The sequence below is a fragment of the Algoriphagus pacificus genome (genome assembly GCF_017254845.1).
GTDB lineage: Bacteria > Bacteroidota > Bacteroidia > Cytophagales > Cyclobacteriaceae > Algoriphagus > Algoriphagus pacificus.
Genome location: NZ_JAFKCU010000002.1, coordinates 865074 through 922744 on the forward strand (window position 1 = coordinate 865074; position 57671 = coordinate 922744).

Genomic DNA, 57671 nt, shown 5'->3' on the forward strand with positions numbered 1-57671 from the left:
CGTTCCAGTCTTCCTGAAATGCAGAGCAATCCAAATAATTTCCTGCTGCATCTATAATCCCTGGCTTTTCTTTGCCGGCCTCGCCGAATCGTATAAGTTTCATAACAGTTTCTTGTAATAAATATTGAATTTCACGTATTGGGTCAAAAGTTTTGGATTCAAAAAGCTAATTTAAATTTGGAATAAGTTATTGATTTTCAAAACCTTAATTTATTGTTGATTGAGTTACATTTTCAGACCTAAGAATCCTCCGTCAATCGGGATATCAGTGCCTGTGAAGAAACTTCCTGCATCCGAACTGATAAAGTAAGCAAGTTCGGCAATTTCTTCTGGCGTACCCATCCTGCCTATAGGCTGGGTTGCAGATAATTTTTCAAACATTTCTTTTTCCTGGCCTGGGTAATTTTTCGCCAAAAAACCATCTACAAATGGAGTGTGGACTCTTCCCGGTGAAATGCAATTACATCGGATTCCATCTTGAACGTAATCCCTGGCAATGCTTAAAGTCATGGAATAAGCCGCTCCTTTAGTCATACTGTAAGCAAACCGGTCTGGAATCCCGATGGTAGCAGCCACAGAGGCCATGTTCAAAATCGAACCTCCACCATCTTGTTTTATTTTCGGCAAAGCAGCACGGGTACAATTGAACATCCCCTTCACATTGACCTGAAAAAGCCTGTCAAAATCTTCCTCACTGGTATTTTCCAGATTGCCCACATGACTAACTCCTGCATTATTAATCAATACATCGATTTTGCCTGGGATACTTTGGATAGCCTGTTCAGCTTCAGAAGTAGAAGCGATATTGCATTTTATGAACTCTGCTTTTTGTCCTTCGGCAGCTAGTTCTTGGCTGATTTCATTACCAGCATCATTTAAGTCCAGGAAGTAAACATGGGATTGTTCCTTTGCAAATTTTTTTACCATGGCCAGACCTATTCCGCTGGCACCTCCTGTTATTACAATTACTTTGTCTTTCATGATTCTAATTGAAAAATTAAGATAGGGCTGTGCGAGACTATTCGCAAAATAAAAACTACCTATCTAAAGATTAATAGTTTTACCGGTTTTTACCGACTCATCGCAGGCAAATGCTATTTTCAGACTATTTAATGCATCTTCTAAATGAGCGTCAAGGTATAAGTCATTTTGGATAACATTGAGAAAATACGCTTGTTCCCGATTGCAGAGTTCCTGATGATCCGGTTCATCTGTCATATCAATCCACTCATCTGCTTTGGTAAATTTATTGTTAGCGTCAATTTCAGCATGATGAATCCGAATTGATTCGGTTTTGGTATGGCTGTCCACATGGTCTGACTTACCTGAAGCTCCCGCATCTTTGGCTGTGATCGAAACAGATCCTTTTGGACCGAACACATCTTTGACAAAGAATGCAGTTTCGCTGACCATCGGACCCCAACCCGCTTCATACCATCCAACACTTCCGTCCTCAAAGCGAATCTGTAACTGGCCATAATTGTAATTATCCTTAGCAATATCTTCTGTCAATCTTGCTCCAATTGCTGAAACAGAAAGTGGTTTTGATCTGGTCATTTGACACATGACGTCGATGTAATGAACTCCACAGTCCACTATGGGACTTAGACTTTTCATCAAATTACGATGGACATCCCACATATAGCCATGACTCTGTTGATTCAGATTCATCCGCATGACTAGTGGTTTTCCCATTTTACTGGCTTCTTCAATAAATCGAATCCAAGAAGGGTGATGTCTCAAAATATAACCCACAACCACTTTTTTATTTCTTTCCTTGGCTTTTTCGATGATCCTCTCGCAGCCAAGGATGGAGTCTGCCAAAGGCTTTTCTATGAAAACATGACAATTGGAATCCAGTGCTTTCAAAGCAAATTCCTCATGTGTATCAGGATAAGTACTTATGCATACAGCATCAGGTTGAGTTGCTATTAATGCTTGGTCAAAGTCTTCAAAAAGCGGATAACCCGAACCTAGTTTTTCATTTAGTCTGATTTTGCTGTTTCCTCTTGCTACTAAGCCGCAGATTTCAAATTCACTCATTTGATGGTATGCAGCTGCATGGGAAGCCCCCATATTACCGCAGCCGACAATTAGGATTCTGATTGGGTTTATTGAGTTCATAAAATCGGTTTTCTGAAGAGTGAAAATTTAAAAAATGGAGGTGATCACCATTTCTATTTATTTCTGTAGTTTTTCAATTTTCGAACCTGAAAGATATTTGATTTTAATCTTCATGTTTACAGGTTCCAATGGCTCATCTTTATCATTGGTAGGTGCATTTGCTATTTTTTCTACCACATCCATTCCGTCAATTACATGCCCAAAAACTGTATAGTCTCCATCCAATCGATGGACCCCTTCAGGATTTTGAATGATATAAAACTGGCATCGAGCACTGATTTTTTGTGGATTGCCATCTCTTCCTGCCCCCACGGCTCCATACTTGTGCGTGAGCTCCGGGGTAATTTCAGGTGCCAATAAGTATTCTGGATCATTGAAGCCTTCTGGTGTGTCGGGGCAGCCACCTTGGTTGACGAAGTTTGGGATGACTCTGTTAAAAGTCAAAGTGTCCCAGTATCCAGCATTCGCCAAATCAATAAAGCTATCCCGATGGTTTGGAGTTCTGTCATCCAAGGAAATCAAGATCTTACCATAAGGAGTTTTGATCTCTCCGACAGGTACTTTCTCCTGCTTTTGTGCCATTCCAAATGTCAAAGAAGCCAATAATATAAAAATCGTCAGAGGAAGTGATCGGATTTGAAGCATGGATCGTAAGTTATTTTTAAGTTAAATATATAACCATTTGAAATTGGAATTGAAGGAAAATTATTTTATTTCGGTTTCTATTGTTGGGAATTAATAATAAATAATGAGTGAAAAGTATACTTCTGATAGTGAACTAGAAAGATTATTGTCTTTAAGTAATTTAGATTTGGATTATTATGATGGTAAACATGGCGTAAATTGGCTAGCCGAAATGGCTGCCATTGTTGCAGGAACCAAAGTATCGCTAGTAAACCTTATCGATTCCTATACACAATGGAGTATTGCTAAAGTTGGATTAGATATTACCCAAATGCCTCGTGAAGACTCTGTTTGCCAGTATACTATGGAAAAGGAAGAGGGTGAAGAATTTGAGGTAAACGACCTAAGTCAAGATGATCGGTTCAAAGAGAAATTTTATGTCAAAGATGATCCCAATTTGACTTATTATTTTGGAGTCCCCCTAACCACTTCTGAAGGATATAATCTTGGTGCTCTGTGTGTGATGGATGTTGAAGCCAAGCAAATAGCTTCTGAAAAAAGAGAGCTTTTGAAATTAATAGCCAGACAGATAGTAGATCGATTAAAGATTAACAGCAAACTGGCCGAGCTCAAATCCCAAATGGCTGAGATCCTTCAAAATCAAAAGAAAATGGCGCATGATGTGCGAGGACCGATTAGTGGGATTGTTGGATTAGCGGAAATTATCAAAATGCAGGGAGAGGAAAATCCAATGGATGAGGTTCTGGAATACATGGATCTAATCCAGAAAAGTGGAAACTCAATTTTGGATTTGGCGGATGAGATACTCAGTCAGAATTTTGATTCTCGGCTTCAGATGATGCGAGAGCCAAAAGAAAATGAATTAAATTTGCTGATTTTCAAGAGTAAAATCATGGACCTTTTTGCTCCCCAGGCTATGGTCAAAAAATTGAATTTTACTGTAGAACTAGGAGAGGAAAATCACTTTTATCCCTTTCGTAAATCAAAATTGATGCAGATAGTTGGGAACCTGATTTCTAACTCCATCAAATTCACTCCGGCTTACGGTTCAGTTGCGGTTTTATTAGCGATGGAATGTACCGATAAGATTCAGAATTTGACTATTAAAGTGGCTGATACCGGTACAGGTATCCCTCAGTCCAAAATAGATCAGATTCTCTCGAGCACTGCAACGAGTGAAAAGGGAACTTCAGGAGAGAAAGGATTTGGCTTTGGTTTGAATGTAGTTGTGAAACTTGTCAGTGAAATAGGAGGGGAATTGACGATCAAATCTGAAGAAGGAAATGGGACGACTTTTACGATCAATGTTCCTTTCAACCAGTAGTTTGCGACTCCAGACTTTTCTTTTGATTGTTGACAGGATTGGCATACATGGCTAGGAAGTTCTTGACCATCAGCGCATTCTTAGTATCTACCTTTTCAATCAGGCGTTTTTCAAAATCACTTTTCTCTGCCGCTGTGTAGCAACCACTGTATTCCTCATTTCCGTAAAGCAAGTCATGAGCAATGTAATTACTAGGCCAAAGTTTGTAGCCTTTCCAGATTCTTTGATCAATAATAGAAGCTAAGTGAGACAGCTTTTCTGCTTGATTGATATCCATCTTGGCAATTTCTGAAATCTCCTCATCTAGAATTCCGTTTACCTGAATGTGAATCCTTTTCTTGGTACCCATAATACCTCTTAACAGATTCAAAAAGTCCTCATTTTCACTTTTGATATACTTTTCATCCCGGGATTTAGCCAATAATTCAGGCATCTTCAAGATATCTGTTGGATCGTATTCGTAAGAAATAGAAATAGGTACTAGTTTGATTTTCTCGAAATAACCAAAGGGATTTGGTCCTTCTTCGCAAAGCGTAAGCATTTTTAAAACCCCTCGATGGGTGGCATCATTTCCATCCTTTGTTCTTCCTTCTTTTTGAGCTGTCCAAACAGATCTATTTTCATGAAGGAGTGACTTTTTGATGTATTCTGAGGTAATCAATGAACTTTCCAAAAGAGCCCGGCCTTGCACGCCTCTTTTGATGGCAAAATTTCTATTCAGCCTCGAAAGCGTATGCAAAAATGGTTTTTTGATCAAATTGTCTCCGATCGCAGAGGTGGTTAAAACCAATCCGTTCTCGTACAAACTGGCATTCAGAAGCGAAGTGTCCAGCACTATATCTCTGTGGTTGGAAATAAAGAGATAAGCAGTATTCGGTTCCAAAACATCAAATCCACTTATGCTCAATCCATCCGAACTTTTTTCAATAACCTTTTTCACCCCTGGATAAATGAAATTAATCTGAAAATCACGCAAAGAATGCGTGTGTAGCATCAGATCTTTCCAGTGTTCTTTGGTATCGGAAGGAAAAGTAAAATTCATCATTGCCTCCAGCATCGGATCATCCACTATTTCTCGAATAGCGGCATTTGCTTCTGCGTCGTAGAAAGGCCTGATAGAATCAAAATTTTGCATAGTGGGGTGAAGGGTTATGCTGCAAAAAGCAAAATTTAGGTCAATTTTTGAAGTCTGCCGTGTAAATGATTCAAATGAATTTTCTATTTACTGCCTTTTCAGGTGTTTAGAAAAGTACAAAAGATGGTAGGGAAGTGCCTCTGTCCAGTAATTCCAAGTATGTGCTCCTGGTCTTTCTGTATAGTCATGGGGCGTTCCATTTTCCAAAAGCATTGTATGTAATTGACGATTTGTATTAATGAGAAAATCATCCACTCCAATGTCTATAATCAAAGCAATTCCATTTGCTTTCATTTTGTCTACCAAACCGACAGCAGTGTAGGTAGAAAAGGGTGCGTCATATTGTAAATCTTGCCCTAGCATAGCTCTCTGTTGGGTTTGTCTCAAAGTCTGAAAATCTTCTGGGACTTTCCACATGCGGGTATCTATATTCATAACTCCACTCATACTTCCTGCTGCGATAAAGAGTTCAGGATGCTTTGCTGCCAAAGTCATCGCTCCATGTCCACCCATAGAAAGCCCTGTGATTGCCCGGGATTCTTTTTGGGCTAGCGTTCTGTATTTTTTATCTACCTCAGGGATCAATTCTGAAATGATGTAAGTTTCATATCTGACAGAATCCATCAAAGGAGAGTCAAAGTAATAACTGGCTGGACCCACTCCTGGAGTGACGATGATTAAATCATAATCTTCAGCCATTTTATTCACGATTCCAGGCTCAGTTACTTTTTTATGCCAATCGTCAAATGCACCGCTTCCACCATGAAGCAGGTAAAGAACTGGATATTTTTTTGTTGAACTCCCATAATCCGAAGGTGTAGTAACCGCGGCTTTTAGGGATTTTTTCATTGCTGGACTGTAAACTTCAATGGTGTCCACTTTGGCTTGAGCCCAAACTAACGAAGGGAATAGCAAGAAGTATAAAAGGAATCTTTTCATCAGTGTACCGGGGATTTTGGGTTAGATTAAGCCTACAAAATAGGCAATTATCATAGAAAATTGGATAAGAGGCATGACAGAAGTCATATTTTTATAGAAGAATAAACCTGTAAATTGTATCTAAAATTCAATGAGAAATCCTCTATTACAAAATATAGCCAATATTTTGTTGATCCTTGTTTTAGGTACTTTTGTACTCAAAGAAGGTGCTTTTATTTTCGTTCCCTTGGTATGGGGAGCTTTTTTTGCCTTTGCATTAAATCCACTTTCCAATTGGATTGAGGAGAAAAGAATCCCGAGAGGCTTAGCGATAGCATTCAGTATATTACTTGTGAGTGTATTGGTAGTGGGATTGCTTTATTTGATTTTTAATCAGGTGATTGGTTTGATTGGAGATATTCCTGAAATCGAGCAGGCATTTCAGCAAAAAATCGATGTGTACGGTGTTGAAATTCAGCAGTTGACAGGAATAGAAATTCCGGATTTTGAAAGCATGAAAAATGGCGACTTAATTTCATTTGGAAGTTTGAATGAGACGCTTTTTGCTACTGGAAAATCCATTACTCTTGCTGGAATCATTCCTCTTTACATTTTTCTGTTGATGTATTACAAGGATTTTTTTGTTGAGTTTTTGAAAAAGCTATCTGCTGAATCCAATGAACTTGTTTTGTCCTGGGCAAATGAGTCTGGAAAGGTCATTCAACATTATTTGGCTGGAATGCTGAAAGTGACATTTATTGTTGCCTGTATGGCAGGATTGTTTTTCTATTTGATCGGTGTAAAATACTTTTTGCTCTTTGCAGTTTTCATCGCTCTCATGAATTTGATTCCCTATGTAGGAGTCTTTATCAGTTCGTTTTTTGCGATTCTTTATGTGTTTTTGACTACAGATTCTTTCGCATATCCATTTTTGACATTCTTGGTTCTTTGGGGAATCCAGCTTGTAGAAAACAACATCATCACACCTTTAGTAGTTGGTTCCCAGGTTCAGGTCAATGCCTTGGCAGTTGTTTTGGCGATTTTGATAGGAGGGTGGCTTTGGGGAATTTCAGGAATGATTTTATTTATTCCTTTAGTGGGGGTTTTGAAAATCAGTCTTAGCAAAAGCAAGGATTTGACGGCCTATGCTTTTCTTCTAGGTGATGAAATTCCTGTAACTGAAAAGCGGGAAAACTTCTGGAAACTCTTAAAAAGGAAGCTCTCCAAATAACCTTCAAAAAAATAATTTTAATTTTTTTTAACAAGCAGGAACTATTCCAACTGCTTTGTGATTGAACGTTCATTCAGTCATGGAAAATTTGCTCGATAAAAAAACCTGTATCCTCGAAAGTGCTCTCGGATTAATCCATGAGCAGGGGTTTCATGGATGCCCAATTAGTCAAGTTGCCAAGAATGCTGGTGTTGCAGCTGGTACGATTTACACTTACTTCGAAAGTAAGGATGAAATGATCTTGGTCATCTATGATTATGCATTAAATAAAATCAAAAAGTATGTATCCGAATTGGATGATTCCTCTTTGGATTTTAAAAGCAGGTTTTTTCATTACTGGCAGAATCTTTCTGAATTTTATGTTCAAAACCCTACCATTCATGGTTTTTACGATCAGTTTTTGAATTCACCTTACTACACTGAGGCGAATCAAAATCAGGTCAACGCTTGGCATGAATGGAGCTGCGCATTCTTTCAGCAAGGGATTGAACAAGAGGCCCTTAAAAATATAAACCCAACGATCCTATCAATAATGGTGAACTCAAACATCAACTCAGTGGTACGGATCAAAAATAACTTCAAAACGAAACTCGCCAGGAAAAATGTCGACCTGGAAGAAATCTCCCAATTGCTTTGGGAAGGGATCAAAAAGTAATAAACCCAAATCCTTTTTTTAGGAAGTTTAATTAATTCAATATTCAATTCTATGTTCAAAAAGCATGTTCTGCTTCTTGGATTGGGCATTTTGCTCTTTTCAACTGCTGGGTATGGTCAGGAAGATAATCCAGTTCCAACTGGTGAACTCAGTCTCGACCAAATTTTAGATTATTCATTGCTAAATAGCCCTTTAATCAGACAATCTCAAATCGATGAAGCAATTGGTGATCAGGAAATCAAGTCTAGTTTAGCTGGCTGGTTTCCTCAAATTTCCGCTTCTGCCGGAGGAGCTTACAATATTAAGTTGCAAACTCAGGTCATTGGAGATCAATTGATCACTTTTGGCCAACCATGGAATTCCAATGTTTTGTTTCAGGTCAATCAGACACTCTTCAACCGTGATCAGCTCTTCGCCTCAAAAACTTCCAAATATTACAGGGAGCAACTAGAAAAGGTAACTGAGAATAGCAAGATCAACACCATAGTGGAGGTCAGCAAAGCCTATTATGATATTCTTTTGGCCAATGAACAATTGAACATACTGGAGGAGAATATTTCCAGATTGGAAAAGCAGTATAAAGATGCCAAAAACCGATACGATGCAGGTTTGGTTGATAAAACAGATTACCAAAGATCCAGCATTGCGCTATCTAATGTAAAAAGCGACAGAAATCGCGTCCAGACTTCTTTCGATGCCAAATATGCTTATCTGAAACAATTGATGGGTTATCCGCATGATTCGGACTTCACCCTGCAATTCGATCGAGAAAGTATGGTGGCTGAAATGTTTATGGATGCTTCCGAACCGCTGATTTTGGACAATCGAGTGGAATATCAGCTGATGAAAACTCAGCAAACCCTGAATGAAATCCAAACCAGCTACGAAAAGTGGAATTACCTTCCTGAGCTTTCTGCCAATTATCGTTACAACTGGCTTTATTTCAATCAGGATTTCTCCAATCTCTACAATCAAGCTTATCCAACCTCTTCAGTTGGTTTGACTTTGTCGCTTCCGATTTTTCAAGGTGGCAAGCGTGTGAATCGTGTACGCATTGCAAACCTTCAAGTTGATCGAGGAGAAATCGATCTTCAGAATCTCAGCAGCCAGATTAAGACTGAATATGAAGTTGCTTTAGCCAATTATCAAAGTAGCATTTACGAATGGGAAGCTATTCGCGATAATATGGAAATGGCTGAAAATGTCTACGATATCATCAAACTCCAATACGATGAAGGTGTCAAGGCTTATGTGGATCTCGTGGTTGCCGAAACGGACCTAAGAACAGCTCAGATCAACCATCTGAATGCAATCTTTCAGGTTTTGGAAAGTAAACTAGACCTCAAAAAAGCACTTGGACTCATCGAATTCAACTAATTCTGCATCTCAAAAATCAACAATAATGAAATCAAATTTTAGCATAGCTGCATTTTCAGCACTGATTTTTACGGTTTTTTCCTGTGGTACAAAACAGCAAGCCGGACCACCTCCAGCACCGATTGTACCTGTGACCACTTATCAGGTTGTGAAGAAAACAGTCAAAGGAATTGACCAGTATCCTGCTACGCTGGTTCCAATTAATGAGGTGGAATTAAGACCTCAGATCTCTGGCTATATCACAAATATTTATGTGCAAGATGGTCAGGAAGTGAAGAAGGGACAGAGACTTTATGAAATTGACAGAAGTAAATATGCAGCTGCTCAGCAACAAGCAAGAGCGAGTGTGAGTAGCGCAGAGGCAAATCTTGCCAAACTGACCAAGGACTTGGAAAGGTATAAAAGGCTAGATGAGCAGGATGCAATCGCTAAGCAGCAATTGGATTATGCAGAAACTGCTGTGTTGGATGCAAAATCTCAATTGGATTTTGCAAAAGCGCAATTGCAGTCTGCCACAACAGATTACCAATATTCAGTTTTGACAGCTCCATTTGACGGAACTGTAGGTATTTCACAAGTGAGAGTTGGGGCTCAAGTATCTCCTGGCCAGCCTTTGCTAAACACCCTTTCTTCCAATGATCCTATGTCTTTGAATTTTGTGATCAACGAAAGAGAAATTCCTCGTTTCAACAGATTGCTTAATGCGGAGAACAATCCTGATTCCTTGTTCACCATCAAATTCAGTGATGGTTCAATCTATCCTTTTCCTGGTCAATTTATCACTATTGATAGAGCAGTAGGTCGTCAATCAGGAACTATCAACTTGCGAGTAAGATTCCCGAATCCAAATCGTGAGTTGATAGCTGGAATGACGGTAAATATTCAGGTTTTGAATCAGGATATCGGAGAGCAGTTGGCGATTCCATACAAAGCAGTCTTGGAGCAAATGGGTGAATATTTTGTTTTTGTGGTTCAAGACGGCAATAAAGTTCATCAGCAAAAAGTGACTCTGGGAAGCCAAGTAGGGGATGAGATTGTCATTCGTGAAGGCCTGGAAGAGGGAAATGTAATTGTGGTCAGTGGAATCCAGAAACTGCGTGAAGGATCTGAAATCACCACGGAGATTCCCGGTCAACAGTAATAATTTTTAAACAGACTTGATTCAAGACTCATGATATCAGATGTATTTATAAAACGACCGGTAACAGCCATGGTGATTTCTATCGTCATCGTGCTGGTGGGAACCCTGGCGATTCTCAATTTACCGGTTTCACAATATCCAGACATCACACCACCCGTAGTTTCCGTTGCGGCAAACTACATCGGAGCGGATGCCACAACTGTCGAGCAGACAGTAGCAACGCCAATAGAAACGCAGATTAACGGTACCCCGGGAATGGCTTATTTGTCTTCTTCCAATACGAGTACCGGGCAGATGCAAGCCAACGTAACTTTCGAAGTAGGGGCAGATATTGACATCGCTACTTTGGATGTGCAGAATAGAGTAAGTATTGCAGAGCCTCAGCTACCTGAAGCGGTTAGACGTTTGGGAGTAGTTGTTAGAAAGCGAAACCCATCAATTATGATGGTAGTCAGCATGACCTCTCCAAATGGAACCCATGATGCAAAGTTCCTTTCCAATTATGCCAATATCTACATCAAAGATGCTTTGCTTCGAGTAAATGGAGTGGGGGATATTACACCTTTGGGACAGGATTTCAGTATGCGCGTTTGGTTGCAGCCTGATAAAATGGCACAATACAATATTTCTGTCAAAGAAGTGTCTGCAGCAATCCAAGAACAAAACCTGCAGGTAGCTGCTGGTACGGTTGGAGGGATGCCACAATACAATGATCAGGCTTTTGAATATGCTATTACAGTCAATGGTAGATTGGAAGATTCTGAGCAGTTTGAAGACATTATTTTGAGGACTAATCCTGCGGATGGCTCTTTGGTCTACTTGAAGGATGTGGCAAGAATCGAATTGGGTCAATTTGACTATGGAAGATCTTCTATTTTGGATGGAAAGGAATCTGCAATCCTCTTGGTTTACCAAGCTCCGGGAAGTAATGCATTGGAAACGGCTGAGGGCGTATATGCTGCTTTGGATGAGTTGAAAGCCACATTTCCGAATGACTTAGAATATACAATTTCCTTCGAATCCGTATCTGTTGTGGATGTGTCTATCAAAGAAGTGCTACACACCTTTATGGAGGCATTGATACTGGTGGTAATTGTAGTATTTCTGTTTTTGCAAAGCTGGAGAGCTACCTTGGTTCCAGTTTTGGCGATTCCGGTTTCCATCATCGGTACGTTTATTTTCTTTCCGCTTTTAGGTTTCACGATCAACACGCTGACTCTATTTGGTTTCGTGCTGGCCATCGGAATTGTGGTGGATGATGCGATTGTGGTGGTCGAAGCTGTCCAACATTACATTGACAGTAAAAAGATTTCCGCTAAAGAGGCTACTCGATTGGCGATGAAAGATATTACCGCTCCGGTTATCGCAATCGCATTGATTTTGAGTGCAGTATTTATTCCGGTTGGATTTATTCCAGGGATTGTAGGAAGAATGTACCAGCAGTTTGCGATTACAATCGCGATTTCTGTGTTGATTTCAGCTTTCGTTGCTTTGAGTTTGACTCCAGCACTTTGTACGCTTTTGCTGAAACCATCAGAGGTCAATGCAGAAGGAAAAGGTCTGAACAAGTTCTTCTATAAGTTTAATATTTGGTTTGAAAAGACGACCAAATCCTATTCAAATGGTGTGAAGAATTCCATCAAAAGAGCTCCACTCGTATTGATTATTTTGATCTGTATTTTCGCTGGGACTTTTGGATTGTTCCAAACCAAACCTACCGGATTCTTGCCTACAGAGGATGAAGGGCGATTGTATATTACACTTGAACTGCCTGAAAGTGCATCAAGCACCCGAACCAAAGAGGTGATGATGCAAATGAACGACATGATGCAAAGTGTGGATGGAATCAATCACGTGACTGGGATTGCTGGTCTAAACGTGATCAACTTCTCTTTCAAAAGTAACTCTGCAACCATGTTTGTGCAGATGGATCCTTGGGATGAAAGAAAAGAGCCATCCAAGCAGCTTTATGGAATTATCGCTCAGCTAAATGAAAAGTTTGCTGGAATTACTGATGGAAATATCGTTGTCGTGCCACCACCAGCGATCCCTGGTTTGGGTAGAACAGGAGGTTTTAGTTTTATGCTAGAGCAAAGAGCCGGCGGTAGAGATATCAAAGAGATGGAACAGGTGATGGGACAATTTTTGGCAGCTGCCAATCAGCGTCCAGAAATTGCGATGGCCTATAGCTTCTTTAATGCCAAAACTCCAGGATACCATATAACTGTGGATCGGGAGAAAGCCAAAAAACTTGGCGTACCGATGACTGAGATTTTCTCTACCATGTCTAACTACATGGGAAGTAGCTATGTGAATGATTTCACCAAATATGGAAGAAACTTCAGGGTAGTAGCCCAAGCTGATACGAGTTACAGATCAGGAATCGAAGATCTGATGCAATATTATGTGATTAATTCAAAAGGCGAATCAGTTCCTCTTTCTGCTTTAGTGAGTTACGAGGTGGTTGAAAATGCATCAGTAATCTCTCACTACAATCTCTTCAGATCTGCAGAAATAAATGGGAATGCTGCTCCTGGCTATAGTAGTGGACAAGCTCTGGCAGCTTTGCAGGAAGTGGCAGCTCAGGTCTTACCGGCTGGATATGGCTATGATTTCTCTGCTTTGAGTAGGGAGGAATTATCATCTGGAAACAGCACGATTTTGATTTTCTCCTTAGCAATCGTATTGGTTTCGCTCTTGCTTGCTGCCTTGTACGAAAGCTGGTCTGTACCATTTTCTGTTTTGCTGGCTTTGCCTTTGGGGGCTTTTGGAGCAATTGTGGCATTGCATTTTCTACCAAAGTTGGATAACAACGTTTACGCCCAGATTGGTTTGATTACGTTGATTGGTCTAGCAGCGAAAAATGCGATTCTGATTGTTGAGTTTGCCAAAGAACGTGTGGATAGAGGAATGCCTATCTTGGAGGCTACATTGGAGGCTGTCAAATTGAGATTAAGACCAATTGTAATGACATCATTGGCATTTATTCTTGGAGTAGTTCCATTGGCGCTATCAAATGGTGCAGGAGCTGTGGCAAGGCAAACAATTGGTTGGACTGTAATCGGAGGGATGCTCGCAGCGACATTCCTTGCTATTTTCTTTGTCCCGGTATTGTATGTGACTATTACCAAGATTGCCTATGGCAAGAAAACCTTGGCAGAATTGGAAGCGAATTATGATCCAAGCAAGTACGAGGATCATTAATTTAGAAACCCTTTAAAAATCAAAACCTCCTAAGATGAAACTTCATATTAGGAGGTTTTTTAGATTAAGTATGGCTTTCAAGAAATAGGTAGACTCATGATCCAATTACAGATTTTTCGCCAGAAAGAATAATTATGAAATGCCACAGCAGTGAAATCATAATTAAGATTCACAGCAAGAGCGATGATAAAAACTTTTTAGCTTTTAGTGACTTGCAATTCCCAGATTACCGATAGATTGGGATGTAAATTTGTAATTCCAATCTCATAAATCTAATGCATTTGTGATACTCTGCGAACTCTGCGGTTTAATTCTATTTCCAGAAATCAGCATTATCAATTCCTGCATCTTTGGCAATAAATACAGGATCTTTGCCTTCTTTTTTCTGCTTTTTGTAGTCTTTAAATGCTTTCATCGCTGGTTTTCTTAGCAAAAGAATTGCGATCACGTTGAGCCATGCCATCATTCCAACTCCAATATCTCCCATAGTCCAAGCAAGCTCGGCAGTTTTGATTGAGCCATAGAAAGTAGCTGCTAAAATCGCCACTCTAAGAACCCAAATAGCCCAAGTATTTTTAGACTTACGGATCAAATAACTCAAATTGGTTTCTGCGATGTAGTAATAAGCCATGATGGTTGTGAAAGCAAAAAACAATAAAGAAATCGCTACAAAACCTTTGCCCAAGGCAGGGAAATGAGTTCCAACTGCATATTGGGTGTATTCTGGACCGAATGATACTCCAGGTAGGTTTTCAACAATAAAACCTCCCTCAGGATTTAAAACATTGTATTGACCGGTAAAGAGGATCATCAGAGCGGTAGCCGTACAGACGAAAATTGTATCTACGTAAACGGAAAATGCCTGTACTAAACCTTGTTTTACAGGGTGAGAAACTTCAGCAGCAGCAGCTGCGTGAGGAGCAGTTCCTTGACCGGCTTCATTGGAGTAAATACCTCTTTTAACTCCCCAGGCAATCGCCATTCCAAATACTCCACTGAATGCAGCTTCTAGGTTCATCGCAGATTTGATGATCAATGCAAAAATGGAAGGCACTTCAGTAATATTCATCAGAATAATCACCACAGCCATCAATATGTAAGCTGCAGCCATAAATGGAATAACTACCTCAGCGACTTTACTAATTCTTTTGACCCCGCCAAGAATAATCAATCCCAAAAATGCAGTGACGATAATTCCAGTATACATAACCGGGATTTCAAAGGCATTTTCAACGCTTAGCGCAATACTGTTACTTTGAACACCAGGCATAAAAAGTGCTGTCGCCAAGATGGTAGCAAATGCAAAAACGATTGCATACCATTTGATTCCTAGACCTTTTTCTATGTAGTAAGCAGGTCCACCACGGTATTCTCCATTATTGACTTCTTTATAAATCTGTCCTAGTGTTGATTCCACAAAGGCAGAGGCGGCTCCCAAAAATGCGATAACCCACATCCAAAAAATAGCTCCCGGTCCTCCCATAGCGATGGCAGTTGCTACACCGGCGATATTTCCTGTTCCTACTCTTCCTGATATCGCAATTGCAAAGGCCTGAAAAGAAGAAACTCCTTCTTTAGACGATTCGCCTTTGAAAAGGAGTTGGATCATTTCTTTGAAATAGGTGACTTGTAGGAATTTCGTCACAAATGAAAAGTAAATCCCTGCGCCCAGGCACAAAAGGATTAAGGCATCACTCCAAACTACAGCATTAATTGCTTCTACAATTTCTTTCATTTTTTATTTGTAAACTTCTAAATCTGTCTAGTTTCCGATTATAAGGGTTTATTTTAAACCCGAAGAAAGCAAAATTTTAGCTATAAAATGCGAAGAATCGTTTTTAATGGACGTAAAACTTGATAGACTTTAAGATTTGATAAATTCAATCAATTCAAATCGATTGCCCCATGGGTCTCTAAAAAAACAACGGTCTCGGCCCTCAATCAAAGTTGAAAAACTGATTTCTACATTTATTGATACCAGAAAATCCTTTGCAGCTTGCAAGTCTTTCACTTGAAAAGCGGCATGCCTTACAGATTGAGTTTGATGGATAGCTTCTTCCCGGATATGGATTTCAATATCGCCGGCTTTGATCCAAATTGCCCCGTGGGGATGATTCCCTTCAATCTCTTGAAAATTGAGCTTCTCGACATAAAATTCACGAGCCAGTTCTCTGGTATTTGGAGGAATACTGATCAAAACATGATCTAAGCGTAGAATTTCAATCATGCTTTTAAATTTTTTTAATTCTATGTGAAAGGCGAAACTGAGAAATAAATCAAATTTATTGAATGCTTAATTTGTAGATTTTATCATCAAATCCACAGAGATATAATTCCTGGTTTTCATCCACACCAAAAGATGAGATTGGGAAATCAGTGTCAAACAATTCAGTGTTTACCGGACTATTTGAGTTCGTCATATCCAGACTCCAAATTCTTCCCGAAACGTAATCTGCATAGATATAAAGTCCTTTCAGTTGCTGAATTGCCGATCCTCGGTAAACATATCCACCCGTGATCGAAATATCACCTCTTGACCTGTCGTATTCCCAGACTGGAAGCTCAAGTCCTTCAGTATTGCAATTGGAGGAATTGAAGCAATGAAATCCTTCCATCGTATTCCATCCATAGTTTCCTCCTTTTTTGATAATATCGATTTCCTCGTATTTATTTTGACCCACATCTCCAACCCAAAGTTCGCCCGTCTTTGAATCAAAGCTAAGACGCCAAGGATTCCTTAATCCATAAGCATAAATTTCCTTTTGAAAACCCTCGGAAGAACCGACAAAAGGGTTGTCTGATGGAATCGAATAATTCTTGGATCCTTCACTTTTGTCCACATCGATCCTCAGAATCGTGCCTAATAAGGTATTTCTATTTTGACCATTTCCTTGAGGATCTCCACCACTTCCTCCATCACCAACTGCGATGTATAAGTAGCCATCAGGGCCAAATGCTATTTGCCCACCATTATGATTGGAGTAGGGCTGATCAAATTCCAAAAGAATCATTTCACTTGCTTGATCGGCCTGATTTGGATTGGATGCTGAAACTTTAAACCTTGAAATTACAGTCCTGTTGGGATTGTTGGCTGTATAATTCACATAGAAAAATCCATTTGATTTATAGTCCGGATGAAAAGCAAGCCCTAAAAGACCCTCTTCGTTTCCAGAATCATCCACTTTGCTTTCTATAGATAGAAACTCCGATTTAGCAGAAGCCTTTGGATCATTTTCAAAAACTGAAATAACCCCACGTTGCTCCACTACAAATAGCCTTTTTGAATTATCATTGGCATGCTGAAAATCCACCGGTCTTTCAAAACTTAAAGAAGGAAATGCTTCTACAACAGCTAAATTTCCATTGATTGGAGAAGTTGGATTTGAATTATCTTGAGCGCATGCAGTATTAAAAAGAAGGTAGGATAGAAATAGCAAGTTGAAAATATTCCTCATTTGGAGCTTTGATTTAGTGACAAGAGAGATTTTAATTTATTCTCTTAGGATTAACGTGTGATTCAAGATAAAGATATTTGACAAGACTGTCTAGAAGACGGCAGTTTCCATTTGGGGATTTTGATCAAAATGAATCGATTTTGAATTAGTTTTAAAAAGTAAGGGAACAAAAAAAAGCCAGCAAAAAAATCTGCTGGCTTTATGCGTCGGGGTGGCAGGATTCGAACCTACGACCTCCACATCCCAAATGTGGCGCGATACCGGGCTACGCTACACCCCGTGGTTTTTCAAAGATCAGTCGAAGCCTTTCTCCTGAACTGGATGCAAATGTAGTGAAATATTCCTTTTTACAATTTCAATTCGATAGGATTTCAATAAATTTTAAGAGACTTTCAATCTTGATTTTATAATTCCTTGAATTGTAATTTGTTAGATTTGGATCATACGATGATCTGGATATTAATTCTTTTCAAATTTCGAATCAGAGGTAATTTTCAATCATTTTTATCCATTAGAATTTCCGTTTATAACCATTCCACATCTTAATTTTTGAATTATTCACTAGTTTCCATTTCAAAATAATAACCCAGCTATGCGAAAAATTTTATTATGCTTTTTGATGAGTACTTCAGTTGCTTTAGCTCAGCAAAGCGAACTAAAGCCATTAAGGACTTCCATTGAGACATCAGATCGGGCTATCCGCCAGGATGTACCCATGACCAATTCCATTCGTAAGGCATTTGCAGAGGGAACAAGAAATTTCACTGGGAAGCCAGGTCCAAATTACTGGCAGATGGAAACAGATTTTACAATAAATGCTTCCTTGGATCCATCTACTCAAACTATCACTGGTTCAGAAAAAATCCTTGTTCATAATAATAGTAAAGATGATTTGAATGCGATCGTTTTGAGATTGGATCATAATATTTTTAGAGCGGACGTGCCAAGGGGTTCCTCGACACCAGCCGAACAAACAGAAGGAATGATTGTGACTCGAATTAAAGTTGGTGATCAAGAAGTGGATCTTGACGCCGCGCCAGTTCGACGAAATGATCCACCTGCTCTAAGAGCTTATAATCTCACTAAAACAGTTGCTACGATCAGTTTGGCAGAACCGATTAAAGCTGGAAGTACCGTTGAACTCGAAATTGATTGGCATACCAAATTACCTGGAGGAGAGAATGGAAGAGGCCATAGAATGACACAGAGATTTGACAGTACTTTATTTCAGCCAACGCAATGGTTTCCTAGGCTTGCCAAGTATGATGATTTAAGAGGTTGGGAAACCAGCGTGTATCTTGGACCAGCAGAATTCTTTAACAACTTTGGGAAATTTGATGTCTCTTTGATTGTTCCTGCAGGTTGGATTGTGAGCGGAACCGGCGTGCTCCAAAACCCTGAAGAAGTTTTGACTTCTCAAGCTTTAGCTAACTATGCTAAAGTTTTGGCTTCTGATGAAGAAACCACGATAGTGGGTGAAAATGACCCTAAAACCACATCTGGGGCAGAAAAGACTTGGAGATTTGTAGCAGACAAAGTGAATGATTTTGCCTGGGCTACTTCCAATAAATTTATTTGGAAAGGCACTCGTGCTAATATTCCCGGTAAAGGATATGTGCCTATTTACATGGTTTATATTCCTGAAAGATCTCAATATTTTGAAAATGCAGCAAGCCGAACCAGACATGCCTTGGAGTTTTATTCTCAGCTTTGGGCACCTTATCCATTTCCTCAGCTAACTCTACAAGATGGTCCAAGTGCAGGAATGGAATATCCGATGGTAATTAATTCCAATCAGGGAGCAGCAGATCATGAAACTGCCCATCAATGGTGGCCGATGATGCTCGGGACGAATGAAACTCGATACGGTTGGATGGATGAAGGATTTAACCAATACATGAATATCCTTTCAGGCGCTGATAGCAGAGGTCAAGATTACAATCTTGATGGTTTGGGTCAACGATATGGCCAAATCAGTGGAAGTGAAGATGAAGCTCCGATGATGTGGAGCGCCAATGATGCTGGGTCAGGCTATGGTTTCCAGACTTACTCCAAAACTCCTTTGATGCTTTCTATGCTTGGAGGTATTGTAGGCGATGAAGCTGTCATCAATGCTATGAAAAAATATACTGCAACTTGGGCTTTTAAGCATCCATCTCCTTGGGATTACATGTTTTTTATGAATCATGAATTGGGACAAAACCTGGAGTGGTTCTGGTATTATTGGCTGTTCACCACAGAATCTGTTGAGGGATCAATTCAAGATGTTAAAGTATCAGATGGAAAAACCGTTGTTACAGTTCATCAAGCCGGACAGATGCCTTCACCTATAGTGCTGAAAGTTGAATTTGAGGAAGGAAATGAAGCCATTAAAAAACTACCGAATGCTGAAATGATCGATGAAAATACTGCATTGGTAACTTGGCCGGTAACTGTTTGGTTTGATGGTAATAAGACTTATAAGGCTGTTCTTGACTTTGGGAATAGAAAAATCAAGCAAATCACGTTAGATCCTCATGGAAGATTCCCTGATAAAGTGACTGAAGACAATATCTGGCCGAGATAAATAGGAGGCGCTGGAACCAGTTATAGATTTAAAAAAAGCGAGTTGATAAATTTCAACTCGCTTTTTCTTTGGAATAAATTGAATGAGCCTAAACAGGGATTTCTTTAAAGGTTTTGGTAGATGCCCGCAATACCAATTCTGTTTTGAGACTTTTGAATTCAAGAGGAGTTTCTGGGTCTTGAATTTGATTCAGTAGTAAACCAGCTGCAATAGCCCCCATTTCAAATGGTTTTTGGTTGACACTACTTAATTGTGGAGTCACATAAGAGGAAATGGGCTCATCTGCATACCCTACAATTGATACCTGATCTGGGATTGATATACCTTCATTCTTTAAGACTTTGAAAGCTTCAAAAGCCAAATAATCACTGTATGCGAAAATTCCATCTACGGCATTCGATTTTAGGCAGGCACTTATTTTTTCAGCCAGTTCAGGGTCATTTCCTTCGAAAACCAAATCCTCATTAAATGCTATTAGGTGTTTTTTTAAGGCTTCTTTGTAGCCCATAAACCGATTAAAGGAGGTGGAAAGAACTTTTGGGCCTTTGATGTGAATGATTTGGGTACAACCGGTTTGAATAAGAAAATCTACAGCTTGAAAAGCTCCTACAAAATCATCTGAAATCACATAGGAAGTTTCGATTTCTTCACAGATCCTGTCCATCAGCACTAGCGGAGTACCGCTGTCCAGCACTTCCTGTAAGTGGTCAAATTCATCGTTTTTCTTACAAATGGTCGCTAGAATTCCGTCAACTCTTGCATCTAACAGAGTTTGAAAAGATTTGATCTCTTGCTTCTTTTTCTCATTGGAAGTGCAAATCAGTAATTGATAGCCTGCCTTTGAAGTGACGCTCTCAATTCCTGCCAAAACCCTACTATAAAAATGATGTGTGAATTCAGGGATGATTAAGCCAATGGTTTGAGTTTTATTTTCTACCAGACTTCTAGCAATAGGATTCGGTCTATAGCCCAGCTCTTTTGCCAAAGCCAAAATTTGCTGCTTCTTCTTTTCACTTACTTTTCCTCCATTGTTCAAAGCTCTTGAAACGGTGGAGGGAGTCACGTTCAAAGCTTTGGCTATGTCGGTAATACTTACTCTTTTCTTTTTCATTTCGGGCTTAAAATCCTTCTAAAATAGCAAAAAAGAGTCACTTCTATCAACAGGGGAAGTAGAGTGCCAAGTTGGACAAACGTTTGACCACACAACTCTTGAATTGATTCATGATATTGTATTGGAAATTTAATTTCAATGGGATTTATACTTAGATGCCTTTACAAGAATATTTTATAGGATTAGGATGCTATTAGGGAAAACAGGACTAGAGGTCCCATCTATGGTGATTGGTACCAGTTCGCTGGGCAATCTTTACCAAGCCAGTTCTTATTCAGAAAAACTGGAATTGGTAAAAACTGCCTTGGATTGTTTCCCTGGTCTTACGGTTTTTGACTCTGCTGGAAAGTATGGAGCAGGCTTGGCTTTGGAGTCTTTGGGGAAAGCTTTGAATGAACTAAATGTGCCCAAGGATCAAGTAATCATTAGTAATAAATTGGGCTGGAGAAGGATTCCTTTGGTAGGTTCTGAGCCTACCTTTGAAAAGGAGGTTTGGAAGGGTCTGGAATATGATGCAATTCAAGATATTAGCTATCAGGGAATTTTGGACTGCTTTGAGGAAGGAAATGAGCTTTTGGGAGGATATGAATCTCAATTGGTTTCCGTGCATGACCCGGATGAATATCTGGCTCAAGCGAAAAATGAATCTGATTTAGAAAAGCGCTTTCAAAATATATTAAATGCTTACCGGGCTTTGGCAGATTTGAAAAAAGCCGGGAAAGTGAAAGCTATTGGAGTAGGGTCAAAAAGCTGGGAAGTGATCCAGAAAATCTATGAGAAAGTTGATTTGGATTGGGTGATGATTGCCAATAGCATGACCATTTATAGCCATCCTCAGGATTTGCTTGAATTTATGGAGCAGCTTGAAAATGATGGAGTGGGAATTATCAACTCGGCAGTATTCCATTCTGGGTTTTTAGTGGGAGGAGATTATTTTGATTACCAATTAGCCAGTAAAGAATCCCCCTTATTTCAAAAACAACATCAATGGAGAACCAGCTTCTTTGAGCTCTGTGCTTCTCAGAATATTGATCCAGCACATGCTTGTATTCAGTTTGGCTTAAACCTGCCAGGAGTATCTGCTTTGGCACTCAACTCGACCTCTCCCAAAAGAATCCAAAAGAATGCAGCTTTTTGCCAAACTCCCATTGAACCGGGTTTTTGGAAGCACCTAAAGGAAAAACAATTGATAAAAAGAGATTCGAAAATCTCAATTTGATAAATAGATTATGAAAGAATTATCCTGTAAGACTCCGGGTGAATTTGAATACAAGAATGCCCAAGAACCTGTTCTTTCCGAAGGAAGGGCAATTATTCAAATCAAACGCATAGGAATCTGCGGAACAGATCTACACGCTTTTGAAGGAACCCAACCTTATTTCTCCTATCCACGGACTTTGGGTCATGAATTAGCAGGTGAAGTTTCGGAAATTGAGTCCAATAGCGATTTTCAGAAGGGAGACTTGGTGACCATTATGCCTTATTTCAGCTGTGGAACTTGCGTAGCTTGCCGTAAAGGAAAAACCAATTGCTGCCAAAAAATCAGTGTTTTTGGTGTTCATGAAGATGGAGGGATGAGAGAATTTGTTTCTGTTCCTATTTCCACCTTAATCAAAAGAGAAGGCCTTCAGTTGGACCAGCTGGCGATGGCAGAGCCTTTTGCTATTGGAGCGCATGGCGTAAGAAGGGCAGGAGTAAAGCCCGGTGATCGGGTACTGGTCATGGGTGCTGGCCCTATTGGATTAGGGGTAATGGAGTTTGCTAGAATTGCGGGAGCGGAAGTTATTGCTTTGGATATCAATGAGCAGCGACTAGATTTCTGCAAAAATATATTGAACATAACTCATACTGTTAAAGCCAGTGAGCATACGAGGAAGGAAATCGAGGAATTGACAGCCGGGGATTTCTGTGATGTGGTGATTGATGCGACAGGTAATTCTACAGCAATTCACCAGGGTTTTCAATACATGGCTCACGGAGGAATTTACGTCCTAGTCGGTTTGCAAAAAGGAGAAATAGCATTTTCCCATCCTGATTTTCATAAAAGAGAATCCACACTCTTGAGTAGCCGAAATGCGACCAAAGCTGATTTCGAGCAAGTGTTGGAAGCTTTGGCAACCGGAAAAATCAAGGTAAAAAATTACATCACCCATCGAGTAAATTTTGATGAGGTAAAATCAAATTTCCAATCTTGGCTGGATCCCAAAACGGGTGTAATCAAAGCCATGGTAGAAGTATAATATGACCAAAAAGAATATTATTAAAATGCGTAAGAGTGTTGCATTCCTTTCAACTTTTATGATTTTCTCTCAGGTAAGCTTTGCCCAAATAGAGGAGAGAGCTAGGCCTGCAGAGTGGAAAAACTTAGTGGAAGGAGGTAAGTTTATTGATCTTTTTCAGCCCATTCCACCAATTGGAAAGTTGACTGCTGATACTTGGGGTACCGCTACGGTAAAACCTCGGTATGTGGATAATGGAATTGAAGATAATGAGTGGTCCTACTGGGGTGGCAACATCCTGAAGGGAGAGGATGGCCAATTTCATATGTTCGTCTGTCGATGGAGGGAAGACTCCTCCAAAGGGCATCATGAGTGGCCTAATTCCATAGTCGTTCACGCAGTTGCTGATAATTCCATGGGACCATTTAAAGTAGTTGAGGAAATTGGAAAAGGACATAACCCTGAAATCTATCAAACTGCGGACGGGCGCTATGTGATCTATGTAATTGATGGATATTATGTTTCTGAGTCAATAAACGGTCCTTGGGAATACAGTAAGTTTGAATTTGACTCGAGAGATCGACCGATCATCGAAGGACTTTCAAATCTAACTTTTGCGCGTCGTGAAGATGGTTCCTACCTCATGGTTTGTCGTGGTGGAGGAGTTTGGTTCAGTAAAGATGGAGTAAGCACCTTCAATCAGGTTTCCGATGAGCGAGTATATCCACCGGTTGACGGTAGATTTGAGGATCCTGTTATCTGGAAAGACAATGTTCAGTATCACTTGATCGTCAATGATTGGTTGGGAAGGATAGCTTTTTACCAGCGTTCGAAAGATGGAGTTCATTGGAAAACAGATCCAGGAGAGGCTTATATGCCGGGGATCACAATCTATGAAGATGGAACCAACGAAGATTGGTTTAAATATGAGCGGATCAAGATTTTTCAGGATGAGTTGGGAAGGGCAGTCCAAGCCAACTTTGCAGTGATTGACACTTTGAAAAATGAAGATAAGCCCAATGATAGACATAGTTCCAAGAATATTGGGATTCCGTTGAAAGTCGGAATGCAGCTGGAATTGCTCAATAAAAAACCAATTACTGCCAGTACCAAATTTATCAAAGTATTGGTGAAAGCTGAGCAAGGATTCAACCCACAAGAGGACTTGGATTTGGCTTCTTTACGCTTTGGAGCATCTGAAGAAGTCAATTTTGGTAGAGGAGCAAAAGTGCTCGGTTCTCAAGCAAAAGGGTACGACTTGGAAATTACTTTTGAGGGAAAGGGCAATGGATTCAGGGAGGATAATTTTGCAGGAAAGATGATCGGAAAGGATAAAAATGGAGCAATGGTTTTTGGATATTCCAGATTACCTTGGGTTGATTACAATCCTGCTATCCTTTCTGCTAGAAAGCCTGAAATTAATATGGAAAAAGGAATTGTAAGGGTGAAAGTTGAGAATTTTGGTCAAATAAAATCCAAGAAAGCAAAAGTGTCAATTGAGGTTTTTGAAGGTGGGAAAAGTGCTTTTACCTCAGTAAGCAAAGTTCAAAAACTAGATCCATTTGAAGGTAACTGGATAGAACTTTCCTATGATCAATTTATACCGCTTGGCTCTGATCTGACCTATAAACTCACCATTCATCCAATCGAAGGCGAATTGGAAGAGACGGAAGGCGAATTAAAAGATTCAGTGAATTGATTTTGTTAAAGAATAATACAGTACAAGAAAAATAAATCCCAACCCCAAAATTTACCGGTATGAGACAATTGATTTTTTTCGTTTTGATGTTCATTTCCCTTTCTGTTTTTGCCCAGAAAGAGCAAGAGCTAAAGCTTTGGTACAAGCAACCGGCTGGAAAAGTCTGGACAGATGCCTTGCCTATTGGGAATGGAAGGCTAGGAGCCATGGTTTATGGCAATGTGGAAACTGAAATTCTCCAACTCAATGAGCACACGGTTTGGTCAGGTAGCCCAAACCGAAATGATAATCCTGATGCATTGAATGCCCTTCCTGAGATCCGGAAATTGATTTTTGAAGGAAAACAGAAAGAGGCAGAGCAGCTGGCTTCAAAAATGATCCAGACCAAGAAATCCAACGGTCAGATGTTTCAGCCTGTTGGTAATTTGGAAATCACTATGTCAGGTCATGCTGACTTTGCAGATTACTACCGAGAATTAGACATTGCCAATGCTGTAGCCAAAACCAGTTATGTTGTCAATGGGGTTACATATACCCGGGAAGCCATTGCTTCGATTCCTGATCGGATCATTGCGGTGAGGCTAAGCGCCAGTAAACCTGGTATGATTTCATTCAGCGCAGCATTTACAAGTCCCCATCAAAAGTCAGCTGTCAAGGCCAATGCTTCCAATGAATTAGTATTGACAGGCACTACTTCAGATCATGAAGGGGTACCTGGAAAAGTCAATTTTGAGGGGATCGCTAAAATCAAGACCAAAGGAGGCTCGCTCAGTCATACGGATACAGCCTTGGTTGTAAAGGATGCCGACGAGGCCACGATTTACATTTCCATTGCTTCAAATTTTAATCGCTATGATGACCTCTCAGGAGATGAACACGCAAGAGCGATGGGTTACATGGAAAAAGCTTTTGCCAGAACTTTTGAAGCTATTCAGAAAGACCAGTTGGAGGCTTATCAGCACTATTTCAATCGGGTAAAATTGGATTTGGGTGACTCTGGGGCTTCTCAGCAACCTACCGACGAGCGCTTAAAGAATTTTAGAAATACCAATGATCCCCAGTTGGTGACACTGTATTACCAATATGGTCGATACCTGCTGATTTCTTCTTCCCAACCCGGAGGCCAACCAGCCAATCTGCAGGGTATTTGGAACAAAGACATGATGCCGCCTTGGGATAGCAAGTATACCATCAACATCAATGCGCAGATGAATTACTGGCCTGCGGAAAAAACCAATCTTTCGGAATTGCATGAACCCTTCCTAAAAATGGTGCAGGAAATGGCTGAGACCGGACAGGAAACGGCTAAAGTCATGTATGGGGCAAGAGGCTGGATGGCCCATCATAACACAGATATCTGGAGAATTACAGGCCCAGTGGATGCCATATTTTGGGGTATTTGGAATGGAGGTGGAGGCTGGACCAGCCAGCACCTTTGGGAGCATTACCTGTATACTGGAGACCGTGAATTCCTGTCATCCATCTATCCGGTTTTAAAAGGAGCAGCTCAGTTTTATGCAGACTTTTTGGTCGAAGACCCTCGAAACGGTTGGTTGGTTATCAACCCGGGAACTTCTCCTGAAAATGCCCCGCAAGCGCACGGAGGATCTTCTTTGGATGCGGGGACGACTATGGACAATCAAATTGTATTTGACGTGTTTAGTACCGCGATTCAAGCTGCGGAAATTTTGGAAAAAGACGCCTCATTTCAGGATACCTTGAAGCTTTTGAGAAAGCAGCTTCCTCCTATGCATATCGGGCAGCATGGGCAACTCCAAGAATGGCTGGAGGATATTGATGATCCTAATGATCATCACCGTCATATCTCCCATTTGTATGGATTCTTCCCTTCCAATCAGATTTCCCCTTTCCGAACACCAGAATTATACCAGGCTTCCAAAACTACCCTAATTCATAGAGGAGATGTCTCTACAGGTTGGAGTATGGGTTGGAAAGTAAACTGGTGGGCCAGAGCCTTAGATGGAAATCACGCTTACAAATTGATCCAAAATCAACTTTCGCCTGTAGGAACCAACCAAGGAGGTGGAGGTTCTTATAACAATCTTTTTGATGCACACCCTCCTTTTCAGATTGATGGGAATTTTGGTTGTACTTCCGGAATCACTGAGATGCTAGTACAAAGTGCCAATGGAGAGGTTCATTTACTACCGGCACTTCCTGATGCATGGCCTGATGGTAGTATTTCTGGAATCAAAGCAAGAGGAGGTTTTGAAATTGTGGACTTGATTTGGAAGGATGGAAAAATTGAGAAAGTGACTGTGAAATCTGATTTGGGAGGAAACCTTAGATTGCGAGTTCCCAATGCCATGGGAACGAAAGAAGGCCCTTTGACTCCAGCAAAAGGTGATAATTCGAATCCTTTTTACTTCGTAGAGGAAACTCCTGCTCCAGTGATTTCGAATAAAGCTAATTTGGAAAAACCTCAGTTGAATCCAGGCTATTCTTATGATTTGGCTACAGAAGCTGGCAAAACATATATATTGATGATGAATTGATTGAACCTACTAAACCCATTAACCATGTTTTCAAGAGCTTTGATCGCCTTTGCGCTTTGTTTTATCAGTATACAGAGCTTTGCCCAAGACCCGAATTTTTACATTTTTCTGAGTTTTGGTCAGTCCAACATGGAGGGGAATGCCCGATTTGAGCCACAAGATACAGTGGCCAATGAGCGATTTCAATTACTTCAAGCAGTCGATTGCCCTGATTTGGGAAGAGAAAAGGGAAAATGGTATCCCGCCGTTCCTCCTTTGAGTAGATGCAACACAGGCATCACTCCTGGAGATTACTTTGGGAAAACTTTGGTGGAAAATCTTCCTGACAGCATCCGAGTAGGGATCATCAATGTGTCAGTTGGAGGCTGTAAAATCGAGTTGTTTGATAAGGATAACTACGAAACTTATGCTGCTACAGCGCCGGATTGGATGAAAGGAATGATCGCGCAATATGATGGAAATCCTTACCAAAGACTTGTGGAATTAGGCAATTTGGCTCAACAGAGTGGAGTCATCAAAGGGATCTTGCTGCATCAGGGTGAATCCAATACAGGTGATCAAACTTGGCCAACCAAAGTCGCTGGAGTTTATGATAATTTATTGGCAGATTTAGGCTTAGAGCCTAATTCGGTTCCGCTATTGGCTGGTGAATTAGTCAGTGCAGAAGAGGGAGGCAAATGCGCCAGTATGAACCCAATCATTTCAACTTTGCCTAAAGTCATCCCGAATTCCTATGTGATTTCATCTCAAGGATGTGAAGCAATCAAAGATGGATTGCATTTTTCTGCAGCTGGATATCGTCTGCTTGGTTCACGATATGGAGAAAAGATGATTGAGATCTTAGAACATTAAATCCCAAATTGAGTATCGAAATTTCTAACCCATTAACCTATACCTCTATGAAACGATTTTTCAAATTGATTTTTGTATTCTGCCTTTTTGGAAATACGACTATTGGGCAAGTACTGGAAAAAGAAGCTCCTGCAGGCTTTGATCAAGTTCAAGCCCATATTCCACATGGAAAGCTAGATTCCATCCAATATACCTCAAAGACAGTTGGAACTAACCGAAAAGCCTTAGTCTATACACCACCAGGCTATTCCAAAAAGAATAAATACCCAGTGCTTTATCTCTTACATGGAATTGGTGGGGATGAAAAGGAATGGCTGAAAGGTGGCCATCCTGAAGTGATTTTAGATAATCTGTATGCAGAAGGGAAGCTTGAGCCCATGATTGTAGTCATGCCAAATGGCCGAGCGATGAAGGATGACAGGGCAGTGGGAAATATTATGGCTCCTGAAAAAGTAGAGGCATTTGCTACGTTTGAAAAGGATCTGCTAAATGATTTGATTCCTTTTATTGAAAAGAAATATCCTGTATTAACTGATCGGGAAAACCGAGCGATTGCAGGCCTTTCGATGGGTGGAGGTCAGTCTCTAAATTTTGGCCTTGGGAATTTGGATAAGTTCGCCTGGGTAGGAGGATTTTCTTCCGCTCCCAATACCAAAGCTCCTGAAGTTTTGGTTCCGGATCCTGAAAAAGCAAGAGAGCTATTGAAGGTACTTTGGATTTCCTGTGGAGATGAAGATGGACTGCTTAGTTTCAGTAAGAGAACGCACGATTATTTGGTACAAGAGGAGGTTCCTCATATCTATTATTTGGAATCAGGAGGGCATGATTTCAAAGTCTGGAAGAATGGGCTGTACATGTTTTCCCAGCTATTATTTAAACCAGTAGATCAATCAAAATTCAATAAATATAGTCCCCTAGGAACTCCAGCTGCAACAAATATCAGAAACTCCAAATACCCACAGATTTATCCTGATCACAGGGCCAAGTTCAGAATTAAAGCACCTGAAGCTGATAAAATCCAATTGGACTTGGGGAGAAAATATGACATGATCAAAGGAGAAGATGGAGTGTGGGAAGTAATGACCGATTCTTTGAGTGAGGGTTTTCATTATTACTCCATGATCATCGATGGAGTGGCAGTGGTGGATCCATCAAGTGAGGCATTTTATGGGATGGGGAGATATGCAAGTGGAATTGAAGTTCCTTTCAAGGGAGATGGATACTATCAATTAAAAGATGTGCCACATGGGGAAGTTAGACGTGTGAGATACTTTTCAACGGCTCTAAGATCCTGGAGGCAGTTTTTCATCTATACTCCACCAGGATACGACACGAATACAGCGGAAACCTATCCAACCTTGTATATCTATCATGGAGGAGGAGAGGATGAAACTGGCTGGGCAAGACAAGGTAAGACAGATCTTATTTTGGATAACCTGATTTCAGAAGGAAAAGCCAAAAAAATGTTGGTGGTAATGGCGGATGGGAATATGCCCGCCAGTGCGTTTACTGAAAATGGCTTAAAGCAATTTGAGCGTGAGCTCAAAGAAAGCTTGATTCCTTATGTGGAGAAAAATTATAGAGCTAAAACCAATGCCGCTGACCGGGCCTTGGCTGGGCTTTCCATGGGAGGAATACAGACCTTGTATGCAGGTGTAAATAATACTGATTTGTTCTCCTATTTGGGAGTCTTTAGTTCGGGTTGGATAGCTGGTAGGCAGGCAGAAATTGTGGATGCACAATATGCCTTTATGAAAGAAAATACATCTAAAATCAATCAGGATCTTAAGTCTTTTTGGATAGCTATGGGAGGAGAGCGGGATATCGCCTATCAGAACTGCCAGATTATGATGAAAAAGTTTGACGAGATGGGAGTGAAATACACCTACTCAGAGTACCCAGGAGGTCATACTTGGCCAGTTTGGAGAAACAACTTGTATAATTTTGCTCAGGTGATTTTTTAAATCTCCAAATGATCTCACTACAGGCTTCCAACATGTAATAAAAAATAAAACCCCGAATACTATGCAGTAATCGGGGTTTTAGTGGGCCCACTTGGAATCGAACCAAGCACCTACTGATTATGAGTCAGTTGCTCTAACCGAATGAGCTATAGGCCCAAAATCTTTAAAAACTTTCAGATTTCTAACCCTCAAGAAAACCTCTTGAATTCAAAATAGGATTAGATCAAAACCTGAATTAAAACCTCTTGTTTTTGGCTGAACAATGCCTGAAACCTTGGTTTTGGGAGTGCAATGTTACATATTTGAACTCATATTCACAACCCAAATTCTGCATGAAAAATGTTCTTGAAGCGGATTTTTTAATTTTTGATCTCGGTAATGTTATTGTCGATATTGACTATAGAAAATCACTTGAATTGATCAAGAGAGAACTTCCTGAAAATCATCATGATAAGACTGAACTGTTTTATTTGACGGATTTTCACAAGAAATATGAAAAAGGAGAAATCAGTTCAAGAATTTTTAGAGATGAAGTGAGGGCATATTTCAATCAGGATTGGAACGATCAGAAGGTGGATGAGCTTTGGAATTCATTATTGCTAAATATCCCAGGGGAAAGAATAGACCTGATTAAATCCCTGAAAGGAAATTTTAAGCTAGGTATTCTCAGCAATACCAATGAGATTCATATCGAAGCAGTTTACAAGATGCTTCAAAAGGATTTTGAGTTGGAAAATTTCAATTCCCTTTTTGATCATGTTTTCCTAAGTCATGAAATGGGACTTGCAAAACCATCCTCAGATATTTATGAAAAAATGCTTCAAGAATTAGATGCGAAAGCAGAAAACGTAGTGTTTTTTGATGATTTAGAAGCAAATGTAAAAGGTGCAGCTTCAGTGGGGATTCAAGCCGTGCATGTGACCGGACCTCAGGTCATTTTTGATTATTTAAAACATGTATAGCAAAAAAGAATACCTCATCCACGGACTTTTATTTATCCTCACATTACTCACTGCTACATTGGCAGGAGGAGAATGGGTCTATGGAAAATCAATTTTGGCAGAAGGTGATCAGTTTTTAACTTCGGATGATTTCTGGAAAGCTACTGCCTTTTCTATTCCGTTTATCGGGATTTTATTGATCCACGAACTTGGTCATTTTTTTACTTCAATCTACCATAAAGTAAAGTGTTCCCTTCCTTTCTTTATACCAGCTTGGTTAGGTTTTATTGGCGTCCCCTCTATTGGAACCTTCGGAGCTGTGATTCGGATGAAAGGATTTGTAAACAGTAGAAAGAAGTTTTTTGACATTGGCGTTGCAGGACCCTTAGCTGGTTTTGTAGTAGCCCTTGGTTTATTGATTTACGGTTTTTCTACGCTGCCGCCTGTAGAATATATTTATGAGGTACATCCAGAATATGCGGATCCTGATTTTCAGGGATATGATGAGGAAGTTTTGGACTTTGAGCTAGGAAATAACTTTCTTTTTTGGAGTTTAGGTGAGGTTTTTGGAGATCCAGAAAGACTACCGTCTATGGCTGAAGTTATTCACTATCCTTTTCTATTTGCTGGGTACCTAGCTTTGTTTTTTACTGCTCTGAATCTTTTACCAATCGGACAATTGGATGGGGGACATGTGATTTTCGGACTCTTTCCAAGGCATCATCAAACTATCTCTTTGATCGCTTTTACTGCTTTTATAGGTTATGCTGGACTAGGTTTCATAAGTCCTTATTTACCTATAGAAGATCTTTTGTTAATGATCCCTTTGTACATAGGGTTTTTATATATATGCTTTAGCAAATCAGGATTATCGGCCCAAAATAGGTTGACTTTGGTGCTGACTTTGGCGGCAGTTCAATATGCTATTTCTTTCCTCAAGCCAGAATGGGAAGGATATCAAGGTTGGTTATTCTTTGCCTTTTTGCTAGGAAGAGTGATGGGGTTGAAACATCCGGAAGTTTCCGGATATGCTCAACTAAGCCTAGGTAGAAAAATTGTTGGTTGGCTGGCTATTCTGATTTTCGTGATCAGTTTTGCTCCGAAACCGTTTTTGTTTTCATAAAAAAAACTCCCCGAAGGGAGTCGCTTATAAATTTCTGAATGCCATTATGCCGCCTGGCACGTTTCTGACTTTGGAGAATCCCTTTGATTCAAGGAATTTTTTTGCGTTCCCGCTTCTGGCTCCTGATCGACAGTGAACCACGATTTCCTGATTTTTGAATTGCTCAATTTCATCCAATCGATTAGGAAGATCACCTAATGGAATATTCTTGGCTCCTAAATTATCGTCTTCGTATTCCCATTCTTCACGAACGTCAATGAATACAAATTTTTCGTTTTTGTCTAACCTTTCTTTTAGGTCTTCTACTGAAATATCATCCATGTCTTTATCTAACTAAAATTCTGATTGATTGATGGCCTGCTTCCGAAACTACGTTTATCACGTAAATCCCAGGAAGCTGTCCTGTAAAATTAATAATTTCCCCTTCTTGAGTAAGTTCTCTTTGAAGAAATATCTCCCTTCCGAATGAATCGAATACTCTAAGATTGCTGAAACTACCCTCTAGATTTAAGTAAGATTCCACTGGATTGGGGAAATATCTTAAATCAGAATCCGGGGTAGTAGACTCTTCAAAAGGTGCAGAAAGGCTAACATGAGGTCGAATCATCAATGATCCATTGACTTCTTCATTTTGCGCCCAAGCACCAGCTACATTGTAAAAAAGCTTATCTCCCTGATCGTTGATCTTGTCTAAGCCGACATGAATAAAGTCATTGGTAAACTGGGCAAATCCTACATAAAACTCTCCCGTGACTCTAATATTGGTGTCCAAAGGATAATATAAAAACTCCTGACCTGCTTCTTTCACAGGGATAAGATCCTCTTTTCTAAAAATGGGTCCTTCCTCTAAATCCTCCCAAACGAGAATGTCAATTGCCTGATTGGCTTGATTCGCATTGGTAAAATTGATCGAAATTCCTTTAATATAAACTGGTTCAGGGGTATCATATTTGACAGCAAGCATTCCGGATTTTTGATTGATTCCTGCTGCATAATCTGCTGATCCATGATCATAGGCAAAATAATCCTGAATTGGGAAATACGTTTTTACAGTATCATTGACTCGGAAATCCACACCTGGATAAAAAGTGGTGTCCTGGTTATTAATGGTGAAAAATTGTCCATCACCTGAAGTAAGGTAAGTGGAAAATTCTAATGCAGTTTCAGTATTAGTTGAGACAGTTTTTTCAAATTCATTACTTCCAAAAACCCTTCTTTCATTTGCATTTGGTACTGGATTAAAGGGAGTATTTTGATTGATCGCAACTGAATTATTTGATGCAGTATCACGAACAACAATAGAATATTCCATTGCCCGGAACCTGTTTTCAAGGTTTAAAAATTGATTTTGAACGCTAGTCCATAATCCCTCTTGTTGACTTTCGAAAAGCTCACTTGGATAGGCTCCAAAGTCTCCTAGACTTATCTGGTTCTTTTGGGTAAGCGTTCTATCTCTGTAATTCAGATCATTGGTTGATCGATTGGTGTTTAGAAAAACATAATCCAAAATCCAACTGTCAAAAGGTCCTGCTTGTCTTCCGTCAGCTATAAAACGAAACTGAAAGGCTGAATGCTGGAACGTATTCGTTACCTGTACAATTTCTTGGGAAAATGTATTTCTGTCTATCTCAGAACCTCCTAATTGATTCCATACAGTAATCCAATTTCCACTCTCATTTAAAAACTGGAGGATCAATTGATCATTTCCATCGGGAAGTTCTGCACGCCCGCCACCTTGCCAAAAGAAACTTAAAAACAAGGTATTGGAATTTAATCCTGACAGGTCAAATGGCTTAGAAGTCAATAAATCCGTTTCACCAAGGTCTCGGATAGAAAGGGAGTAGGGCTTCCCGTTTTCATCCACTCCATTGAATAAAACTTGTCCCAAAGACGGCGCATCTATACCGATCGTTTCTGTATAAGAAGCTCCAGAGATATCCCACTTGAGAGTATCGATTCCCTGCGAAAAATCATCCCAAAAAGGCAGCTGATTTCCCGCACTTACCCTTGCCTTGGATAAGTCTAGCTTCGGTGATTTCATTTGATGAATTGGCGCGAACTCCACAATTTGAGCATGAGACTCAAACATCAATCCTGCAAAAAGGAAAAATAAACAGGTTCTGATTATGTGAAGGCTTTTGCCCATTCAATTAAAAATTTTCTTTAGAGATCCAAAGTTCGATCAATTCACCAGTTTTCACCTGAGTTCCAGCAGCAGGAGTCTGCATAAAGATTTTGCCAGCTGGTACGGTGTCGTTTTCTACAAAGTTTTTATTTCCAACTCTAAGTCCCGAACCAAGAATCAGGAATTCAGCATCGATTTCATCCATACCCGTCAAGCCAGGAACCTCCAAAATCTGGTTTCCTAGACCATCACCTACCACTAAATCAATTCTTGCTCCTTTAGGAATTTCAAAGCCTTCTGGCACATTTACACCTCTGTATTTTTGCTCCAAAACAACATTGATCCCAATATCCGGAACGTACTTAATATCGCCTCTTTCCAATCCCATATTGGATAGAATTTCTTGAACGTTTTTAAGAGGTGTATTGACCAAATTCGGCATTTTCAGCATCGGAGCATTTCTGGCATTCAAAGTCAAATAAACTTTTCTTCCGGTTTTTACCTGGGAATTTGCTTCAGGAAACTGTTTCAAAACAGCCAAAGGCTTGAGCTCTGTGCTAAACCCGGAGTCCAAAGAAACTTCATATTCTAAGCTGGCATCTTCTAAGATTTCTTTACCCTCATCGTAGGTGTAGCCATTTAAATCAGGTACAGATACGGTTTCCCCATGATTGGTATACATAGGGAGGTAAAGTTTTAAAAACAAAAACCCAAGGATTATCGAAATCCCAATGACAATAAATAAGTTGATTAATACTTTCTTCACGAAATAGCTGAATGCACTCATGGTAGAATTTTACGGTAGCTAAAGATACATGGGAAATTCAAACCCTACAACGAAGGTCTTCCCAAAAACAAGCTAAACCCTAGACAAAAAATAAGCCGAAGAATTATCCTCGGCCTTAAATATGTTTAATTTATCATTAATCGTCTCGTTTCCCTTACAGTAGGGCTTGTGATTTTGATGATGTAAACGCCTTTGGCGAACATCTCGGTGCTGAATGAATAGGTCTGGTTTAAGGTTCCAGGGAAATTCAAATCCTGAACGACCATGCCTGCACTTGAAATGATTTGAATATTTACCTCTTCGAACTGCGCCAAATTAAAGGCTATGTTGAAAATATCCTGAGCTGGATTTGGGAACAAAACTGACATTCCCTCTGCTGGAATTACAGGGTCTGGATTTGCACTTTGGAACAATTCAATGTTATCAAGATAAATAGGTGAATCAGTTGAAGTTCCTCCAGAAATCACAAAAGCCAATCTGACTTCGGTATTTCCTGGTCCTGCAAAATCAGTTAAGTTCACATATTTTCGAGCATAATCGTCCACAGAATTAGGGTTTGCTTCACCCACCGAAACGGTCGACAATTCACTTCCACTAATCTGATAAACCAAATCGTAATTTTCTCCTCCATTTGTACTTGCCAAAACACTTAAGGTAGTGGAATTACTCACAGCACCAGCTGCCAAGTCAAAGAACACACTGGCTTGCCTTCTGCCACTTAAGTCAAATATGGAAGTTCCCAACCAGTAACTATTATTAGGTAATAGGTTTTGTACTCTGGCTACATTGTTCGGGCCTTCTCCATTTGTTACAGGGATAATTTCCCAAGCTGTCAAGTCAGATTCTGGGTTAATCGTCTGATTGGTAGGAGTGATGCTTGTAGAACTGTTGAAATTTTGTCTCCAAGGAGTTTGGATCATATTGGCATCCTCAATTACGTATCGAGTTATCTCACTGGAATTATCACCATTCTGGTCAAAGTTCGGTTCGCTAACAGCAAGCCTCATTGAGTTTTTCCCAGCACGTGTAGTTCTTGAACCGGACAAGGAGAAACTTTCGCCAGGACTCACAGCAGAGCCACTTGCCAAGAATGTCTGTGTCTGGGAACCGTTGGTGCTTCTAGAGAATAAGAATTTTGAAACTGGTAAGTTTCCGGTATTGGTGATCAATACCCTTTCTGTTGATTGAGTTCCGTCAACAATCGGGGTAGGTGAAATCAATTCTTCAACTGTCAATTCATATTTGAATTCCTCATTTGGAAGAATTCTGATATTTCGGATATACAGGTTGTTGCCATAGGCGTTTTGATTGATAAAGGCAAAACGAACAGTTCCCAAATCTTTGAACGCATTGAGGTTGACTAGCTCGATTCTAAACTGGCTAGATGAATTTGGAATAAACTCATCCAAAGTAGCATCGCTGGTTTCTAGACGGGGACCGAATTTCTGATAAGTTGCGGTGGCAAGATTAAAGTTGTTTCCACAATCTTGGGAAACGGCTACGATCAATTGATCTTCAAAACCGGATTGATCATAATTCGCATAGGCTACTTCAAATACAAGTTGTGCATTTGGATATTGTGCCAAATTGATCAACGGAGAAATGAAGTAATCCAATTCTCCGGGAGCCTCATAGTTATAATTTGAGATAGAAACTACCGGCTGGCTAACTCCAGAAATGGTCAAGTTGCTCTTTTCCCAAGTCATCGACTCATCTGGATTTTCTATTCCAAAAAGGCCTGGAAAAGTATTTAAATCAACTGTATAGGGTAGGGAAATTTCTTGTTGTAATACAGGCATGGATGTTTTAATGTTGTTAGCATCATTTTCATCTGCCTGATCATTTGCTTGGGTTATTTTAAACTCCACAGTCGTTCCAGAACCAATCAAATCAAAATCATCAAAAGTTAGGATGGCTGTTTGACCAGTTTGGATGTTGAAAGTGAAGCGCTTGTTTTCCAACAATACACCATTTCTTCTCAACTCCACTCTTCCTGAAGTCAAGGTGTTATTTCCAGCGTTTAAAACTTCAATTCTTGGAGTAACAGTTGGCGCGCAAGCATAATCTGTTGGAGAAATAATTCTTGCTATGGCTAAATCCCTGTCTTTTAACTCAGGATCTTTTGTCGCACGATTGTTTACTAGCGTTACTCTTCTAGGACTATTCTCAAGTACTACATTGAATCGATCCACCTGACCTTGTGTAAATAAATTCATACAGGCATCAGGAGTATAATCCATGTAGTTTTGGATCATATCAACCGAACCACAGCTTGATCTTGTGAAATTCGGGCTACATGAATTGTTAGAGCTGTCTTGCTCAGGAGTGTCAGCAACAAAGTCGTCTACTCCGCAGCCACCATCTCCCCAAATATGTCTCAAACCAAAATAGTGACCAACCTCGTGCGTTGCAGTTCTACCCAAAGAAGCCGAAACTGCATTTCCTCCGACTCCAAAAAAGCGATAATCAATCACGACACCATCTGTGATGGCAGAGGTAGGAGGTGTATTAAGTCCGGGAAGATCCGAAATAGGAAAAGATGCATATCCAATGTATGGACTGACCAAAGGGACTACGTAAAGATTTAAATATTCTGAAGGGTTCCACTGAGATGTTTGGCCAATTATAGTAGCATCTGTCTCTGGATTATAAGAAGATTTTGGACCTTGAATTCTAACAATCCCGTCAGTTGGTAGACCATTGGGGTCTTGTTTGGCCAGAATAAACTCAATATTTGCATCCGCAGCAACGGGTAAAAACTGTGCTGGTGTATTGGCTGCATCTGCATTGAGTCTTCTGAAATCCTCGTTTAGAATTCTGATTTGTTCGGTGATCTGAGAAAGAGGAACGTTAGCTCCTTGGCCCAAGCCAGTCCCATTGTGGATCACGTGAACGACCACAGGAATCAGTCTGTGTTCTGAATTTGTTTTTGCCGAAAGTTGTGGATTGGAATTTCGGGTTTCGATTTTTTGGTCTATCCAATTTTCAAAATACTCCTTGGTGCCAAAATAACCGAGTTCCTTTTCTTGTTTTGCTTCTAAAAAAGTATGCGCACATTTTCCATTGTGCGCATGATTGCCATCTAATTGACCAGTAATATCTACAACTGTAAACTGCTGACTAAATAATGGTGATAAAGTAAAAATAGCTCCAATTAGGAGCAAAGAGGCTTTTTGATAAAACCGTAAACCTTTTTTCATTCAGTATTCAATATTAGGCTACAGTTAGATTGATGGCCTCAACTTTAGTGATTTCTGGAATTGCTCGTTTAATGGCATCTTCGACACCAGCTTTTAAAGTCATGGAAGACATCGGGCAGGATCCACAAGAACCCAACATCTCGATTCTTAGAACCATGTCATCAGTAAGTTCTACAATTCTTACATTTCCTCCATCCGCTTCCAAATAAGGACGAATAGTGTCTAATGCGAATTCAATTTTATTTTTTAATTCAGTTTGCATTTTCTTATGCTTTTATTTCTACTACCTCAGTTTTTGAATTTGAGGCATTTCTTATTGCGACTTGTCGGGCTACTGTTTCTGCCAAATCCATATATGCATCTTTAGTAAGCCCATTTTTCATTACTGCAGGATATCCAGTATCTCCACTTTCTCTGATACTTTGTACTATCGGGATTTCTCCAAGCAAAGGTACATCGTATTTCTCTGCTAATCTCTTGCCACCTTCTTTACCAAACAAATAATATTTGTTATCCGGTAATTCTTCTGGCGTAAAATAAGCCATATTTTCAACAACACCTAAGATGGGAACGTTAATTTGTGGCTGTCTAAACATGGATAATCCTTTGCTTGCATCCGCCAAAGCAACTTTCTGAGGGGTAGTAACAATTACGGCACCAGTTACTGGAATGGTTTGAACCATCGTCAAATGAATGTCAGAAGTTCCAGGAGGTAAATCTATCAAAAGGTAGTCCAATTCTCCCCAATCTACATCCGAAATAAACTGTCTTAAGGCAGAGCTAGCCATTGGGCCTCTCCAAACCACAGCAGAATCTATGGGAGTTAGAAATCCAATAGACATCAGTTTAACACCATATTGCGTGATGGGAATGATGATGTTTTTTTCTCCTACCTTTTTTACGGAAGGCTGCTCACCCTCCACATTAAACATGGTAGGAATAGATGGACCTGAAATATCTGCATCTATCAAACCGACTTTTGCACCTAACTCCGCTAAAGCCACAGCCAGATTGACGGAAGTTGTTGATTTACCGACTCCGCCTTTTCCGGATGCTACAGCAATTATATTTTTCACTTGTGGAAGTACCGGAGCAGCGTCTCTTACAGTGGTAACTTGAGAAGTCATCGTAATGTCCCAAGTGATTCCAGAACCGAAGTCTTCTTCCAATGCTTCCAGGCAATTATTTTTGATGACTTCCTTGAGCGGACATGCCGGAGTTGTCAAAACAACATTAAAACTGGCTTTATTTCCCTCAATATTTATTTTTTGGATCATTCCCAAGGTCACCAAATCCTTTTTTAAATCAGGATCTTGTACTCGAGAAAGGGTTTTTTTGATCGCTTCCGCAGATAATTGCATCAGTTGATTATTGAAATTTTTTGCAATTTAGGGCATCTCTCTCGCTTAGAAAAGTTATGAGAGATACTTCATGTGCGTTTAACTTAGGGAATCGATAAATAGTTCGTGTATTTCAATTCGTTTAAGGAATTGAAAATTACCTTTGTTTGTTAACTCAACTTATGGGAATCAGTAAGCTTACCACAGATAAAGTAAAAGAAAGAGTAGACATCGAAGAGGTGGTAGGGGATTATGTGCCTTTGAAAAAGAAAGGGCAAAATATGTGGGCTTGTTGCCCATTTCATAATGAAAAAAGTCCCTCATTTTCTATTTCTCCCGCCAAACAGATCTATAAGTGTTTTGGCTGTGGTAAAGCAGGTGATCCGATCCAGTTCGTCATGGACATTGAGGGAATCGGTTTTACCGAGGCAATTCGTCATCTGGCAGGTAAGTACGGAATCGAAGTAGAAGAGGATGAAACGAGAACTCCAGAACAAGATCAAGCCCAAAACGAACGGGAGAGTTTATACATCGCATTAGGTTTTGCGAGAGATTTTTTTGTCAAAAACCTACAAAGTCCCGAAGGAAAATCCATTGGCTTGAGTTATTTCAAAGAAAGAGGATTCACTCCTGCGATCATTGAAAAATTTGATTTAGGCTATGCTCTAGATGGTTGGGATAATCTTTTAAAGGAAGCTAAATCAGCAGGTTTTCAAGAAGAGATTTTATTAAAATCTGGCCTGATACTTCAAAAAGAGGGGGATGCTAGCCGCGTTTATGATCGTTTCAGGGGAAGAGTGATTTTCCCTATTCATAATATCGGAGGGAAGCCCATTGGTTTTGGAGCAAGAATCCTGACCAAGGATAAGAATCAACCCAAATATATCAACTCACCAGAGACAGCAGTTTATCATAAAAGTGATGTTTTGTATGGGATGTATCAAGCCAAAAAAGCAATCCGAGACAAGGACAATTGCTATTTGGTGGAAGGGTATACGGATGTTGTTTCATTGCACTTGTCAGGTATTGAGAATGTTGTTGCTTCCTCCGGGACTTCGCTGACAGATGGGCAAATCAAGCTGATCAAGAGATTTACTGATCAGGTTACAGTTTTATATGATGGAGACTCAGCCGGTATCAAAGCCTCTTTGAGAGGAATAGACTTGCTTTTAGAAGGTGGGCTGAATGTCAAAGCTGTTGTGTTTCCCGACGGAGAAGATCCTGATAGCTATTCCAGAAAAGTGGGTACGCAGGCTTTTCAGGATTACCTTCAGGAGAATTCAAGGGATTTTATAGGTTTCAAAATCGGATTGTTTCAGGTGGAGTTTGCAAAAAATCCCATTCGAAAAGCTGAAGTTATCCGTGAAGTAATCCAAAGTATCGGCAAGATCCCGGATCCCATCATCAGATCTGTATATGCCAAGGAAGCATCGACCTTATTGGAGGTTGAGGAAGATGTAATTCATACTGAACTGAATAAATCACTGATCAAGACTCAAAAAGATCAGTACCAAAAGCAGCAGGAATTTCCTACTCAGGAATCTCCTTTTGAAGAATTTCTCCCAACTGAAGAAAAAAGCTCTTTTTCAGAGATTTTAAAAGTTCAGGAAAGGGAAATGGTCCGTTTGCTTTTGAATTATGGATGGGAAATGTTGGACCAAGAAGAGCTGCATCTCTGTGATTATTTACTTTCCGAAACTGAGGAATTAAAATTTGAAACTCCTGTTTTCGAAAAAATTCTGATCACTTACAGGCAGATTTTAAGTCGTGGCGAGGTACCAACAGTAGAATTCTTTATCAGACAAAAGGATGAGGAAATGCGTCAGGTAGTCATTGATTTGATCACTCCTAGGCATGAAGTTTCGACAGCTTGGCACGAAAAGCATCAGATTTTTATCACTTCTGAAACTGATAACCTATCCCTTACGGGATTTAAGACAATCCTTCGATTGAAGCGGAGAGTTGTTCAAAAAATGATGGAAGAAGCTAAGCTAAAAATCAAAACTGCAGAGTCTGAAAAAGAAGCAGATCTAAACATTGATGAGCTTCAAAGGATCTATTTTGAGCTAAAAAAAGTTCAACTAGAAATTGATAAAGAACTTGGAATTGTAATCGGATAAAACCAAACTTTCTTTGGCTTCATCCTGTTTTGTTAGGAAACGGTGTAAATTTGCAATCCGTAATGAATTCAAACCCAAATCTTGTGGAAAATTACCAATTAGATCCTATTGAGGATGCCATCGAAGCAATCAAAAATGGGGAAGTAATCATTGTTGTAGACGATGAGGATAGAGAAAATGAAGGCGATTTTGTCTGCGCAGCTGAAAAGGTTACTCCCGAAATCATAAATTTCATGGCCACGCATGGGAGAGGTTTGATTTGTGCCCCTCTTATTGAAGATCGCTGCGAAAAGCTGGGTTTGGATATGATGGTTGGAAACAACACTGCTGCCTTTGAAACTCCATTTACAGTTTCTGTGGATTTAATTGGCCATGGTTGTACCACTGGTATTTCCGCTTCCGATAGAGCTAAAACCATCAAAGCATTGGTTGATGACTCGATTGACCCAAGCGAATTAGGAAAGCCTGGTCATATTTTTCCGCTAAAAGCTAAAAGAGGGGGTGTCATCCGAAGAGCTGGACATACTGAAGCAGCAATTGATTTCGCCCGCCTTGCAGGATTTTCTCCTGCCGGAGTTTTGGTTGAAATCATGAACGAAGACGGAACCATGGCCAGATTGGGAGATTTGGTTCATGTTGCTAAAAGATTCAATTTGAAATTGGTATCGATCAAAGATCTAATCGCATATAGATTAAAAAAAGAAACACTGATCAAGCGTGAAATTGGTGTTGAAATGCCAACTGAGTATGGGGATTTTGATCTGATAGCATTCAAACAAACCAATACTGGCGAAACTCACCTTGCTTTAATTAAGGGTACTTGGGAAGTAGATGAGCCGATTTTAGTTAGAGTTCATTCTTCCTGTGTGACTGGAGATATTTTTGGATCCTGCAGATGTGATTGCGGTCCACAACTTCATGCTGCCATGCAAATGGTAGAAAAAGAAGGAAAAGGTGTTGTGATTTATATGAATCAGGAAGGTAGAGGCATTGGCTTGATCAATAAACTCAAAGCCTATAAGCTTCAAGAACAAGGTATGGATACCGTACAGGCAAACCTTGCCTTGGGACTTCCTATGGATAGCAGGGATTATGGGGTAGGTGCTCAGATCTTAAGAGATCTAGGAATCAGTAAATTGAGATTGATTTCCAATAATCCACAGAAAAGAGTTGGTTTGATTGGGTATGGTTTGGAAATCGTGGAACAGGTTCCTATTGAAATAATGCCTAACCCGCATAATGAAAAATATCTTCAGACGAAACGAGATAAAATGGGTCACAACATTCTTAAATAGAAGATTGTTGTTAAATTATATCAATATTAATTCGATACGAGTTTCGAAAATTTAACCTCATTATCAGATTTACGTTAGTACTGGCATGACAAACACCTTGAAAAAAGCAATCTTCACCCTAAGCTTGGTTTTCATGGGCCTACTTTCTGTCATGGCTCAGCAAAATCAGTTTCCTTCCCAAATTTGGCATAAAGGGAATATTTATGGAACAGACGGGCAAGTATTCTCAGGACTTATCAAATATGATCTAGAGAATAACCTGGTGCAACTTAAAAATGAAAGCATCATCACTCTGACAGCATCGAATGTTTCAAATTTTGAGATTTACGATGAATTGTATGGGGGTGTTAGGAATTTCTACAGCTTACCATATAGCCTAAATGGGGATTACGAAGTTCCTGTGTTTTTTGAAGTCTTGACGCAGGGAGATGATATCGTATTGTTATGTAGAGAATATATAGCTACAGATTCCAGAAGCATGGGAGCCTATGGAGCAATGGGAATGAATCCATTTTGGGGCCCACAAACGATGGTAGGTTACCGATTAGCTTTCAACTATTATTTTTTCAAAAACGGCAAAATTCAAAAGTATAGCCTCAAAAAGAAGGACTTGTACGATTACCTAACTGGGCATGATGATGAAATAGATCTTTTCATGCGAAAAAACAGGTTGGAACACGACAAGAGAGGGGATCTTTTGAGAATCACTGCCTATTATAATGAATTGAACAAAAACTAATGTCAAAACCGCTTATTCTCGTCTCTAACGATGATGGGATTACTTCAAAAGGAATCAGAATTCTAGTTTCTATTATGAAAAAATTGGGAGAGGTCGTTGTAGTCGCTCCCGATAGTCCTCAATCAGGTATGGGTCATGCCATTACCATTGGAGAAACTTTACGATTGACTGAAGAAGAAATTTTTGAAGACGTTAAAGCTTACAAATCAAGCGGAACGCCAGCTGATTGCGTGAAGTTGGCAAAGCATTATGTTTTAAAAGACAGAACTCCTGATTTAGTGGTCAGCGGAATCAATCATGGTTCAAATACATCGATTTCTGTTTTGTACTCTGGAACCATGTCAGCGGCGATTGAAGGTGCTTTAGAAGGATTACCATCTATAGGGTTTTCCCTTTGCGATTTTTCTTCTAAAGCTGATTTCTCACATGTGGAAGTGTGGGTTGAAAAAATAGCTAGACAAGTTTTGGAAAATGGAATAGCTAAAGGAGTTGCCTTGAATGTGAATTTCCCTCCTAAAAGAAATGAACCGATTCAAGGAGTGAAGATTTGCCGTCAGGCAGATGCCAAATGGCAAGAAGAGTTTGCTGAGCGATTTGATCCAAACGGAAGAAAGTATTTTTGGATGGCGGGTAATTTTGTGAACTTTGATAAAGGCGAGGATAATGATGAATGGGCGATTGCCAATAATTACGTCTCAATTGTTCCTTGTCAGTATGATTTAACAGCTCACCATGCCATAAGTCAGATAAATAAAGATTGGGATTGGGATAGTCTAACTATTTGAATTTCTGATCTCTTTTAAACATTTTTACTGGCCAAAACATAATTTCGTGTTGTAACATATTGTTGCTAATCTAGAAGTCAGAATTCTTCGTATCTGTCCTCGAATTGACACTTTAGCGAATTCTTAACAGCGCAGTGTCTTCTTATATGAAATATTTTACCGATAATTGAAATTGAATATTTTTCGAGTGAAAATACTGGTGACCAAATGTTTATGTTTTTTATTGATACTTCTTATACAAGAAGAAGTAGTAGGTCGTCAACTCCCTTCTGTTGATAGTTTAAAAACAGTGCTTAGCTCTTCCCAAGGAGGAGATAGAATTCAGACGCTAAACTTACTGGCAACAAGACTGCGTGAAACTGAACAAGAAGAAGCTTTTCAATATGCTTTAGAAGCTGAGAAACTTGCTCATGCTGCAGGTGACATAGCTGCGGAAAGTCAGGCAAAGGAAAATGTCGGGTGGATATATTACCGAAGGGGAAGATGGCAGCGTGCTTTTGATTACACCAAGGATGCCTATGAGTTGGCTAATCAAGTCAATGATACCAAAATCGCTGCGAGGCTTTTGAATACCATGGGAGCCCTGTATTATGAGCAGCATAATTTTGATCAGGCGATTATTCAATTCAAAAAAGCTTATGTCCTGAGTAAACAAAACAAAGATCTATACACTCAGATTAGAAGCTTGAATAATGTTGCTTTTAACTTCAGTCAAAAGAAGGAATATGATTCTGCATTGTATTATGCCAGATTCTCGATAGAAACAAATAAAAAAGCAGGGTCTCCGTATTTGACCGCTTTTGCAAATAGGGTAATAGGTGATATTTATTACGATCAGGGAAAGTACGATAGTGCGGCTTCTATTTTTAAAAATTCTTTGCAAGATGCCAGAGTACAGAAAGTAAAAACCACCGAAGCAAGTGTGACGCATCGATTGGGAGCAGCTTATATTAAGCTTGGTATGTTAGATGCTGCAGAAAGCGTATTGAAAGAGGGAATAATTGTATCGAATGAAAATAACTTTTTGGATGAATTGGCTAAGAATCATAAGTTTTTGGCAAAGGTTTATGAAAAAAAAGGGCAAATCAGAAAAGCATTTGAGCATCAGAGTACTTATTTAATCTTAAATGATTCTTTGGTCAATACGGCCAATAATGACAGAATAGCCTTGATGCAGGGGATGTTTCAAGAGAATCTGGATAAGTCAGAATTAAATTTGCTTAAAGAGCAGAATGAAAACCAGGCCCAAAGACTGAAATTAATCCGTAGAAATAATTTAATCGTCGGAATCGCGATAGTATTGATCTGTGGCTTGGTTATTTGGCTTTTCATACTTAACAGAAATATCAAAAAGTATAACAAATATCTTCTGGAGCAGAAGGAGCAAATCAAAATTCAGAATAAAGATTTAGAGGCAAAATCGAGTCAATTAGAATCGATTAATGAAACAAAAAACAAGTTGTTTTCAATCTTGGGCCATGACTTGAAGGGGCCTGTGGGCCAAGTTAAAGCTGTCGTTGATCTCATGATGCAAGGGATGCTTTCTAAAGAGGAATTCGACGAACTTTTAATTTCACTCAATAAAAATATTGACACCGTATTTTTCACTTTGAATAATACTCTGAAATGGTCAATGGCTCAAATGGAAGGTTTTAAGTTGAAAAAGAAAGTCATAAACCTTCGAGAGATTGTAGACAATACTTTAGTTCTTTTAGAGCCAAGTCTCAACGAAAAGAATATTCAAATCCACAATTCCATGACTGATTCGGTAAAAGCATATGCAGATCCTGACTTAATGGAAGTAGTGGTAAGAAACATACTTAACAACGCGGTCAAGTTTTCTGAGAATAATCAAAGCATTGAAATTTCAACTTCCTATGATGAAATGGGCTTTACGAAGTGGTGCGTACTTGATCATGGAATAGGGATGGATAAGCAACAGATTCAAGCTGTACTGGCAAAAGATTATACAATCACCAAATCCCAAAAAGGTACAAACCAAGAGAAAGGTTCTGGATTAGGACTTCAATTGTGTAAGGAATTCATCAGAATGAACGGAGGAGAAATTTTTATTACAAGTGTCTTAAATAAGGGTACAAAGATTTGTGTAACTATTCCTGATTCTCGATCATTCAATAAGGGAGAGCTTTCCGATAACAAGGAAATCCTCCAGTCGTAATCTATTTTTTAGAATACCCAACTCAGCCATCTCATTCATAGCTAAATCCATGTCTCTTCTGGAAACCTCAGGAGTAGTGGCCCATGTAGTTTGACTTAACCAAGCCTTTACATCTTCAACAGCAAGGTCATAATTGTTATGAATCAAATTCGGAAGATCCTCGGATTTTTGAAGTTTTGCAGCCTCCTCATAGACAAGATCACGAAGTTGGATGATTACATCCTCGGAAGTTTCTAAAGCCTTATTTGAAGCAACAATTACAAAACAAGACCAAGGACTTGGCACTTCTCCAATTCGTTTGAAATCACCTGAGTCCACCCATGCTTTAGTGGTGTATTTTTCCCAAAGAAACATGTCAGGATCTTCTGGAGACATTGCTTCCAAAGCACCCGGGAGATTGCCTACAATTTTAAAATTAAGTGATTCTTTTTGCCAACCTTCTCGTTTTGCCAAGACAAAAGACATCAATTGAGATCCAGAACCCATTCTGCTGATCAAAAATGAGGGTTCTTTTATTTCTGAAAGATTGTCTACTTCACAAGAACCAGGAATATGAATTCCCCAAATCAAAGGTGATTTCACATGGAATCCAATCATTTTAGAGGGGTTGCCATTTTCAAAATCCTGAAGAAAACTTTCCGTCAAAATCAACGCGATTTCAGTTTCATTCTCACGGATAGCTTTGTTCATCTGACCAGAACCTCTAGATTCTTCAATCCATTCTAATTGGATTCCTTCAGATTTAAAGGGTTGTCTGGCGATGACATTTTTCCATGGAAGATTGAAATGTTCGGGTACTCCAGTGATTCTAATGGTTCTCATAAATTGATTTACTTGACTTCGTAAAAATAGAAAAGCCAAAATCAATTAGAAGGCTACTCATCAAATATTAATCATGAGAGGCCTTTTTATCCCGTATTAGCAAATTACAAAGGCCCGCAATAATCAATAATGTCCCTGCCAAAAGCATGGTGTTTATCACTTCTTCCCCAAAGATGGTTTTATAAAGGAAGTTGATGCCTCCAAGTGCAGCAACTATTTGTGGGATCACAATAAACATGTTGAATATGCCCATAAAAACTCCCATTTTTTTCGGATCTACCGAGCTGGAAAGCATGGCGTAAGGCATGGAAAGAATGCTTGCCCATGCTATCCCTACCAAAGAAAAGCAGATATGCAGCATCCAGGGTTCTTGAATGAAATATATCAAAATGAATCCCAGACCACCAGCAATCAAACTTGCGAGATGAAGAAGCTTTCTGTTGATTTTATACTTGCTGGTGAAAAAAGCCAAGACCAAAGCATAAATCATTGAAACTAACCCATAGGTGCCCAGATAATTCCCAACACTATCAGCAGCATTATTGTAGGCTGCACTGCTGGTGTCCGTTGCTCCGAAAATATGCTCAGTAATTGCAGGAGTGGCAAAACTCCACATGGTAAAAAAAGCAAACCAAGAGAAAAACTGAACCAATCCCAGCTGCTTCATGACTGCTGGCATATTGGAGATGTTTTGAAGGATTTCTTTGAAACCATGGAAAAAACCTTTGTTCTTTTCAGCTTCAAACTCTTCCATGTCCTCGGGAGGATATTCTTCAGTCTTGAGAATAGTGTAAAGGATGGAAGAAAATAAAACGAAAGCACCTATTCCGAATGCGTATTTTACCGAATCCGGGACAACTCCAGCAGGAGCTGTATTTGGAACTCCTAATTGAGTCATAAACCATGGTAGGTTAGATGCTACCCATGTTCCAATTCCGATAATAAGTGTTTGAACGACAAAGCCATAGGATCTTTGAGAGTCAGGAAGCTTATCCGCTACCAAAGCTCTAAAAGGTTCCATACTGATATTGATGGAAGCATCTAAAATCCATAAGGCTCCTGCAGCCATCCAAAGTGCTGATGAATAAGGTGCAAGAAATAATGCAAAAGTGCTTAAGACTGCCCCGACGAAAAAGAAGGGTTTTCTTCTACCGAATTTTGGATGCCAAGTATGATCGCTTAGATACCCAACAATCGGCTGCACAAGCAGGCCTGTCAAAGGAGCCGCAATCCATAGAAATGGAATAGCGTCTTTGTCAGCTCCCAAGGTTTGAAAAATCCGAGACATGAATCCGCCTTGCAAGGCAAATCCAAATTGAATACCTAGAAATCCAAAACTCATGTTCCAGATTTGCCAGAAGTTTAACTCTTTTTTTGCTTGAGCCATTTTGGGTTTTATTGGAGTTAAATTTTACAGAATTAATTTAACTTACTTATAGTCAGATTTTTATCAGGGTAAGGTATATCGATATACCCTAAATTCTTGATTTCTAAAAATCGGTTTTCATGTTCTGGTAATGGATCAAATTCAGAAAGGCGATGGAGGAACGAAAAATTCTCAAAATTCAAATAATCTGTTACTCCATTTACCTCAATTTCATCATTTTTAAACCCATGAAAATAAATCCGAACAGTATCAAAATTACTTTTAAAGCTTCCTTCAGGATCAGCAAAAATTAGACTTTTCTTCGAAGGATTATATTCAATTAATCGCTTGTGAAAATCACCATTTTCAAAATTCCAACTTTTGCCATCATCCTCGTAATGGGTGAAAATACTACCTTCTTGACCTAAATAAACATGAACTCGGAGCATTCCATCATGATTTTCATTAGTGAAACTAACCTCAGATTGAGTGGTGAAAATACTTCCTGATTTCACATAAATAGGAAGATAACTCAAAGGACAATCTTGATAAATCGATTGATTTCCCTGATAAAGTTGATCTGTAAATAGATAATACCAATCAGATTCAGGCAGGTAAACTTTAGTGATTTCTTTGTTGCTTTCTACCGGTGCCACCAAAAATGAATCACAGAATAAATATTGATTCTGAAATGCCGAATCAAATATCTTGTTATCCTGGGTGAATTTGATGGCTAAGCTAGAGGCTAGGGGTAGACCATTTTGAGTTGATTCGTAAAATTTACTGTAAATCGTTGGTAATAATTTATATCTCAACTTCATGTAATTTCTTGAAATCTCTTCTACTTCTTCTCCAAAAGTCCAAGGTTCAGCATCTTTAGAATTGATCATGGTGTGGGCTCTAAAGAAGGGAGAAAAAGCTCCTATACTCATCCATCTGGCGAAAAGAGACTTACTGGCTTCGCCTGCAAATCCTCCAATATCATATCCTGCGAAAGAAACTCCACTGAGTCCCAAGCTATTGACCAATCTTACTCCAGCTATCATGTGTTCGTCGCTAGATTGATTATCTCCAGTCCAGGCTGCCGCAAATCTTTGAATACCTGCAAAACCTGATCTAGTCAAGACAAATGGCCTTTCATCTGGTTTTTGGAAAATGGATCCTTCCTGTGCGGCTCTAGCCATCTGCATTCCATATACATTTCGGGCTTTTCTATGGGAGGAAGGATTCCCATCCATATCAAATTCCAATAGATTTGGAGTGAATTGACCCCAAGATGCGGGTTCATTCATATCTGTCCAAAATCCATCTACTCCCGCTGCAGTATAAAACTCCATTTTTTCCATCCACCATTGACGAGTTTCTTCTTTGGTGAAATCAGGAAATGCACACCAGCCTGGCCAAACTTGTGCTTCATACTGTTGATTGTCGGGGTATTTTACAAAAAGTCCATTCGCAGCCCCTTCATCGTAAGGCTTGTATCCTTTCTCTGTTTTAATTCCTGGGTCCATTATGACCACAACCCTGAAACCTTTTTCCTTCAATTTCGCGATCATGCTCTGAGGATCCGGGAATTTCTCTCCATCAAAAGTGAAAACTTTGTAGGCTTCCATATGATGAATGTCCAAGTAAATCACATCCGCAGGCATGTCCTTGTCCCGAAATGTATTTGCAAGGGTATAAACCTCTTTATCAGGATAATAGGAGTAACGGCATTGTTGAAATCCCAAAGCCCATTTAGGCGGCATTTTCATTCTACCCGTCAGGGAAGTATAGCTACTGATAATTTCGGCAACTGTAGGTTCATGGATAAAATAATAGTCCATGTCACCGTCTTCGGCACTGAAATAAGTGAAGCGATTTGTGGATGCTCCAAAATTGAAAACCGACTTATGGGTATTGTCAAAATAAATTCCATATGAGCCTTTGGCATGAGTTCCTATATAAAAAGGGATACTCATGTATAGCGGGTCATCATTGACACCGTAAGCAAAATAGTCAGTGTTCCAATTGACATAGGCGCTGCCAAAGCGGTTTAGATTTCCTGTCTTTTCACCTAAGCCAACGAATTTTTCATCCTTTTGAATTTGCTTAAAGCAACTTGTTTCAGTTCCGATCCAAGAGACGCCAAACGAATCATCCGCATTCAAAAGATTGCCTTGCTTATCAAAAAATGAAAATTGGAATTTACCCAGGTCTAATTTCAAATGAATCCTAGAAGTACTTAATTCCAGTGTTTCATCTTTCTGAACCAAATCAAATACTATTTCTTCAGGTTTTGAAATGACCGAATAAACATTGGGGTCAAAGGAATCAAAACGCGTTGCCTGAATTCTAATAATTCCAGATTGAAAGACAGTCACCTGGAATATCCCGTTTTCTGTTTTTCCGGAATAACCATTTGTCGTTTGGTTCCAGTCTAAGACTGATCCCATCGTTATTAAGCGAGCGGAATTGTTGGCTTTAGTTTGGGTTTTCATCTTGCTAAGTGCTCATTAAAAATCATAGGAGCATCGCTAAATTAGAAACGAATCTGATTGAATAAAATCGGATTGAGGCTCCTGACGTTTCATTTCCAAGCATTTAGGTGAGATGAAAAGGCCTAATTTCAAAAATTCAAGCTATTCAAACGTTTGCACTTTTTTCTGAAAAAAAATTAAGTTTTTTTATTTAAAGATCCTTTTGGATGAGTTCCTGACCATTAATTCGGTCTCTAATACTATTGGACTATTGAAATCATCCACGTCTATTTTCTTTTCTATGATGTCCAAAAGTACTTCTGTCGCTTTCGCACCCATAGCAAATCCCGGTTGGAAAACAGAAGAAAGACTTGGGTCAATCATAGAACAAAATTGCCAATTGCTGAAACCAACAATCCCAACATCTTCAGGCACTCTTAATCCATGCTCTTTGCAAGCAAGCATCGCTCCGACAGCCGCCATGTCATTGTTGCCAAAAAATGCATCGGGTAAATCAGGCAAACTGCTCAATAACTTTTTTGTAATTTCTTTCCCTTCGTCTGGTGTTCCCACCGCGCTTTCCACGATGTATTCTGGTCTAACTGGGATTCCATGGTTTTTGAGCGCATCAGTATAGCCTCTGGCCCTCTCATGGCTAATCTTCAGGTTTTTAGGCCCGGATAGGTGAACTATCTTTTGATAGCCTTGAGAAATAAGATGCGAAGTTGCATCGTAAGCTCCTTGGTAATCATCAACCATTACGTTGATAGCATGAGGAATATCCGGTACTCTGTCAAAGAAAACGATGGGATATCCCTGTTCAATCAATTTGGAAAAGTGCTCAAAATCTTCGGTTTCTTTGGAAAAGCTTACCATGAAACCATCTATTTGGTTGGAAAGCATGGTATTGATACTGGACTTTTCCCGCTCGATTTTTTCATTCGTTTGGGTAAGGATAACATTGTATCCTCTTGAAAAAGCAACTTCTTCAATTCCACTTATTACAGTAGAGAAAAAGAAATGAACAACCTCAGGGATGATAACTCCAATAGTAAAAGACCTACTTTTTCTTAGAGACAAGGCAATTGCATTGGGACGATAATTCATCTTTTCTGCTACTTCCTTGACTTTTTTCTTGGTTTCCTCACTGATTCCAGGATAGTCTTTTAGCGCTCTTGAGATTGTGGAAGCAGACAGGTTGAGTTCTCGGGCAATATCCTTAATCGTTGCTTGTCCTATTTTCATAAAATTATACTATTCCAAGAATTTAATGTAGTACAAAAATTGGGGAATCTCCAATAGGCAATCTATTGATTTTTGAATTGAAAACTGAAAAATAGCACTCTTATTCATTTAGTTTTTAAAAAAATATTTTTTATGCAAACGAAAACGCAAACGTTTGCAATGAAAAATCAGGCCTTACTTGCTTCGGAGCCCTTGTATTTTAAGATTCTTTACTCTAAAATTTCTTTACAGTAGTTGATTTAAATCGAATTAAAGATCTAATCTCTTGTTCTGCATTTTAAATATTACTGGATAAAAAATAACTATTCTAAGATAAAGAATCTATTAACAATTTAAATCCCATGAAAACACTTAGACAAATCGGGTGGGTTGCAGTTCTAATTCCTATGCTTTGGGCATGTGATAATTATGAAATGCCTCCCATTATTCCACAGACAGGTTCAGCCTTATCCGACCCAGCGCAAGGTTCTTCCCTTGTTTTAAACGGGGATGATCCAGAATCAATGATCTCTTTTACCGTTACTCCAGCTGACTTTGGGATGCAAGGAGAGGTGACTTACTACCTAGAGATGGATGCAGCAGGAGCAAATTTTGCAAATGCCGTTGAATTGGGATTTTCTAAAACCAATGTAATCGAGGTTAAAACTGAAAAAATCAACGATGAATTAGTAGCTAAAGGACTTCCTTTGGAAACTGCCTCGAATGTTGAGTTCCGTGTAAAATCGACCATCACTCAGCCTTTATCTCCAATTTATGGTGAAACGGTAACTCTTTCTGTTACGCCTTACGATGCTTTCGTTGAGTTCCCGCTATTGTATGTACCTGGAGATTATCAAAGTTGGAATCCTGGAAACCTTAATACCACCTTAAAGTCAGTTGCTTTCAATAAGACATTTACTGGTTTTGTGCACATCCTTAGCGGTAGTGGTGAATTCAAATTCACAGAAGAGCCTGATTGGGTGGATGGGAAAAACTATGGTGATACTGGAGCTGATGGCAAGCTTGAGGCAGATGCTGATGCCACTAATATCAAAGTGACCAAATTTGGAACCTATGAGGTAACGGTTGATTTAGCTGCGAAAACTTACACTATGTCTGAACCTAAACTATGGGGAATCATTGGCGATGCAACCAGCGGAGGTTGGGATTCAGAAACACCGATGAATTTCAACAAAGACCTTAACGTTTTGACAATCACTGCTGATCTGAAAGTAGGTGGGATGAAATTCAGAGCAAATCAGACTTGGGACTATAACTTAGGTTCAAAAGATGGAGCCTTGGTGGAAGGCGGGGATAATATCCCAGTTGCTGAAGCAGGGAATTACACTATCACTTTAGATTTTAAAGTTCCAGGTGAGATTTCTTACACCATGACAAAGAATTAACAGAATCTTCTACAAAAGATAAATTCTGTCTAAACCGGCTTGACGTTTAGTTGAGCCGGTTTTTACCAAAAAATACCCATGAAAACCTACTATTCGTTTCTTTCCTTTTTCATTTGCTTATGGTCTTTTGAGGCTTTGGCACAAGTCAGCACGGAACCAACCGTACCAAATGCCAATGACAAGGTCAAGATTATTTATGATGCGACTAAAGGGTCTGGTGGGTTGAAAGATTGCGCTTGTGATGTGTACATCCACATTGGAGCTGTAACAGAAAGTGCAGAGTCTACAACTTGGTCTATTGTTCCTTTTCAATGGGGAACGACAGATGCCAAAGCAAAAATGACCAAAGTTGAAGGGCAGGCCAACCTTTATATTTATGAATTGACCCCAAATACTTTTTTTGACAATCCAAATGGCTTGACGATTTATCGATTAGGCTTGGTTTTTAGAAATGGGGATGGATCTAAAGAAGGTAAAAACAGCAGCGGAGGGGATATTTTCGTCAACCTTTCGCAAGGATATCAAGTGGTTTTTACCTCACCCAATAGTCCGGCGATTTCGATGGAAGTAGGAGAGAGTTTTACTTTCAAAGCAGAAACCAGTTCCCCTGATTCTGAAATTAAATTCACATTAGATGGAGTACAAGTGGCTAGCGGTATAGTTGTTCAGTCACTTTCTTACACCTATTCAGCTACCAAAGCTGGAAATTTTGAACTGAAGGCAGAGGCGATCAAAGGCTCCGAATCCGATACTGAAACGGTTACCATTGAAGTTTTTTCCCCCTCAAATACAGCCCCACTTCCAACTGGTGCAAAGTTGGGTATCAACTACCTTTCTGATACTGAAGTTTTATTGGCATTAAATGCACCAGGAAAGAAACTGGTTCATGTTATTGGTGATTTCAATGATTGGGAAAAGCGTCCTGATTATCAGATGAACCGAACTCCAGACGGAGAAATTTTTTGGCTGAAAATCTCTGGACTTACTCCAGCGAAAGAGTATATTTTCCAATACCTCGTAGAAGGGGAAATCAGAATTGGTGATCCCTATGCTGATAAAACTTCTGACCCGGATCATGATCAGGAAATAATTAATCAGGGTAGATACCCCGGATTGCTTCCTTACCCTGCCGGGAAAACTCAATATCAGGCTACCTATTTACAGACTGCTCAGCCCCAATACTCTTGGAAAAACCTGACTTACACAAAGCCTAAACCAGAGGAATTGGTCGTTTATGAATTGTTGGTTCGTGATTTTGATGACAGGAGGTCATACAATGCAGTTCAAGAACGCCTAGATTATTTGCAGGAATTAGGGATCAATGCAATTGAATTAATGCCAGTCGGCGAATTTGAAGGGAATATTTCCTGGGGATATAACCCGTCATTTTTCTTTGCTCCGGATAAATATTATGGTACCAAAAATGATCTGAAAAGCCTAATTGATGAAGCTCATGGCAGAGGAATGGTGATCATCTTGGATATGGTTCTCAACCATGCTTTTGGACAAAATCCAATGGTACGACTTTATAATGATGGTGAGTTTGGAGCTCCCACGCCAGATAATCCATGGTTCAATAGAAATGCCACCCATCCATTTAATGTTGGCTATGATTTTAACCATGAAAGTAAATACACTCAAGCATTTGTAGATTCTGTGAATAATTATTGGCTTACAGAATATAAAATCGATGGGTTCCGATTCGATTTGAGTAAAGGTTTTACACAAGTAGTTTCTGGATCTAATGTAGGACAATGGTCTCAGTACGATCCTTCCAGAATCAAGATCTGGAAGCATATTTACGATAGAATCAAACAGAATCATCCGGATGCCTATGTGATTTTGGAGCATTTGGCTGATAATAGTGAAGAGAAAGAACTGGCTGATTATGGAATGATGTTCTGGGGAAATGTCAATTTTGATTTCCGTGAAATGGCCAAGGGTCAGAATAAAGATTTCAATTGGGCATACTATGGCTCGCGTGGCTGGAAAGAACCCAATTTAATTGCCTACCAAGAAAGTCATGACGAAGAAAGGGTCATGTGGGAGACATTGAACTTTGGGGCAACTTCTCCAATCAACTTGAAGCAACTGGAAAATGCAGTCAACAGAAATCAATTGCTGACAGCTTTCTATTTTGGGATTCCGGGTCCAAAAATGATCTGGCAGTTTGGCGAGTTTGGTTACGATCAAGAGCTAAATAATGATCGATTGGGAATAAAACCAACTAAATGGAATTATCTCGATAACCCTCAGCGCATTCGCTTAAATCAACTTTATCAGGAGATGATCAAGTTGAAATCCGAGCATGATGTCTTTAATAAACCTGATAAAACAACCTTGAATCTGAGCGGGACAGTAAAATCCATCATTCTAGAAAGTGAGGAAATGGATGTGGTTTTGCATGGGAATTTTGGTTTGACGAATGTTTCTAATGTGAGCTTAAGCTTCCCAAAAACAGGAACTTGGTATAACTATTTTACAGGAGAAGAATTCTTGGTAAACTCCACAACGGTGAACTTTAGCCTACGCTCCAGTGAATTTTATCTCTTCACAGACAAGAAATTACCTAAACCTACAGCAGGCATTTTACAGGTAGATTTGATAACCTCTGTACCTAAAGAAACCATACCGGATTCAGCCTTTAAAATCTATCCTGTTCCTACCGTGGGGCAATTGAATGTACAGCTTCCAATAGAAATGACAGGGGCATATTATCGAATTGTAGACATGACAGGAAGGGTTTTAGAAGAGGGAATTACGCAGTCAGGACGAGAAATTTTAGAATTAGATGTAACGGATATTAAGGCAGGGATTTATATCTTTGAAGCATTCGACACGAAAAGAGCGCTACAGAAGCGTTTCATTAAGAATTAATCAAATCTAATTTACCTATGAAATTTAAACCTGGAGTAAAATACGGTGAGGAGCTTAAGGACCTTTATGCTTATGCAAAAGAGAATGAGTTTGCGATGCCAGCAGTGAATGTAATCAACACCAACTCTGTAAATGCAGTGCTTGAAACTGCAAAGAAGTTGAATTCACCAGTGATCATTCAATTCTCAAATGGAGGAGCTCAATTTTTTGCCGGAAAATCTCTTGCAAATGATAAGCAGCAAGCCAGTATTGCTGGTGGAATCTCTGGAGCACATCACGTGCATCTTATGGCTGAAGCCTATGGAGTGCCTGTGATTTTGCATACTGACCATGCTGCTAAGAAATTATTGCCTTGGATAGACGGACTTTTGGATGCTGGAAAGGCTTATTACGCTACACACAAAAGACCTTTGTATAGCTCTCATATGTTGGATCTATCCGAAGAGCCATTAGAAGAGAATGTTGAGATTTCTTGCAAGTACTTCAAGGAATTCGCAAAACTTGACATGGCGATTGAAATCGAACTTGGAGTGACTGGAGGAGAAGAAGATGGAGTTGATAATTCTGACGTAGATTCTTCTAAGTTGTACACGCAGCCGGAGGAAGTTGCTTATGCTTACGAGCATTTGAAGCAAATTGGTGATTTGTTCACGATTGCAGCTGCTTTTGGAAATGTTCACGGTGTTTACAAGCCAGGAAACGTAAGTTTGAAACCGCTCATTTTGAAGAATTCTCAGGATTACATCA

General features: G+C 39.6%; 43 protein-coding genes and 2 tRNA genes (2 of these 45 cut by a window edge). 23 read left to right on the forward strand and 22 right to left on the reverse strand.

The genetic code is table 11. The annotated features are described in order from the left end of the window. The 4 genes from J0A69_RS10520 to J0A69_RS10535 form a co-directional block, all read right to left on the reverse strand. Positions 1-103, reverse strand: partial view of a fumarylacetoacetate hydrolase family protein gene (locus tag J0A69_RS10520; RefSeq protein WP_206586512.1) — the beginning only. Its footprint begins 758 nt before the window's first position; the window shows 103 of its 861 coding nt (coding positions 1-103); its start codon is at positions 101-103; the stop codon falls past the left edge of the window. Between the two features lie 122 nt (positions 104-225). Continuing rightward, positions 226-981, reverse strand: coding sequence for an SDR family NAD(P)-dependent oxidoreductase (locus J0A69_RS10525; protein ID WP_206586513.1), 756 nt, complete (start codon positions 979-981; stop codon positions 226-228). Positions 982-1044: 63 nt separating this feature from the next. After that, the gene (locus tag J0A69_RS10530) at positions 1045-2124 is read right to left on the reverse strand and encodes a Gfo/Idh/MocA family protein (protein ID WP_206586514.1); all 1080 of its coding nucleotides are present in this window, start codon (positions 2122-2124) and stop codon (positions 1045-1047) included. 57 nt (positions 2125-2181) lie between these two features. Beyond that, the gene (locus tag J0A69_RS10535; RefSeq protein WP_206586515.1) at positions 2182-2769 is read right to left on the reverse strand and encodes a peptidylprolyl isomerase; all 588 of its coding nucleotides are present in this window, start codon (positions 2767-2769) and stop codon (positions 2182-2184) included. 103 nt (positions 2770-2872) lie between these two features. On the opposite strand from J0A69_RS10535, the gene J0A69_RS10540 reads away from it, so the two are divergent. Next, a complete protein-coding gene (locus J0A69_RS10540) occupies positions 2873-4093 on the forward strand; it encodes a sensor histidine kinase (RefSeq protein ID WP_206586516.1) in 1221 nt (406 codons plus the stop codon). On the opposite strand, the gene J0A69_RS10545 is transcribed toward J0A69_RS10540, so the two are convergent. Beyond that, positions 4083-5228: a 1-acyl-sn-glycerol-3-phosphate acyltransferase gene (locus tag J0A69_RS10545; protein ID WP_206586517.1), complete on the reverse strand. Its 1146-nt coding sequence runs from the start codon at positions 5226-5228 to the stop codon at positions 4083-4085. The genes J0A69_RS10540 and J0A69_RS10545 overlap by 11 nt on opposite strands. 87 nt (positions 5229-5315) lie before the next feature. Beyond that, complete coding sequence (locus J0A69_RS10550; RefSeq protein ID WP_206586518.1) at positions 5316-6167, reverse strand: alpha/beta hydrolase; 852 nt, start codon at positions 6165-6167, stop codon at positions 5316-5318. A 130-nt stretch (positions 6168-6297) separates the two neighbouring features. Between J0A69_RS10550 and J0A69_RS10555 the strand changes: the two genes are divergently transcribed. The 5 genes from J0A69_RS10555 (at position 6298) to J0A69_RS10575 (ending at position 13754) form a co-directional block, all read left to right on the forward strand. After that, complete coding sequence (locus J0A69_RS10555) at positions 6298-7377, forward strand: AI-2E family transporter (RefSeq protein ID WP_206586519.1); 1080 nt, start codon at positions 6298-6300, stop codon at positions 7375-7377. A 79-nt stretch (positions 7378-7456) separates the two neighbouring features. Continuing rightward, a complete protein-coding gene (locus J0A69_RS10560) occupies positions 7457-8032 on the forward strand; it encodes a TetR/AcrR family transcriptional regulator (protein WP_206586520.1) in 576 nt (191 codons plus the stop codon). Positions 8033-8083: 51 nt separating this feature from the next. Next, positions 8084-9409: a TolC family protein gene (locus J0A69_RS10565; RefSeq protein ID WP_206586521.1), complete on the forward strand. Its 1326-nt coding sequence runs from the start codon at positions 8084-8086 to the stop codon at positions 9407-9409. 25 nt (positions 9410-9434) lie between these two features. Continuing rightward, positions 9435-10550 (forward strand): efflux RND transporter periplasmic adaptor subunit, encoded by a 1116-nt coding sequence (locus tag J0A69_RS10570; protein ID WP_206586522.1) that lies wholly within the window; start codon positions 9435-9437, stop codon positions 10548-10550. 30 nt (positions 10551-10580) lie between these two features. Continuing rightward, on the forward strand, positions 10581-13754 hold the full coding sequence (locus J0A69_RS10575) for an efflux RND transporter permease subunit (protein ID WP_206586523.1): 3174 nt from the start codon (positions 10581-10583) through the stop codon (positions 13752-13754). 313 nt (positions 13755-14067) lie between these two features. On the opposite strand, the gene J0A69_RS10580 is transcribed toward J0A69_RS10575, so the two are convergent. The 4 genes from J0A69_RS10580 to J0A69_RS10595 form a co-directional block, all read right to left on the reverse strand. Continuing rightward, entirely contained in the window at positions 14068-15489 is a 1422-nt protein-coding gene (locus tag J0A69_RS10580; RefSeq protein ID WP_206586524.1) for an alanine/glycine:cation symporter family protein, read from the reverse strand. Between the two features lie 129 nt (positions 15490-15618). Continuing rightward, positions 15619-15981 (reverse strand): VOC family protein, encoded by a 363-nt coding sequence (locus J0A69_RS10585; protein WP_206586525.1) that lies wholly within the window; start codon positions 15979-15981, stop codon positions 15619-15621. A 55-nt stretch (positions 15982-16036) separates the two neighbouring features. Further along, positions 16037-17209, reverse strand: coding sequence for a PQQ-dependent sugar dehydrogenase (locus J0A69_RS10590; protein WP_206586526.1), 1173 nt, complete (start codon positions 17207-17209; stop codon positions 16037-16039). Positions 17210-17415: 206 nt separating this feature from the next. Continuing rightward, a tRNA-Pro gene (locus J0A69_RS10595) sits at positions 17416-17489 on the reverse strand. A gap of 312 nt (positions 17490-17801) precedes the next feature. Between J0A69_RS10595 and J0A69_RS10600 the strand changes: the two genes are divergently transcribed. Next, a complete protein-coding gene (locus J0A69_RS10600) occupies positions 17802-19775 on the forward strand; it encodes a M1 family metallopeptidase (RefSeq protein WP_206586527.1) in 1974 nt (657 codons plus the stop codon). 88 nt (positions 19776-19863) lie between these two features. Here the strand turns inward: J0A69_RS10600 and J0A69_RS10605 are convergent, their stop codons facing one another. Further along, a complete protein-coding gene (locus J0A69_RS10605; protein WP_206586528.1) occupies positions 19864-20886 on the reverse strand; it encodes a LacI family DNA-binding transcriptional regulator in 1023 nt (340 codons plus the stop codon). Positions 20887-21073: 187 nt separating this feature from the next. Between J0A69_RS10605 and J0A69_RS10610 the strand changes: the two genes are divergently transcribed. From J0A69_RS10610 to J0A69_RS10635, 6 genes are read left to right on the forward strand one after another with little or no spacing between them, the layout of a single operon-like run. Continuing rightward, complete coding sequence (locus J0A69_RS10610) at positions 21074-22105, forward strand: aldo/keto reductase (protein WP_206586529.1); 1032 nt, start codon at positions 21074-21076, stop codon at positions 22103-22105. A gap of 10 nt (positions 22106-22115) precedes the next feature. Continuing rightward, positions 22116-23126, forward strand: coding sequence for a zinc-binding alcohol dehydrogenase family protein (locus J0A69_RS10615; RefSeq protein ID WP_206586530.1), 1011 nt, complete (start codon positions 22116-22118; stop codon positions 23124-23126). Positions 23127-23151: 25 nt separating this feature from the next. Further along, positions 23152-24804 carry a glycoside hydrolase family protein gene (locus J0A69_RS10620; protein ID WP_206586531.1) on the forward strand — a complete coding sequence of 551 codons (1653 nt, stop codon included), beginning with the start codon at positions 23152-23154 and terminating at the stop codon, positions 24802-24804. A 59-nt stretch (positions 24805-24863) separates the two neighbouring features. Next, positions 24864-27320 (forward strand): glycoside hydrolase family 95 protein, encoded by a 2457-nt coding sequence (locus tag J0A69_RS10625; RefSeq protein ID WP_206586532.1) that lies wholly within the window; start codon positions 24864-24866, stop codon positions 27318-27320. A gap of 24 nt (positions 27321-27344) precedes the next feature. Next, the gene (locus J0A69_RS10630) at positions 27345-28172 is read left to right on the forward strand and encodes a sialate O-acetylesterase (RefSeq protein WP_206586533.1); all 828 of its coding nucleotides are present in this window, start codon (positions 27345-27347) and stop codon (positions 28170-28172) included. Positions 28173-28219: 47 nt separating this feature from the next. Then, on the forward strand, positions 28220-30136 hold the full coding sequence (locus J0A69_RS10635; protein WP_206586534.1) for an alpha/beta hydrolase-fold protein: 1917 nt from the start codon (positions 28220-28222) through the stop codon (positions 30134-30136). A gap of 82 nt (positions 30137-30218) precedes the next feature. On the opposite strand, the gene J0A69_RS10640 is transcribed toward J0A69_RS10635, so the two are convergent. After that, positions 30219-30292 (reverse strand) — tRNA-Ile (locus tag J0A69_RS10640). A 176-nt stretch (positions 30293-30468) separates the two neighbouring features. On the opposite strand from J0A69_RS10640, the gene J0A69_RS10645 reads away from it, so the two are divergent. Further along, positions 30469-31098: an HAD family hydrolase gene (locus J0A69_RS10645; RefSeq protein WP_206586535.1), complete on the forward strand. Its 630-nt coding sequence runs from the start codon at positions 30469-30471 to the stop codon at positions 31096-31098. Next, entirely contained in the window at positions 31091-32200 is a 1110-nt protein-coding gene (locus J0A69_RS10650) for a site-2 protease family protein (RefSeq protein ID WP_206586536.1), read from the forward strand. The genes J0A69_RS10645 and J0A69_RS10650 overlap by 8 nt, the downstream gene beginning before the upstream one ends. 24 nt (positions 32201-32224) lie before the next feature. On the opposite strand, the gene J0A69_RS10655 is transcribed toward J0A69_RS10650, so the two are convergent. The 6 genes from J0A69_RS10655 to J0A69_RS10680 form a co-directional block, all read right to left on the reverse strand. After that, positions 32225-32521 (reverse strand): rhodanese-like domain-containing protein, encoded by a 297-nt coding sequence (locus tag J0A69_RS10655; RefSeq protein WP_206586537.1) that lies wholly within the window; start codon positions 32519-32521, stop codon positions 32225-32227. Positions 32522-32525: 4 nt separating this feature from the next. After that, positions 32526-34346 (reverse strand): T9SS type A sorting domain-containing protein, encoded by a 1821-nt coding sequence (locus tag J0A69_RS10660; RefSeq protein WP_206586538.1) that lies wholly within the window; start codon positions 34344-34346, stop codon positions 32526-32528. Between the two features lie 4 nt (positions 34347-34350). Further along, positions 34351-35112, reverse strand: a complete 762-nt coding sequence (locus tag J0A69_RS10665; RefSeq protein ID WP_206586539.1) for a PASTA domain-containing protein — start codon at positions 35110-35112, stop codon at positions 34351-34353. Between the two features lie 125 nt (positions 35113-35237). Beyond that, a complete protein-coding gene (locus J0A69_RS10670; protein ID WP_236032794.1) occupies positions 35238-38312 on the reverse strand; it encodes a M43 family zinc metalloprotease in 3075 nt (1024 codons plus the stop codon). Between the two features lie 13 nt (positions 38313-38325). Next, a complete protein-coding gene (locus tag J0A69_RS10675) occupies positions 38326-38574 on the reverse strand; it encodes a NifU family protein (protein ID WP_206586540.1) in 249 nt (82 codons plus the stop codon). A 4-nt stretch (positions 38575-38578) separates the two neighbouring features. Beyond that, complete coding sequence (locus tag J0A69_RS10680) at positions 38579-39673, reverse strand: Mrp/NBP35 family ATP-binding protein (protein ID WP_206586541.1); 1095 nt, start codon at positions 39671-39673, stop codon at positions 38579-38581. Between the two features lie 161 nt (positions 39674-39834). Here J0A69_RS10680 and dnaG point away from each other — a divergent pair, with 161 nt between their 5' ends. From dnaG to J0A69_RS10705, 5 genes are all read left to right on the forward strand, one after another. Further along, complete coding sequence (gene dnaG, locus J0A69_RS10685; protein WP_206586542.1) at positions 39835-41772, forward strand: DNA primase; 1938 nt, start codon at positions 39835-39837, stop codon at positions 41770-41772. 62 nt (positions 41773-41834) lie between these two features. Further along, on the forward strand, positions 41835-43067 hold the full coding sequence (locus J0A69_RS10690) for a bifunctional 3,4-dihydroxy-2-butanone-4-phosphate synthase/GTP cyclohydrolase II (protein WP_206586543.1): 1233 nt from the start codon (positions 41835-41837) through the stop codon (positions 43065-43067). A 97-nt stretch (positions 43068-43164) separates the two neighbouring features. Then, positions 43165-43806: a hypothetical protein gene (locus tag J0A69_RS10695; protein ID WP_236032796.1), complete on the forward strand. Its 642-nt coding sequence runs from the start codon at positions 43165-43167 to the stop codon at positions 43804-43806. Next, positions 43806-44591 carry a 5'/3'-nucleotidase SurE gene (gene surE / locus J0A69_RS10700; RefSeq protein WP_206586545.1) on the forward strand — a complete coding sequence of 262 codons (786 nt, stop codon included), beginning with the start codon at positions 43806-43808 and terminating at the stop codon, positions 44589-44591. The genes J0A69_RS10695 and surE overlap by 1 nt, the downstream gene beginning before the upstream one ends. Positions 44592-44814: 223 nt before the next feature. Continuing rightward, positions 44815-46770: a tetratricopeptide repeat-containing sensor histidine kinase gene (locus J0A69_RS10705; protein ID WP_206586546.1), complete on the forward strand. Its 1956-nt coding sequence runs from the start codon at positions 44815-44817 to the stop codon at positions 46768-46770. On the opposite strand, the gene J0A69_RS10710 is transcribed toward J0A69_RS10705, so the two are convergent. From J0A69_RS10710 to J0A69_RS10725, 4 genes are all read right to left on the reverse strand, one after another. Continuing rightward, a complete protein-coding gene (locus J0A69_RS10710; protein ID WP_206586547.1) occupies positions 46720-47592 on the reverse strand; it encodes a type 2 periplasmic-binding domain-containing protein in 873 nt (290 codons plus the stop codon). The genes J0A69_RS10705 and J0A69_RS10710 overlap by 51 nt on opposite strands. 67 nt (positions 47593-47659) lie before the next feature. After that, positions 47660-48979 (reverse strand): MFS transporter, encoded by a 1320-nt coding sequence (locus J0A69_RS10715; protein WP_236032797.1) that lies wholly within the window; start codon positions 48977-48979, stop codon positions 47660-47662. A gap of 32 nt (positions 48980-49011) precedes the next feature. Further along, positions 49012-51438, reverse strand: a complete 2427-nt coding sequence (locus J0A69_RS10720) for a glycoside hydrolase family 31 protein (RefSeq protein WP_206586548.1) — start codon at positions 51436-51438, stop codon at positions 49012-49014. Positions 51439-51624: 186 nt separating this feature from the next. Further along, the gene (locus J0A69_RS10725; protein WP_206586549.1) at positions 51625-52662 is read right to left on the reverse strand and encodes a LacI family DNA-binding transcriptional regulator; all 1038 of its coding nucleotides are present in this window, start codon (positions 52660-52662) and stop codon (positions 51625-51627) included. A 341-nt stretch (positions 52663-53003) separates the two neighbouring features. Between J0A69_RS10725 and J0A69_RS10730 the strand changes: the two genes are divergently transcribed. The 3 genes from J0A69_RS10730 to fbaA form a co-directional block, all read left to right on the forward strand. Next, positions 53004-54047: a SusE domain-containing protein gene (locus J0A69_RS10730; protein WP_236032799.1), complete on the forward strand. Its 1044-nt coding sequence runs from the start codon at positions 53004-53006 to the stop codon at positions 54045-54047. Between the two features lie 78 nt (positions 54048-54125). Further along, the gene (locus J0A69_RS10735) at positions 54126-56924 is read left to right on the forward strand and encodes an alpha-amylase family glycosyl hydrolase (RefSeq protein ID WP_206586550.1); all 2799 of its coding nucleotides are present in this window, start codon (positions 54126-54128) and stop codon (positions 56922-56924) included. Positions 56925-56941: 17 nt separating this feature from the next. Then, a protein-coding gene (fbaA, locus tag J0A69_RS10740) for a class II fructose-bisphosphate aldolase (RefSeq protein ID WP_206586551.1) crosses the window boundary here: on the forward strand, positions 56942-57671 show its 5' portion. 332 nt of this gene lie beyond the right edge of the window; 730 of the gene's 1062 nt are visible here — the first part of the coding sequence; it begins with the start codon at positions 56942-56944; its stop codon lies beyond the right edge, outside the window.

What these genes read in the sequence shown, in the direction of transcription:
- J0A69_RS10525 (WP_206586513.1), bottom strand. Translation starts at nt 981, where the DNA reads ATGAAAGACAAAGTAATTGTAATAACAGGAGGTGCCAGCGGAATAGGT.
- J0A69_RS10530 (WP_206586514.1), bottom strand. Translation starts at nt 2,124, where the DNA reads ATGAACTCAATAAACCCAATCAGAATCCTAATTGTCGGCTGCGGTAAT.
- J0A69_RS10535 (WP_206586515.1), bottom strand. Translation starts at nt 2,769, where the DNA reads ATGCTTCAAATCCGATCACTTCCTCTGACGATTTTTATATTATTGGCT.
- J0A69_RS10540 (WP_206586516.1), top strand. Translation starts at nt 2,873, where the DNA reads ATGAGTGAAAAGTATACTTCTGATAGTGAACTAGAAAGATTATTGTCT.
- J0A69_RS10545 (WP_206586517.1), bottom strand. Translation starts at nt 5,228, where the DNA reads ATGCAAAATTTTGATTCTATCAGGCCTTTCTACGACGCAGAAGCAAAT.
- J0A69_RS10550 (WP_206586518.1), bottom strand. Translation starts at nt 6,167, where the DNA reads ATGAAAAGATTCCTTTTATACTTCTTGCTATTCCCTTCGTTAGTTTGG.
- J0A69_RS10555 (WP_206586519.1), top strand. Translation starts at nt 6,298, where the DNA reads ATGAGAAATCCTCTATTACAAAATATAGCCAATATTTTGTTGATCCTT.
- J0A69_RS10560 (WP_206586520.1), top strand. Translation starts at nt 7,457, where the DNA reads ATGGAAAATTTGCTCGATAAAAAAACCTGTATCCTCGAAAGTGCTCTC.
- J0A69_RS10565 (WP_206586521.1), top strand. Translation starts at nt 8,084, where the DNA reads ATGTTCAAAAAGCATGTTCTGCTTCTTGGATTGGGCATTTTGCTCTTT.
- J0A69_RS10570 (WP_206586522.1), top strand. Translation starts at nt 9,435, where the DNA reads ATGAAATCAAATTTTAGCATAGCTGCATTTTCAGCACTGATTTTTACG.
- J0A69_RS10575 (WP_206586523.1), top strand. Translation starts at nt 10,581, where the DNA reads ATGATATCAGATGTATTTATAAAACGACCGGTAACAGCCATGGTGATT.
- J0A69_RS10580 (WP_206586524.1), bottom strand. Translation starts at nt 15,489, where the DNA reads ATGAAAGAAATTGTAGAAGCAATTAATGCTGTAGTTTGGAGTGATGCC.
- J0A69_RS10585 (WP_206586525.1), bottom strand. Translation starts at nt 15,981, where the DNA reads ATGATTGAAATTCTACGCTTAGATCATGTTTTGATCAGTATTCCTCCA.
- J0A69_RS10590 (WP_206586526.1), bottom strand. Translation starts at nt 17,209, where the DNA reads ATGAGGAATATTTTCAACTTGCTATTTCTATCCTACCTTCTTTTTAAT.
- J0A69_RS10600 (WP_206586527.1), top strand. Translation starts at nt 17,802, where the DNA reads ATGCGAAAAATTTTATTATGCTTTTTGATGAGTACTTCAGTTGCTTTA.
- J0A69_RS10605 (WP_206586528.1), bottom strand. Translation starts at nt 20,886, where the DNA reads ATGAAAAAGAAAAGAGTAAGTATTACCGACATAGCCAAAGCTTTGAAC.
- J0A69_RS10610 (WP_206586529.1), top strand. Translation starts at nt 21,074, where the DNA reads ATGCTATTAGGGAAAACAGGACTAGAGGTCCCATCTATGGTGATTGGT.
- J0A69_RS10615 (WP_206586530.1), top strand. Translation starts at nt 22,116, where the DNA reads ATGAAAGAATTATCCTGTAAGACTCCGGGTGAATTTGAATACAAGAAT.
- J0A69_RS10620 (WP_206586531.1), top strand. Translation starts at nt 23,152, where the DNA reads ATGCGTAAGAGTGTTGCATTCCTTTCAACTTTTATGATTTTCTCTCAG.
- J0A69_RS10625 (WP_206586532.1), top strand. Translation starts at nt 24,864, where the DNA reads ATGAGACAATTGATTTTTTTCGTTTTGATGTTCATTTCCCTTTCTGTT.
- J0A69_RS10630 (WP_206586533.1), top strand. Translation starts at nt 27,345, where the DNA reads ATGTTTTCAAGAGCTTTGATCGCCTTTGCGCTTTGTTTTATCAGTATA.
- J0A69_RS10635 (WP_206586534.1), top strand. Translation starts at nt 28,220, where the DNA reads ATGAAACGATTTTTCAAATTGATTTTTGTATTCTGCCTTTTTGGAAAT.
- J0A69_RS10645 (WP_206586535.1), top strand. Translation starts at nt 30,469, where the DNA reads ATGAAAAATGTTCTTGAAGCGGATTTTTTAATTTTTGATCTCGGTAAT.
- J0A69_RS10650 (WP_206586536.1), top strand. Translation starts at nt 31,091, where the DNA reads ATGTATAGCAAAAAAGAATACCTCATCCACGGACTTTTATTTATCCTC.
- J0A69_RS10655 (WP_206586537.1), bottom strand. Translation starts at nt 32,521, where the DNA reads ATGGATGATATTTCAGTAGAAGACCTAAAAGAAAGGTTAGACAAAAAC.
- J0A69_RS10660 (WP_206586538.1), bottom strand. Translation starts at nt 34,346, where the DNA reads ATGGGCAAAAGCCTTCACATAATCAGAACCTGTTTATTTTTCCTTTTT.
- J0A69_RS10665 (WP_206586539.1), bottom strand. Translation starts at nt 35,112, where the DNA reads ATGAGTGCATTCAGCTATTTCGTGAAGAAAGTATTAATCAACTTATTT.
- J0A69_RS10670 (WP_236032794.1), bottom strand. Translation starts at nt 38,312, where the DNA reads ATGAAAAAAGGTTTACGGTTTTATCAAAAAGCCTCTTTGCTCCTAATT.
- J0A69_RS10675 (WP_206586540.1), bottom strand. Translation starts at nt 38,574, where the DNA reads ATGCAAACTGAATTAAAAAATAAAATTGAATTCGCATTAGACACTATT.
- J0A69_RS10680 (WP_206586541.1), bottom strand. Translation starts at nt 39,673, where the DNA reads ATGCAATTATCTGCGGAAGCGATCAAAAAAACCCTTTCTCGAGTACAA.
- dnaG (WP_206586542.1), top strand. Translation starts at nt 39,835, where the DNA reads ATGGGAATCAGTAAGCTTACCACAGATAAAGTAAAAGAAAGAGTAGAC.
- J0A69_RS10690 (WP_206586543.1), top strand. Translation starts at nt 41,835, where the DNA reads ATGAATTCAAACCCAAATCTTGTGGAAAATTACCAATTAGATCCTATT.
- surE (WP_206586545.1), top strand. Translation starts at nt 43,806, where the DNA reads ATGTCAAAACCGCTTATTCTCGTCTCTAACGATGATGGGATTACTTCA.
- J0A69_RS10710 (WP_206586547.1), bottom strand. Translation starts at nt 47,592, where the DNA reads ATGAGAACCATTAGAATCACTGGAGTACCCGAACATTTCAATCTTCCA.
- J0A69_RS10715 (WP_236032797.1), bottom strand. Translation starts at nt 48,979, where the DNA reads ATGGCTCAAGCAAAAAAAGAGTTAAACTTCTGGCAAATCTGGAACATG.
- J0A69_RS10720 (WP_206586548.1), bottom strand. Translation starts at nt 51,438, where the DNA reads ATGAAAACCCAAACTAAAGCCAACAATTCCGCTCGCTTAATAACGATG.
- J0A69_RS10725 (WP_206586549.1), bottom strand. Translation starts at nt 52,662, where the DNA reads ATGAAAATAGGACAAGCAACGATTAAGGATATTGCCCGAGAACTCAAC.
- J0A69_RS10730 (WP_236032799.1), top strand. Translation starts at nt 53,004, where the DNA reads ATGAAAACACTTAGACAAATCGGGTGGGTTGCAGTTCTAATTCCTATG.
- J0A69_RS10735 (WP_206586550.1), top strand. Translation starts at nt 54,126, where the DNA reads ATGAAAACCTACTATTCGTTTCTTTCCTTTTTCATTTGCTTATGGTCT.